Annotated in this window: 54 protein-coding genes (1 of these 54 running past the window's edge); 31 read left to right on the forward strand and 23 right to left on the reverse strand. The window is 43.3% G+C overall.

The features are described 5' to 3' along the window. Positions 1–132: 132 nt before the first annotated feature. On the reverse strand, positions 133–504 hold the full coding sequence (gene crcB / locus PLE34_RS05510) for a fluoride efflux transporter CrcB (protein ID WP_324554789.1): 372 nt from the start codon (positions 502–504) through the stop codon (positions 133–135). A 106-nt stretch (positions 505–610) separates the two neighbouring features. Here crcB and PLE34_RS05515 point away from each other — a divergent pair, with 106 nt between their 5' ends. From PLE34_RS05515 to PLE34_RS05535, 5 genes are all read left to right on the forward strand, one after another. Next, a complete protein-coding gene (locus tag PLE34_RS05515; protein WP_324554790.1) occupies positions 611–943 on the forward strand; it encodes an ArsR/SmtB family transcription factor in 333 nt (110 codons plus the stop codon). Between the two features lie 57 nt (positions 944–1,000). Beyond that, the gene (locus PLE34_RS05520; protein WP_324554791.1) at positions 1,001–1,849 is read left to right on the forward strand and encodes an arsenite methyltransferase; all 849 of its coding nucleotides are present in this window, start codon (positions 1,001–1,003) and stop codon (positions 1,847–1,849) included. Between the two features lie 17 nt (positions 1,850–1,866). Continuing rightward, positions 1,867–2,283: an arsenate reductase ArsC gene (locus PLE34_RS05525; RefSeq protein ID WP_324554792.1), complete on the forward strand. Its 417-nt coding sequence runs from the start codon at positions 1,867–1,869 to the stop codon at positions 2,281–2,283. 306 nt (positions 2,284–2,589) lie between these two features. Next, entirely contained in the window at positions 2,590–3,099 is a 510-nt protein-coding gene (locus PLE34_RS05530) for a hypothetical protein (RefSeq protein ID WP_324554793.1), read from the forward strand. A 98-nt stretch (positions 3,100–3,197) separates the two neighbouring features. Next, on the forward strand, positions 3,198–4,034 hold the full coding sequence (locus PLE34_RS05535) for a glycoside hydrolase family 16 protein (protein ID WP_324554794.1): 837 nt from the start codon (positions 3,198–3,200) through the stop codon (positions 4,032–4,034). Between the two features lie 120 nt (positions 4,035–4,154). Here PLE34_RS05535 and PLE34_RS05540 read toward each other — a convergent pair whose 3' ends face one another. Continuing rightward, a complete protein-coding gene (locus PLE34_RS05540; RefSeq protein ID WP_324554795.1) occupies positions 4,155–4,292 on the reverse strand; it encodes a hypothetical protein in 138 nt (45 codons plus the stop codon). A 48-nt stretch (positions 4,293–4,340) separates the two neighbouring features. Continuing rightward, entirely contained in the window at positions 4,341–5,486 is a 1,146-nt protein-coding gene (locus PLE34_RS05545) for a methionine aminotransferase (RefSeq protein WP_324554796.1), read from the reverse strand. A 97-nt stretch (positions 5,487–5,583) separates the two neighbouring features. Between PLE34_RS05545 and PLE34_RS05550 the strand changes: the two genes are divergently transcribed. Next, the gene (locus PLE34_RS05550) at positions 5,584–5,994 is read left to right on the forward strand and encodes an OsmC family protein (RefSeq protein WP_324554797.1); all 411 of its coding nucleotides are present in this window, start codon (positions 5,584–5,586) and stop codon (positions 5,992–5,994) included. Between the two features lie 120 nt (positions 5,995–6,114). Here PLE34_RS05550 and PLE34_RS05555 read toward each other — a convergent pair whose 3' ends face one another. Next, complete coding sequence (locus PLE34_RS05555) at positions 6,115–6,852, reverse strand: LOG family protein (RefSeq protein WP_324554798.1); 738 nt, start codon at positions 6,850–6,852, stop codon at positions 6,115–6,117. Between the two features lie 217 nt (positions 6,853–7,069). On the opposite strand from PLE34_RS05555, the gene PLE34_RS05560 reads away from it, so the two are divergent. After that, a complete protein-coding gene (locus PLE34_RS05560) occupies positions 7,070–7,627 on the forward strand; it encodes a DsbA family protein (RefSeq protein WP_324554799.1) in 558 nt (185 codons plus the stop codon). 176 nt (positions 7,628–7,803) lie between these two features. Further along, positions 7,804–8,727: a diacylglycerol/lipid kinase family protein gene (locus PLE34_RS05565; RefSeq protein WP_324554800.1), complete on the forward strand. Its 924-nt coding sequence runs from the start codon at positions 7,804–7,806 to the stop codon at positions 8,725–8,727. Here PLE34_RS05565 and PLE34_RS05570 read toward each other — a convergent pair. The 4 genes from PLE34_RS05570 to PLE34_RS05585 form a co-directional block, all read right to left on the reverse strand. Next, positions 8,654–10,939, reverse strand: a complete 2,286-nt coding sequence (locus PLE34_RS05570; protein ID WP_324554801.1) for a hypothetical protein — start codon at positions 10,937–10,939, stop codon at positions 8,654–8,656. The genes PLE34_RS05565 and PLE34_RS05570 overlap by 74 nt on opposite strands. 143 nt (positions 10,940–11,082) lie before the next feature. After that, the gene (locus PLE34_RS05575) at positions 11,083–12,123 is read right to left on the reverse strand and encodes a COX15/CtaA family protein (RefSeq protein ID WP_324554802.1); all 1,041 of its coding nucleotides are present in this window, start codon (positions 12,121–12,123) and stop codon (positions 11,083–11,085) included. 298 nt (positions 12,124–12,421) lie between these two features. Beyond that, the gene (locus PLE34_RS05580; RefSeq protein WP_324554803.1) at positions 12,422–12,727 is read right to left on the reverse strand and encodes a type II toxin-antitoxin system RelE/ParE family toxin; all 306 of its coding nucleotides are present in this window, start codon (positions 12,725–12,727) and stop codon (positions 12,422–12,424) included. Continuing rightward, positions 12,717–12,935 carry an addiction module protein gene (locus PLE34_RS05585; protein ID WP_324554804.1) on the reverse strand — a complete coding sequence of 73 codons (219 nt, stop codon included), beginning with the start codon at positions 12,933–12,935 and terminating at the stop codon, positions 12,717–12,719. Before PLE34_RS05585 ends, PLE34_RS05580 begins: the two co-directional genes overlap by 11 nt. 92 nt (positions 12,936–13,027) lie before the next feature. Here PLE34_RS05585 and rnhB point away from each other — a divergent pair, with 92 nt between their 5' ends. Further along, positions 13,028–13,627 carry a ribonuclease HII gene (rnhB, locus tag PLE34_RS05590; RefSeq protein ID WP_324554805.1) on the forward strand — a complete coding sequence of 200 codons (600 nt, stop codon included), beginning with the start codon at positions 13,028–13,030 and terminating at the stop codon, positions 13,625–13,627. 66 nt (positions 13,628–13,693) lie between these two features. Continuing rightward, on the forward strand, positions 13,694–13,978 hold the full coding sequence (locus PLE34_RS05595) for a hypothetical protein (RefSeq protein ID WP_324554806.1): 285 nt from the start codon (positions 13,694–13,696) through the stop codon (positions 13,976–13,978). Between the two features lie 34 nt (positions 13,979–14,012). On the opposite strand, the gene PLE34_RS05600 is transcribed toward PLE34_RS05595, so the two are convergent. Further along, the gene (locus PLE34_RS05600) at positions 14,013–15,008 is read right to left on the reverse strand and encodes a glycosyltransferase family protein (RefSeq protein ID WP_324554807.1); all 996 of its coding nucleotides are present in this window, start codon (positions 15,006–15,008) and stop codon (positions 14,013–14,015) included. Between the two features lie 67 nt (positions 15,009–15,075). After that, positions 15,076–15,912, reverse strand: a complete 837-nt coding sequence (locus tag PLE34_RS05605) for a UDP-2,3-diacylglucosamine diphosphatase (protein WP_324554808.1) — start codon at positions 15,910–15,912, stop codon at positions 15,076–15,078. Between the two features lie 596 nt (positions 15,913–16,508). On the opposite strand from PLE34_RS05605, the gene PLE34_RS05610 reads away from it, so the two are divergent. From PLE34_RS05610 to PLE34_RS05630, 5 genes are all read left to right on the forward strand, one after another. Further along, on the forward strand, positions 16,509–19,787 hold the full coding sequence (locus PLE34_RS05610) for a SusC/RagA family TonB-linked outer membrane protein (RefSeq protein ID WP_324554809.1): 3,279 nt from the start codon (positions 16,509–16,511) through the stop codon (positions 19,785–19,787). A gap of 19 nt (positions 19,788–19,806) precedes the next feature. Then, positions 19,807–21,264 carry a SusD/RagB family nutrient-binding outer membrane lipoprotein gene (locus PLE34_RS05615; RefSeq protein WP_324554810.1) on the forward strand — a complete coding sequence of 486 codons (1,458 nt, stop codon included), beginning with the start codon at positions 19,807–19,809 and terminating at the stop codon, positions 21,262–21,264. Positions 21,265–21,440: 176 nt separating this feature from the next. Further along, a complete protein-coding gene (locus tag PLE34_RS05620; RefSeq protein WP_324554811.1) occupies positions 21,441–22,196 on the forward strand; it encodes an alpha/beta fold hydrolase in 756 nt (251 codons plus the stop codon). Positions 22,197–22,223: 27 nt separating this feature from the next. Further along, positions 22,224–23,369, forward strand: coding sequence for a glycosyltransferase (locus PLE34_RS05625; protein ID WP_324554812.1), 1,146 nt, complete (start codon positions 22,224–22,226; stop codon positions 23,367–23,369). Positions 23,370–23,637: 268 nt separating this feature from the next. Continuing rightward, positions 23,638–24,729 carry an ABC transporter permease gene (locus PLE34_RS05630; RefSeq protein ID WP_324554813.1) on the forward strand — a complete coding sequence of 364 codons (1,092 nt, stop codon included), beginning with the start codon at positions 23,638–23,640 and terminating at the stop codon, positions 24,727–24,729. Between the two features lie 174 nt (positions 24,730–24,903). On the opposite strand, the gene PLE34_RS05635 is transcribed toward PLE34_RS05630, so the two are convergent. After that, a complete protein-coding gene (locus PLE34_RS05635; protein ID WP_324554814.1) occupies positions 24,904–25,374 on the reverse strand; it encodes an Lrp/AsnC ligand binding domain-containing protein in 471 nt (156 codons plus the stop codon). Positions 25,375–25,590: 216 nt separating this feature from the next. Continuing rightward, positions 25,591–26,472, reverse strand: a complete 882-nt coding sequence (gene tatC, locus PLE34_RS05640; protein WP_324554815.1) for a twin-arginine translocase subunit TatC — start codon at positions 26,470–26,472, stop codon at positions 25,591–25,593. 266 nt (positions 26,473–26,738) lie between these two features. Between tatC and PLE34_RS05645 the strand changes: the two genes are divergently transcribed. The 3 genes from PLE34_RS05645 to PLE34_RS05655 all read left to right on the forward strand — a co-directional run bounded on the left by PLE34_RS05645 (position 26,739) and on the right by PLE34_RS05655 (position 28,864). Next, positions 26,739–27,626 (forward strand): AraC family transcriptional regulator, encoded by an 888-nt coding sequence (locus PLE34_RS05645; protein WP_324554816.1) that lies wholly within the window; start codon positions 26,739–26,741, stop codon positions 27,624–27,626. A gap of 11 nt (positions 27,627–27,637) precedes the next feature. Further along, a complete protein-coding gene (locus PLE34_RS05650; protein WP_324554817.1) occupies positions 27,638–28,099 on the forward strand; it encodes a DUF983 domain-containing protein in 462 nt (153 codons plus the stop codon). 126 nt (positions 28,100–28,225) lie between these two features. After that, positions 28,226–28,864: a peroxiredoxin gene (locus tag PLE34_RS05655; protein WP_324554818.1), complete on the forward strand. Its 639-nt coding sequence runs from the start codon at positions 28,226–28,228 to the stop codon at positions 28,862–28,864. A 245-nt stretch (positions 28,865–29,109) separates the two neighbouring features. Here the strand turns inward: PLE34_RS05655 and PLE34_RS05660 are convergent, their stop codons facing one another. Continuing rightward, positions 29,110–30,732, reverse strand: coding sequence for a tetratricopeptide repeat protein (locus tag PLE34_RS05660; protein WP_324554819.1), 1,623 nt, complete (start codon positions 30,730–30,732; stop codon positions 29,110–29,112). Between the two features lie 174 nt (positions 30,733–30,906). On the opposite strand from PLE34_RS05660, the gene PLE34_RS05665 reads away from it, so the two are divergent. Continuing rightward, on the forward strand, positions 30,907–32,571 hold the full coding sequence (locus PLE34_RS05665) for a PQQ-dependent sugar dehydrogenase (RefSeq protein WP_324554820.1): 1,665 nt from the start codon (positions 30,907–30,909) through the stop codon (positions 32,569–32,571). Positions 32,572–32,806: 235 nt separating this feature from the next. Here the strand turns inward: PLE34_RS05665 and PLE34_RS05670 are convergent, their stop codons facing one another. Then, positions 32,807–33,433 (reverse strand): TetR family transcriptional regulator, encoded by a 627-nt coding sequence (locus PLE34_RS05670; RefSeq protein ID WP_324554821.1) that lies wholly within the window; start codon positions 33,431–33,433, stop codon positions 32,807–32,809. Positions 33,434–33,581: 148 nt separating this feature from the next. On the opposite strand from PLE34_RS05670, the gene PLE34_RS05675 reads away from it, so the two are divergent. Further along, positions 33,582–34,514, forward strand: coding sequence for a M48 family metalloprotease (locus PLE34_RS05675; protein WP_324554822.1), 933 nt, complete (start codon positions 33,582–33,584; stop codon positions 34,512–34,514). A 2-nt stretch (positions 34,515–34,516) separates the two neighbouring features. Here the strand turns inward: PLE34_RS05675 and PLE34_RS05680 are convergent, their stop codons facing one another. The 4 genes from PLE34_RS05680 to PLE34_RS05695 are packed head-to-tail and all read right to left on the reverse strand — an operon-like array spanning position 34,517 to position 37,124. Then, complete coding sequence (locus tag PLE34_RS05680; RefSeq protein ID WP_324554823.1) at positions 34,517–34,906, reverse strand: arsenate reductase; 390 nt, start codon at positions 34,904–34,906, stop codon at positions 34,517–34,519. Beyond that, a complete protein-coding gene (locus PLE34_RS05685) occupies positions 34,884–35,204 on the reverse strand; it encodes a hypothetical protein (RefSeq protein WP_324554824.1) in 321 nt (106 codons plus the stop codon). The genes PLE34_RS05680 and PLE34_RS05685 overlap by 23 nt, the downstream gene beginning before the upstream one ends. Before the next feature lie 2 nt (positions 35,205–35,206). Then, positions 35,207–35,953 carry a TIGR02757 family protein gene (locus tag PLE34_RS05690; RefSeq protein WP_324554825.1) on the reverse strand — a complete coding sequence of 249 codons (747 nt, stop codon included), beginning with the start codon at positions 35,951–35,953 and terminating at the stop codon, positions 35,207–35,209. Between the two features lie 31 nt (positions 35,954–35,984). Beyond that, entirely contained in the window at positions 35,985–37,124 is a 1,140-nt protein-coding gene (locus PLE34_RS05695) for a cystathionine gamma-synthase (RefSeq protein ID WP_324554826.1), read from the reverse strand. Between the two features lie 306 nt (positions 37,125–37,430). Here PLE34_RS05695 and PLE34_RS05700 point away from each other — a divergent pair, with 306 nt between their 5' ends. Beyond that, positions 37,431–37,871, forward strand: a complete 441-nt coding sequence (locus PLE34_RS05700; RefSeq protein WP_324554827.1) for a hypothetical protein — start codon at positions 37,431–37,433, stop codon at positions 37,869–37,871. Positions 37,872–37,964: 93 nt separating this feature from the next. On the opposite strand, the gene asnB is transcribed toward PLE34_RS05700, so the two are convergent. Then, positions 37,965–39,848, reverse strand: a complete 1,884-nt coding sequence (gene asnB / locus PLE34_RS05705; protein WP_324554828.1) for an asparagine synthase (glutamine-hydrolyzing) — start codon at positions 39,846–39,848, stop codon at positions 37,965–37,967. A gap of 51 nt (positions 39,849–39,899) precedes the next feature. Beyond that, a complete protein-coding gene (locus tag PLE34_RS05710; RefSeq protein ID WP_324554829.1) occupies positions 39,900–41,633 on the reverse strand; it encodes an NAD+ synthase in 1,734 nt (577 codons plus the stop codon). A 139-nt stretch (positions 41,634–41,772) separates the two neighbouring features. Here PLE34_RS05710 and PLE34_RS05715 point away from each other — a divergent pair, with 139 nt between their 5' ends. Then, positions 41,773–42,000 carry a CAMCR motif-containing small membrane protein gene (locus tag PLE34_RS05715; protein ID WP_324554830.1) on the forward strand — a complete coding sequence of 76 codons (228 nt, stop codon included), beginning with the start codon at positions 41,773–41,775 and terminating at the stop codon, positions 41,998–42,000. A 60-nt stretch (positions 42,001–42,060) separates the two neighbouring features. On the opposite strand, the gene PLE34_RS05720 is transcribed toward PLE34_RS05715, so the two are convergent. Further along, positions 42,061–42,831, reverse strand: coding sequence for a glycosyltransferase family 2 protein (locus tag PLE34_RS05720; protein WP_324554831.1), 771 nt, complete (start codon positions 42,829–42,831; stop codon positions 42,061–42,063). Positions 42,832–43,264: 433 nt separating this feature from the next. Between PLE34_RS05720 and PLE34_RS05725 the strand changes: the two genes are divergently transcribed. Then, a complete protein-coding gene (locus PLE34_RS05725) occupies positions 43,265–44,935 on the forward strand; it encodes a DUF3863 domain-containing protein (RefSeq protein ID WP_324554832.1) in 1,671 nt (556 codons plus the stop codon). A gap of 111 nt (positions 44,936–45,046) precedes the next feature. Here the strand turns inward: PLE34_RS05725 and PLE34_RS05730 are convergent, their stop codons facing one another. After that, the gene (locus PLE34_RS05730; RefSeq protein ID WP_324554833.1) at positions 45,047–45,553 is read right to left on the reverse strand and encodes a hypothetical protein; all 507 of its coding nucleotides are present in this window, start codon (positions 45,551–45,553) and stop codon (positions 45,047–45,049) included. Positions 45,554–45,741: 188 nt separating this feature from the next. On the opposite strand from PLE34_RS05730, the gene PLE34_RS05735 reads away from it, so the two are divergent. From PLE34_RS05735 to PLE34_RS05770, 8 genes are all read left to right on the forward strand, one after another. Further along, entirely contained in the window at positions 45,742–47,298 is a 1,557-nt protein-coding gene (locus PLE34_RS05735) for a type I restriction-modification system subunit M (RefSeq protein ID WP_324554834.1), read from the forward strand. 91 nt (positions 47,299–47,389) lie between these two features. Further along, a complete protein-coding gene (locus PLE34_RS05740; RefSeq protein WP_324554835.1) occupies positions 47,390–48,532 on the forward strand; it encodes a Fic family protein in 1,143 nt (380 codons plus the stop codon). Then, positions 48,525–49,727 (forward strand): restriction endonuclease subunit S, encoded by a 1,203-nt coding sequence (locus PLE34_RS05745; protein WP_324554836.1) that lies wholly within the window; start codon positions 48,525–48,527, stop codon positions 49,725–49,727. Before PLE34_RS05740 ends, PLE34_RS05745 begins: the two co-directional genes overlap by 8 nt. Positions 49,728–49,792: 65 nt before the next feature. Further along, positions 49,793–50,734, forward strand: coding sequence for a hypothetical protein (locus PLE34_RS05750; RefSeq protein WP_324554837.1), 942 nt, complete (start codon positions 49,793–49,795; stop codon positions 50,732–50,734). Beyond that, positions 50,731–51,189: a PIN domain-containing protein gene (locus PLE34_RS05755; RefSeq protein ID WP_324554838.1), complete on the forward strand. Its 459-nt coding sequence runs from the start codon at positions 50,731–50,733 to the stop codon at positions 51,187–51,189. Before PLE34_RS05750 ends, PLE34_RS05755 begins: the two co-directional genes overlap by 4 nt. 590 nt (positions 51,190–51,779) lie before the next feature. After that, positions 51,780–53,225 carry an ATP-binding protein gene (locus tag PLE34_RS05760; RefSeq protein WP_324554839.1) on the forward strand — a complete coding sequence of 482 codons (1,446 nt, stop codon included), beginning with the start codon at positions 51,780–51,782 and terminating at the stop codon, positions 53,223–53,225. Beyond that, positions 53,222–56,485, forward strand: a complete 3,264-nt coding sequence (locus PLE34_RS05765; RefSeq protein WP_324554840.1) for a type I restriction endonuclease subunit R — start codon at positions 53,222–53,224, stop codon at positions 56,483–56,485. Before PLE34_RS05760 ends, PLE34_RS05765 begins: the two co-directional genes overlap by 4 nt. 365 nt (positions 56,486–56,850) lie before the next feature. Then, on the forward strand, positions 56,851–57,309 hold the full coding sequence (locus PLE34_RS05770) for a hypothetical protein (RefSeq protein ID WP_324554841.1): 459 nt from the start codon (positions 56,851–56,853) through the stop codon (positions 57,307–57,309). Positions 57,310–57,631: 322 nt separating this feature from the next. Here the strand turns inward: PLE34_RS05770 and PLE34_RS05775 are convergent, their stop codons facing one another. Beyond that, positions 57,632–57,671: the end of a sugar phosphate isomerase/epimerase family protein gene (locus tag PLE34_RS05775; RefSeq protein WP_324554842.1), read on the reverse strand. Its footprint extends 872 nt past the window's final position; only the last 40 of its 912 coding nucleotides appear in the window; its start codon lies off the right edge, out of view; its stop codon occupies positions 57,632–57,634.

A 57,671-nucleotide genomic window follows, 5' to 3' on the forward strand; every position in this document is an offset into this window, starting at 1 on the left:
AACCGACGACCCTTTCATTACGAATGAAATGCTCTACCAGCTGAGCTAAGTTGGCGTAAAAAAGTAAAGATATTATCTGCGGGATAAATGGCCATGGCAGGGAATAATTTATTCTTCAACTTTGCAACCAGCTTATTTACCCGCTGCCATTCCACCCACCGTGGCCAGCAAACCCAGCAAAACGCTTAGTCCGGCATATAACGAAAACTGCAGGTAATGTCCCTGCTTCAGCAGTACTAAATTCTCGTACGAAAAGCTGGAAAAGGTAGTGTAGCCCCCGCAAAGCCCCGTAATTAAAAATAGCCGCCATTCTATATTGAGGATGTTGTCCTTTGCCGCCAGGGCATAGAATAATCCTATTAAAAAGCAGCCGGTAATATTTACAATAAATGTACCTGCGGGAAATACCATACTGGTGTGCCGGCTCATACACCACTGCACCGTATAGCGTAATATGCTGCCAATGCCGCCGCCAATCCCTATAAAAAGTAGTTGTTTGAGCATATTATTCAGCCTGATGCTTTATGCAAAGGAGTACAAAAAAAAGAATATTCCGGGAGAATTTTTGATTTTTTAAAATTAATCGTAATATTGCGATATAATAAAAACAATGGGAGCAACAAAGGCGGAAGAATTTACGGTAAAAGATAACAGGATAGCAAAATATGCCAAAGCACTGGCACACCCCGCACGTGTGGCGATATTGAAATTGTTGATCAATAAGCGGTCATGTATTTGTGGTGATATAGTAGATGAACTGCCGCTGTCGCAAAGTACGGTATCGCAGCATTTAAAAGAGCTGAAAGCGGCGGGTTTAATAAAAGGTGACATTGAAGGGGTAAAGGTTTGTTATTGCATAGATGAAACCGAATGGAATATCGCCAAAAATTACATAACCGATTTGTTTTCGGCATATAAAGCCATTACGGGGAAATGCTGCTGATTTTTTTAATCAAATCAATCGTAATATTTCGATTATACATTTTAAACTTAGCATAATATGTCAGCACAGGAAGAACTCAAGGCAATAGTAAGGCAGAAATACAGCGAAATAGCCTTACAGGAAAAAGGAACCAACCAGTCGTCGTGCTGTGGCGCCGGTGGCTGCTCAACCGAAGTATACAACATTATGACCGATGATTACGGCGGGATGGAAGGATATGTGTCCGATGCCGATTTAGGACTGGGCTGCGGACTACCCACGCAATTTGCCAAAATAAAGGAGGGCGATACAGTCATTGACCTGGGCAGCGGCGCGGGTAATGATTGTTTTGTGGCAAGAGCGGAAACCGGAGCATCCGGTAAGGTAATTGGTATTGACTTTACACCGGCTATGATTCTAAAAGCAAAAGCGAACGCAGAAAACCTGGGTTATGTCAATGTAGAATTCAGGCAGGGAGACATTGACAATATGCCTGTTGCCGCTGATGTAGCGGATGTCATTGTAAGCAATTGCGTGCTTAATCTTGTTCCCGATAAAGCCAAAGTATTTAAAGAAATATACAGGGTACTGAAGCCGGGCGGTCATTTCAGCATTTCAGATATCGTGCTGGTGGGTGAGCTTCCCGGTAATCTTAAAAAAGATGCCGAAATGTATGCGGGTTGCGTAGCAGGCGCCATCCAAAAGGAGGCGTACCTGGAATTGATACAGGCGGGTGGTTTTGAAAATATAGTGCAGCAAAAAGAAAAGCCTATCGTTATTCCGGCCGATATACTAAACAACTATTTGAATGAAGATGAAATGGCTGATTTTAAAGCAGGTTACACCGGTATATTCAGTATTACTGTATATGCCGAAAAACCAATAGAAGCAAAGGATGCCTGCTGCGGATCGGGATGTTGTAATTAATTACGAAAGATAAAAGCATGAAGAAAATTTTAGTACTCTGTACGGGCAACAGTTGCCGTAGCCAGATAGCGGAAGGATACCTGAAGCATTTTGCAGGTAACAGTGCAGCTATATACAGTGCAGGCATAGAAACGCATGGCGTAAACTCCCGTGCAGTAGCGATTATGAAGGATGATGGTATTGATATTTCAACGCATACTTCTAATAATATAAAAGAATACCGGGATATAGATTTTGATTATATTATTACGGTTTGTGACAATGCCAGGGAGCGCTGCCCGGTTTTTCCCTCAAACGCGCAACAGTTTCATCATAATTTCCCCGACCCGGCGAAAGCAAAAGGTAGTGAGGAGGAAATCGTGCAGCAATTCAGGAAGGTTAGGGATATGATTAAAGAATATGCGGATAATTTTGTAAAGGAGAATATACAATAACCAGGGACTGTAGGTCCACTGCATATCATTTTAGCCTTACCCGTACAGTTATTTTAGCTGCAGATGAGGCTGTCTCAAAAGGGCGGTATAAAAGATATACCACTAAGGCTCAAAGAAACAAAGTCCTCATCTTCCCGTTTTAATTTCTTCGTGTCTTCGTGACTTTTTATACAACCCCGCCCTGTAACCGGTTATTAACTTTTGCTATTTTCATTTTCGGTTATAATACGTGAACAATCCGTAATTTTATATTACAAGCTAAGCAATATGCGTTTCCTGTTATTATTCTGTATATCATTTTTTGCTGTGGCAGCAGGTGCACAAACCGCTCTGCCGCTAAGTGCTATGGATTATACGCATCGGAGTGGATTTGAAAATAATGATGCGTCTGCTATAAACCATTTATCAGGTAAGAAATGGTTCGTTACCAGGTACAGCGGGCTGTCAACCGGTTTTAGCTTTTTTAATGGCGGCAACGCAAATTTTGTAAGTGTTCCGCTGGGTTTGCAGCTCAATCGCAGGTTAAATAATAATTTGTATGCATTTGCCGGTGTATCCGCAGCGCCTTCCTATATAAACTTCAATCGTTCCTTCCGGTCATTTGCTGATACTAAAACCGATCCAAATAAGAGTCTGTTCAAATCCGGCGCTTTTGGCGTATACTCCAGGGCGGAACTTGGTCTGATGTATATAAATGACGACAGAACTTTTTCTATTTCAGGCAGCATAGGCGTTCAGCAAAGCAGCTATCCCCTGTTTCCGTTTCAGCCAATGGCTACAACAGCCAGTCCTGTTATTCTTCCTGCAAACCAATAAAATGATGCTCCGGCAATACTGTTACAACAATGTGTGAGCAGGAATAGGAAACTTCCGTATAATTGAAGTATCTTATAATCTCATTCATCTGTAATGCTATGTGTGTGCATTTATATCGCATCATCCTGCCTGTTATATGTATAATAACCGCTGATCAGCTGTTTGCCCAGGAAAAAGACGGGTATCGCCTGGTGTGGAGCGATGAATTTAATAAAGAGGGCTCCCCGGATTCCACCAAATGGAACTACGAGAAAGGCTTTGTTCGCAATGAAGAATTGCAGTGGTACCAGCCGGAAAATGCCCGGTGCGAAAAAGGGCTGCTTGTTATTGAAGCACGGCGGGAACAGAAGCCCAACCCGTTATATGTAAACGGCAGCAACGACTGGCGGAAGAAAAGACCAACTATTGATTATACTTCCTCCTGCCTGATCACCAAAGGAACACAAGCCTGGCAGTACGGCCGCTTTGAAATGCGGGCGCGCATTGATGTTGATCCGGGTATGTGGCCGGCCTGGTGGACACTGGGCATGAAAAAACATTGGCCGGAAAACGGCGAAATAGACATCATGGAATATTACCGCGACACACTTTTAGCGAATATCCTTTGCCGTGGCAAAAACCAATCTAACGAGTGGCATACTACTAAAACAGGTATAAAAAAATTAGGCGGTGCCGGCTGGGCTGCCCAATTCCATACCTGGCGTATGGACTGGAATGAACAATATATTGCGTTATATGTTGATGATTCCCTGCTGAATAGAGTAGCCGTTGATTCATTGGTAAACAAAGACGGCAGCGGGTTCAATCCTTTTAAGCAACCACACTACATGCTATTGAACCTGGCTGTTGGCGGGCAGAATGGCGGTGATCCGCAGCACACTGCATTTCCAAAAAGAATGGAGGTAGATTATGTGAGGGTGTGGGAGAGGGAGTAATTATGAAAATAAAGGTATGATCCTTTAAGATATTCCCTGTATTCATCCTGGAAGTTTTTCTTACTATGGTGTGCGTGCTGATTAGCGATATAGGCGATAACGATATCTGCCTCCGCAGGGTTAACAGAAAAAAGCACCATATCCCTGCCCGACCGCATCGTTCAGGCGGGCGTTCTGCCAGTAAAAGTTGCTTAATACGCTGTCTTTAGTTTTCAGCCATTTGGAAGAATGTGATTTTACTTCCTCCGGCAGTTTCATTAAAGCAATTTTTTTTGACAGCCTGCAAAGGATATGAATAATGCACGCCTACACCCTCCTCAGCCTTTCTGCCGCTTTTTCCAGGGTTTCGCTTTTTTTACAAAAACAAAAACGCAGCACTTTATTATCGGTGGGCGTTTGGTAAAATGCCGAAACAGGAATAGTGGCTACCTTATGATCTTTGGTGATGCGGATAGCCATGTCTTTTTCCGTTTCATCGCTGAAATGACCGTAGCTGCCCAAAATAAAATAACTGCCATAAGAATTGTGCATCCTGAACTTTGTGTCCTTCATCAGTTGCAGAAAATAATCTCTTTTCTGTTGTATGAAATCTCCCAGCGATTCGTACTGGTCTTTTTGCTTTAAAAAGGAAGCCAGCGCTACCTGCTTGGGTGTATCCGTAGAAAAGCAATTGAACTGGTGTACTTTCCTGAACTCAGCCATAGCGCCGGCCGGCGCCACACAATACCCGATCTTCCAGCCCGTGCAGTGATAGATTTTGCCAAAAGAAAAACATACAAAGCTTCTTTCCAACAGGTCGGGGTAACGCAGCATGCTGTGGTGCGGCAATGCATCAAATATCACATGCTCGTATACCTCATCGCTCAGGATAAAAATATTCGTTCCTTTAACTATCGTTCTTAATGCTGCTATGTCATTCTCCCGCAATATGGCGCCTGTGGGGTTATGCGGCGAATTAAGCATGATCATACGGGTGCGGGAACTAACTGCGTTGCGTACTGCCTCCCAGTCAATGCTATAATCAGGATAGTGTAAAGGAATTAGCACAGGTGTGGCACCGTTGATCACCACGTTGGGTATATAACTGTCGTACCCCGGTTGAAAAATAATGACTTCATCTCCCGGTTGCAAAACGCTGGTTAGTGCAGTATATATAGCATAGGTTCCGCCAGGGGTAACGGTTATTTCCATATCAGGATTTATGGAAGCTCCATACAAGTTCCCTATCTTCTCCGCCAGCACTTCACGCAACGGCATATAACCATTCATGTGCGTGTACTGGTTACATCCCTTTACCATAGCTTCATTAACTTTTGCAATCAGTGCTTCATTCATGGCAAAATCCGGGAAACCCTGTCCAAGGTTAACCGCATCGTGTTCCTTTGCTAAGGAACTCATCACCGTAAAAATGGTTGTGCCCACTTCGGGAAGTTTGGAAATAACAGGCGGCATGAAGAATGGTTTGGTTTTCGAAAAACGTAAAATTATTTGTTATAAGGCAAAGGCTCGAAAAGATTTCGGAACTTAGTAGCAATTAAATCATACAATCATGAAACGTTCAGCAACAGCCGTATGGAACGGCACAGGTAAAGATGGCAATGGTGTAGTAAGCACACAGAGCAGTGTACTCAGTAAAACACAGTATTCCTATAAGTCGCGTTTTGAGAACGGCACAGGCACCAATCCCGAAGAGTTGATTGCTGCCGCGCACGCGGGGTGCTTCAGTATGAAGCTGGCATTTTCGCTGAATGAAGCAGGGTTTACTGCCGATGAAATTAATACCGACTGTACCATTACGCTGGATGGCATGAGCATTACATCCTCTCACCTTGTATTAAAAGCAAAAGTACCCGGTATTGATAAAGCAAAGTTTGATGCAGCCGCGGCAGATGCAAAAGCCAATTGCCCGATCAGCAAGTTGCTGAATACGAATATTACATTAGACGCTACGCTGCTATAATAAAGACCTTATTATGGTGTGATCATGGTAAACAATAGTGCCACCATAAAACGGCATTATTGTTTATAGGCTGCCCCTGTGTCCTGTACCTTTGCAACACAGAATACCTTAACCAATTCATCAGAAATTGAAGAAGCGTTTCTCAAACAGCCACCTGGCAGGTTTGGGTTCGGCGTATTTCAGCCCAAACTGGTCAATGCTGTTCGTTCTGATATGTTCAACGGCTTCTTCAACAGAATCGGTAAGCAAAACAAGATCCAGATCATCGGTTGAGATGGTACCCGCCACTTTCAGCTTTTCTATATAGTCCATCAGCTCCCTGTGAAAATCCTTACAAAAAATAATAATCGGAAATGCTTTGATCATTTTGGTTTGGATAAGGGTTAGCGCTTCAAAAAGCTCGTCGAGGGTACCAAAGCCGCCAGGCATTACCACAAAAGCATAGGAATATTTTACCAGAAGGGTTTTTCGAACAAAGAAATACTTGATATTCACCCATTTATCAAGATAAGGATTGGGCTGCTGCTCATGGGGCAAAACTATGTTGCAACCAACTGACCTTCCGCCAACTTCCCGTGCTCCCCGGTTGGCGGCTTCCATAATGCCCGGGCCGCCGCCTGTCATAACAGTAAAGCCAAGTTTTGCTATTGCTGCCGATAGTTTTTGCGTAAGTATGTAATACTCATGATCTTCCTTAAACCTTGCCGACCCAAATATAGTAACGCAGGGTCCTGCAAAATGTAAAGCCCTGAACCCTTTTATAAACTCCCGGCAAGATTTCACCACAAATTTAAATTCTTCCCACCTCGATTGTGGTCCTTCTAAAAAGCGGATCTCGGATTTTGTGCCGTTAGACATAAAAAATAAATATTTAAGCTTTCAAACCTACCAGATTTTTTTGTTAAAAAACGGTATTCATGCCAAGACAATATGTCATTATACCGTATATTGGACTAATATGTTGAAAATCATGTAAAATTGTTGATCTTTACCTTATATTATATGGGTTTACGTCAGGAAGGATGAAATGGCATCTATTTTGACATTATTGGATTAATCATAAAAAGATTGGGTTATGAAGTTTAAAGTTGAAGAAAAGATAATACCGCCGAAAGAGATGATTGTTGGCGATCCTGAAGCAAAAGTGCTTATTGTGGAGTATGGAGATTACGAAAGTGCTGATACAGCCAAAATTCACGATGTAATGCTGCAATTGCTGGAAACATATAAAGGAAAGATAAAATACAATTTTCGTCATTTCCCCCTCACCCGCATTCACCAGCGCTCTTTTAAAGCAGCGGAAGCTGCCATTGCAGCAGGCCAGGAAGGGAAATTCTGGGAAATGCATAATATTCTGCTTAATCACCAGCGCAATTTGGGTACCATCAGCCTCAAAGGCTATGCCCGTGATGTAGGCGTTACACGTAAACACTTCCTGGATGATCTGATGAATTCAAAGTTCGGATGGTATGTAAGAGATGACCAGATGCAGGCTGTGGATGCAGGTGTTACAGATGTGCCGGCGATTTTTGTTAACGGAGAACGTTTTGAAGGAAAGCCTACGCTGCAAAACCTTTCTGCAGTTATTACCCAGGCATTGAAAAGCAAGAAAAAAGTATCTCAAAGAGCTTAAGATCATTCTGTTCATGCCACCGGAAGGCGGAAGAGCGGTGCAGAAGAGGAAGTGCGTGATGTAAACAAACGGTTTAGGACCAAAAATCTTAAACTTATGAACGCTAACTCCCAATAAGGCTGCTTTAATGCCATGCATCTTACCTTAATACTATTTAAGTTGCACAGTTTGCAGGTATGAAACGAAGGATAATTTTTTTGCTCAATCCGGTTGCTGGTACAGGGAATAAGTCCCGCATCAGGAAGCTTATTGAAAAAAAATGTGCTGCATCAGCAACAGATTTTGAAATTTATCCTACCAATGCAGAAGGCGATTATCTTCCTATCCGCAGTAAAATATTATACGAAGGCGTAACGGATATTGTGGTGGCCGGAGGCGATGGCACCATAAGCAGTGTAGTACATAGCCTGAGAGATACGAACGTTAATTTTGGACTTATCCCCTGTGGCTCCGGTAATGGCCTCGCTTTTTGCGCCGGCATTTCAAAGAATCCCCACAGGGCCATTGACCTTATCTTTACCGGCACACCGGTACTTACTGATGCTTTTACAATCAATGATAACTTTTCGTGCATGCTTAGCGGCTTAGGCTTTGATGCACAGGTAGCCCACGATTTTGCAAAACAGAACAGGAGAGGGCTGCTCACCTATATCAGGCAGACCTACAACAATTTTTTAAAGGCCACGCCTTACAATTTTGAGATTTCAGCAAATGGCGCACCCCTTTTCACAGAGGCTTTTTTTATCAGCATAGCCAATAGTAACCAGTTCGGTAACCAGTTTACCATTGCCCCCAAGGCTGATCTTAATGATGGTTTGCTGGATATTGTAATTGTACAGAAAATGAATAAGCCATATATGCTGCTTGCCGTGCTGCAGCAAATATGGAGGGGAGAGGTAAAAGAAGTTCGCTATAAAAAAAAGGGCGTTATATATTATCAAACGAAAAGTCTCCGTATCAAAAACCCCGATTCAGCCCCGCTTCATATTGATGGAGACCCCAAGCCTACCGCTGCTCTTTTTGATATCAGGGTTGTTCCTGATGCCTTCCGGCTAATCCGGCCTTCGGAACACCAGTTTGCCAAAAAACGATCTTTTTAAATGCTTCTATATTGGATACCGAGCGCAACGCTCTCCTGATATCTAATTTTTCATTGCGGGTAAGATGAAAGTTTAACGCGGCTCCTTTTTGCTTAGGTAATGGTGTATAGGAAAAGGTAATTTTGTTAAACGGGAATGTATACCCGGTATGGGCATACTGGATCATTTCATCATGATAATAATCCTGCATCTTCATCCAGTTATGCTGAAGGGTCATAATAGGCTTTGTGAACATACCTGTAATGCTTGGATCTTCATACCCTTCATCCCATTCACCGTCTTTACGATCGCGTATTTGTATAAATACCACTCCCCCTGTATTAACCGTTATCCAGTCTTCCATTACATGCAAAAAACGAAGGGAAGACTCCTGTCCAAAATTATCGCGCATGCCTGCATCCATTACATCAATAATAGGTGTGGAAGGCAGCCATACATTGGGCAGCACGTACGGAAAAGTGGCATTGATCCGTAAGGTAGAAAGCAGCCTGAGGCTAAACGGATCCTGCTTCTTAAACATGGCGGTAAAATCAATAGCGTCCGGCTCGGCTGTTATACCGGCTGCCGAATCGGGCCAATTGCGCATCATAAAACTAACAGGCTGGGTGCTGAAGATCATTTTACGCCCATCCTTCGTAATAGTGGCATTAAAAAGCATAAGCGGGATCTTCGCGTCGCGCTCATCTTCCATGATATCTCCTAAAGTGTAATCGAGTATTTTGCCGGTATTGCGGTTCAGTTGCTCTTCAAAAGCATAGCCCCTGTCTTTAATATAACGGAAGTTTCCTGCCTTAAACTGCTGGGCAGGAGCAAAAAGATCGCGTGTTACAAAGGAAGCAAACAGCGGATTGAGCAGGTCTTTGGATATGTTATCGGCATACTGCTGATCCTGCAGATGAATGGGATTACCCTGTTGCTTTAAACGAAACAGCTCGCGATAATAAGCGGCTCCCAGCATACCGCCCGAGGCGCCGTTGATGATAAAGGTTTTTTTTAACAGTTCCCCGTTCATTATACTGTCTAAGTGCTGCATTACATTCAGGGTAAAAGTAGCTGACCGCGTACCACCTCCGCTTACATTTATTACATACAATAAAGGGCGCTCTTCTTTTTGCCGGAGCTTCCATCTTTCCAGTATCCCGGTCATGTGCTTCTTATCTGCATCCATTTTTTCAACCGTACACAATTGCATGATGCTGTCTCTGTCGTAAACCGGACGCTCTGTGCGGTTCGTGTAATTGATGCCGTAAGCTTTATTACGGGGATCAATGATCTCTTTTTCAAATAAAAAATTCAATCCTATGCCCAAAAGCAGCAGTATAGGGAAAGCCCAGCTTTTGAGCCAGTAGGTAAGCGCCCCCGAACCGGCAATCAATACAGAAAAAAACAAAAGGATAGCCGCCGCCGCAGGGATAATAAAAAACGGTTTATCCATCAGCATTCCTATAAGGGCCAGGAACAGGAAAGCCACTATGATGGATATTACAGCAGAAAAATGATGTCTTTTAAAAACAGTATCAATAAACTCCTGCGAATAATGCGCTACGTTACGCGGTTTTTTCAGCTTCATCCTCGTATTAAAAAACCAGTGAACATGCAATATTCCTTTTTCATGAAAATGTTTGCCGCCTATGCCAAACTGGGCTGCAAATGCTTTCGGATCCCTGAAAACGGGTTCCATCGTACGCATCATGGATTTCTCCGTTCTGAAAAAATATAAGAAGGAAATCACGAAAGCAAAGCTTAGCCCTGATAAAAAGCCGGTTACCAATATAATAACTCTCTTTATGGGAAGGAGTTCATTATGCACGTCATAATAGATGCTTTTAGACAAATAGAATACGAGGAACAACAGCGGGATAACCGCATTGTTGATACAGTATTTTAAAAAGGGTTTGGAAGTAGTAGCCAAAAATTTGAACTGGTTGCTATGTAAAATAAATGTGGTGATGTTCCAGCTCATAATAAAAACACCTGTAGCCACACCTACTATAGCCATGCTCAATCCATTCACTTCTCCCAGGTATTCGGGCGCAAGGAAAAGGGAATCAGCACCAAAAGTGCTCATAAAATCGCCATGAATAGCACTCGCCAAAATGAACCAGAAAACAAGGAGCAACTGGTAACGCCTGAGGTGGAGAATGAAAAGCTGAATGGGAAAGGAGTAATAAAACCCCTTTATATATGCTTTTATGTTGGAAGCAGCAGGCATCAGCGCAATATAATACTTTGATATTTAACGCAAAAGACCTTAAAATAATATACTGTCGGCCGCATATTATCTTTTCCTGCTAACACAAAGCCGGCAAAAGAACGATTGTATATAACCGGTTATATCAATCCGTGAATAGCGCTTTACTTCCGCACCAGGTATAATACCCACACCAGCGATACCAGCAGCAGCATGGCGGTAAACTGGTGTAATACACCAAACCAAACTAATGCAGTGGCAGAAGGGGAAAACAAAACGGTACCGATGCCCAGCAATACCTGCACCAGCACCAGCAGCAGGGGCAACGCTTTAGTTCTATTCAGCCAGGGCGATAGAGCAGCTTTTTGTATGGTAAAAAACCAGCCGGCAATGAGTATAACAATCAGGTAAGCTAAGCCGCGGTGAATAAAATGCACCATAAACGGGTTGTTTACCAGGTTTGCGGCCCCCCGCTCATTAAATAATGATGCGGGAAACCATTCTCCATTGATCGTAGGCCAGGTGGGCGCAACAGTGGCCGCCCTGAGTCCGGCCATAAAGCCGCCATAGCAAAACTGAACAAATAACAGGAAGAGCAGCACCACTGTAAATCTTTTCAGCGCAGGGTTATGCACGGTTTGTTGTTCCGGCACCAACAACTGCAGGGCAAACCATAACGTGTATACCAACAATCCTAAGGCCGCTACAAAATGCGTTGTGAGTTCAACATGTCCCACGAAATATTTTTCAGGTACCAGCCCGCTTTTTACCATTATCCAGCCAATAGCGCCCTGCAGCGCACCCAGCAAAAAAAGGATGATCAGGGGGATGATCATTTCCTTTTTAAATTTTTTCTTCAGCAGGAACCATGTAAATCCCACCATAAAAACAATACCCAGCAGCCGGGCCCAGAAGCGGTGAAACCACTCCCAGAAGAAAATGAATTTGAAGTCGGACAATGAAAAATCGGAATGCAGGTACCTGAACTGGTCGGTCTGTTTGTATTTATCAAATTCGGTCTGCCAGGCTAAATCGCCCATCGGTGGCAATATGCCTGTAATGGGTTTCCACTCTGTAATGGAGAGTCCGGATTCGGTAAGACGGGTAATGCCTCCTATCAATACCTGTATCATGATCATACCCGCACCTGTTAATAACCACCAGGCTACTGCCCTGTTGGGTGAGGGTGAAAGCGATTTGTTCATAGCTGCAAAAGTATTGTAAAAGGGATTCCATAAGCCGTATCGTGTGCATTTACCTTCGGTGAGAGAAATTCAAATTTCGTACGAAGATCGGTAGGATGCATTTCTTTTTAGACCCTTCCTTCGTTGGGGCGACAGGTAGTGGATTCCTTGTCCGGCATTACCGCAACAGCTCAACAGCACTACTCCCGCTTGTCATTCTAACCCAGCTTGCCTACCGGCAGGCAGGGAAGAATCTATACAACAACAACAAACCACAATGTGGTTTTAAGCCTCTGCAATTATTGGGATGATACATTTTTTATGGAAGTCTTGCCCTTTTTTTGATAAACCTGTTACTTCTCCTTACATTAATGACTCCCAGTATATAAATCGTATGGTCATTTATAACATAAATAACCCGGTAGGGAAATCTTTTTATTTTGGCCTTGCGGACTGGCTTTTTTAGATAAGAGAACGAATAAGGATTGTCAACAATTCTGACTATTACTTCTTCAAATGATTGCAGGAAACGAAGTCCCAGCCCTTTTATCTTTTTTTCATACCAAACAATGGACTCGTCTATGTCCCAATAAACGATGGGCTTCAGAATGAGGTCAAAATCCATGTCGCTGCCTGATTTTATCACGAAACTCCTCCCAAGTTAATCCATCTTCAGGGTTAGCTTCATGCATTTTCAAACGTTCTTCGGCAAATGCAATTTCTTCATCCGTTATGGGAGGGATTGATTCATCTAAGCTATCCCACAATTCCTCAGCCAATGCCATTTTTTCTTTATCTGGCAATGCCAATAATTCTTTTTTATTATACGGCATAAAGTTGTTTTTATGTAATATACGAATATTTCTATTTTAGTTTATTGCAGGCAGTTGTACAATTTTTATGCTTAACATTGCAGCACGAATATATGTTACAGGCGTTTTACCAGGATATACATATTGAAGCCGGTTGCGATGAAGCGGGTCGCGGATGCCTGGCCGGGCCTGTGTTTGCGGCAGCCGTAATATTGCCCCGCGATTTTTTTCACCCTGTGCTTAATGATTCCAAACAATTAACTGCGGAACAACGCAGTGAAATGAGAATCTATATTGAAGAAAAAGCGATAGCATGGAATGTGGCAAGCGTAGATCATGAAGAGATTGACCGGATCAATATATTAAACGCTTCCTTTAAAGCTATGCACTTAGCTTTAGACGGGCTGCCCATTATACCTGAATTGTTATTGATTGACGGTAACCGGTTTCATGCCTATAAAAAAATTGATCACCGTTGCATCATAAAAGGAGATGGCATTTTTTCTTCTATCGCTGCTGCCAGCGTACTGGCCAAAACCTGCAGGGATGCATATATGATGAAACTGCATGAAGATTTTCCACAGTACAACTGGCATAATAATAAGGGGTATGGAACAATGGCGCACCGGAAAGCCATTATTGCACATGGATTAAGCCCTTTTCACCGGAAAAGTTTTCAATGCATCCCCGCTCAATTAGAAATGTGGGAGTAATACCGGTGAAGCTTGCGGGGCCGGAAACAGTGGTCAAACCTTACAACCCTTTTTCATTAAAAAAGCATGATCAAAAAAATAGCACCCGATAAATGGAGGCATTTCCTGGTTGGCATTGTAATGGGGGCCTTCCTGCAGGCGATAGGCTGGTGGCTTTGGCCAACAGCTATTGTTTTATCGTGCATAATAGCATTGGTAATAGTGATTACGATTAGCTATGGCTTTGAATTGTTCTCAAAGATTACCGGAATAGGCACGTACGATTTTATAGATGCCGTAGCTTCTGTAATAGGCGGTATTTTAGGGATGGGCCTGGTTTTGCTACCACAAGCCGGGCTGGTACACCTGTAATGGTGGCAGGAAAGAACAGCTGTGTTGAAATAAACTACAGGTATGCAGCGGCTTTCCGCATCATCATCGCTGTAATTTGGCCGGCATCGTATTGAAATGAAATATCAACGGGCTGCGCATTGGCATACCATTGGTCAAAAAGGGTATGAAAATTTTCAGAAAGTTGCGGCAATGTTTTTACTCCCAGTTGCTGCAGGGCAGCGGCATTGCATTGCTGCTCGTATTGCCCTTTAATGGGCATCACCATCATTTTTTTCTTTAAATGCAGCGCCTCCGAAGGCGTTTCAAAACCGGCGCCACAAACAATTGCGGTGCAATGGATCAGGCTTTCATTAAATCTTTCTTTGCTTACCGGTATAAAGGTGAGGTGGCCCTGCCTTGTTTCAGCCTTTACTTCTCTTGAAAAAACCTGGAACCGGTACGAAGTAAGCTTCCCGAAAAATTTACGGATCTCGCAATCGCAGTATGAGGGTAAATAAACGGTTATATGATTATTGTTGAACGGACGGGCGTTCCATATTTCAGATTTAATAACAGGCGTAAGAATAAAATCGTCGTATGGTTTGAAATGCAGTCCCATATACTGCGTAGCGGCCGCATAGTTTTTCAGGAGCCATTCACCTGTATGGCTTTGCCGGTGAGGACGGGGTGTTTTTGCCGACATAAAGCTTGCCTGGTGCCCGAAATGAATGGAAGGCGCTTTTTTTTGCCGGCAGGCCAGCGAGGTTATGCATTCAAAATCATTTATAATAAGGTCATATTTTTCCACAGGCAATGCCGTTACTTCTTTTTTGATATGAAAGGGTGAGATCCTTTTTATGATTGAAAAATAATCAAGACTTCCCTTACAGGTATAAAACAAGCTTAGCCCTTTACTCCTGTATTTTATGGGCGCATCGAGGTGCAGGCTGCTATTGGCGCCGCTTAAGAAAATATCCACCTTCCCATATTGCTGGAGATAAGGCAGCAGCTCCATGGCCCTGCTGATATGCCCGTTTCCCGTTGCCTGTATAGCATAGAATATCTTCATACAATCATTTTCAATTTTTATTATCTACTTACGACTGCCCACTTCCTGCTTACCACTTGCTACTCCCTTATCCCGTTAGCGAACTGATGAAATAGCTGATCTCATCTGTAACTACATCAGGCTGGGGCGTTTTTTTCTCCACTTTCATTTCCGGGAAATCAGCCGCTTCAAACTGAAACAGCTTCCATTCCCTTTTGTAATATTCCAATGCGGTGCAATGCTCCACCCAGTCGCCGCTATTCAAATAAGTAACATTGCCTTCTTCATTATGCACTATCCTTTTTTGCGGTTTATGAATATGCCCGCAAATAACGTAGTCGTACTTTTTTTTAATCGCCAGTTCCGCAGCAGTCATTTCAAAATCATTAATTCTTGAAACGGCTTTATTTACACCCTCCATTATTTTTTTTGAAAACGAGACCCTTTCTCTTCTCATACATTTTAAAACTGTATTAATAAAACGGTTAACCAGTATTAACGCTCCATAGCCGGTGCTTCCAAGCTTGGCCAGGAATTTAGCGCTTCCTTTGGTGGTATTATCAAACACATCACCATGAAATATCCAGGTCATTTTATTGTCTATTTCCAGCACCAGCTTGTCGGTTAGCATAAAATTGCCCACCCTGCAATCGGAATAGCGCCTTAGCACTTCATCGTGATTGCCGGTAATATAAAATACTCTTGTGCCATTGGTGATGCAATGGATGAGCTCTTTTATTACACCGAGATGAGCCGCAGGAAAATAATTTTTGCTGAACTGCCATGCATCAATAATATCCCCGTTTAGAATGAGTATGGAAGGGGAAACACTTTTAAGATATGCAGTTAGTTCTTTAGCCTTGCAGCCGTAGGTACCCAGGTGCACATCGGAAATAACAACAACATCAACAGGGCGTTTGTCCATTAGAGACAGGTTTCTCAAATTTCCCTGCCGGATATTACTATGCTATTAAGCCGGCGTTAAGAAATAGTGAGGAATTGGTGCAAGGGTTGTTTCTTCCCGGAGAACGAATAGATGTAAATACAGGATTTAATGCTAAAAAAACGGAAATTATATGCTTCATCTGGCCATAGCGTATAACAGGTTTCAAAACCCGCAAAAGCCGATGTCATAAAACCCGTTCATCCATGCAGCAAAAAAGCAAAAATGCATTACTATTTATAGGAGAAGGTATGTTAATGAAAAATAAGAGCACAGGAACAGTGTTTATAAATAGTAAACTTATCCTGGTTTTTAAAGATTGTATATTTTAAAGAAAAACCTGTTTTAAATGATTTTTATTTAAATAAAACCGTAGAAAGAAAGTATTGTACACAAAAAGAAGAAAATTTTAAAATTTTTCTATTTCTGCTTATGGCTTTTCTTATAAATATCCTATATTTATATTTAGCATTAATACACAGTTAAAGATTTATTCATTTTGCTTTAACCATTGCTTTACACCCGCATCAGACTTTTACCGGCCCTCATTTAACATTTAAAAATTTAAAACTACGCTTATGATCAGAAAATCATGCACATGGCGCGTTTTCGCCGCTATGCTGACACTTTGGGCCCTGCCTTTACTGGTGCTTGCCCAACAAACCATTAACGGAAGGGTTACTTCTTCGAAAGACCAGAGCCCGCTGGAAGGTATTTCAGTAACAATAAAAGGTACTACCAGAGGCACTTTTACTGACCCGGAAGGCCGGTTTTCTATTGAAGCCAAAAGGGGGGATGTGCTGGAAATATCAGGCGTGGGATATAAAGCCACAGAAATTACCGTAAACGGCGCTACGCTGGCAATTGAACTCACAGACGAATCGCAGGCCCTTAGCGAAGTGGTGGTAACAGCTTTGGGGGTAAAAAGAGAAGCAAAACGTTTGGGGTATGCCGTACAGGAAGTGAAGGGATCCGACATGGATAAGGCAAGAGAAACAAACTTTGTAAGTGGATTAGCGGGCAAGGTTGCAGGGGTGCAGGTAATGACCTCTCCAAGTGGTGTCGGAGGTTCTGCACGTGTAACCATCCGCGGTGATAAATCACTTAATATTAATAAGAATCAGCCTTTGTTTGTGGTAGATGGTGTTCCTATTACCAATGAGCTGACAGGTTCCAGTGGACGCAGTTACCAGGAACTGGATTATGGAAATGGCGCATCCATGGTTAACCCGGATGACATAGAAACCATGACTGTACTAAAGGGTGCAAATGCATCAGCTTTGTACGGTTCAAGAGCTGCAAATGGTGTTATTGTTATTACTACAAAATCAGGTAAAAACAGCAAAGGAATAGGTGTTACTGTTAATACCGGCGTTACTTTGGAAAGCCCATTGGTGCTTCCTAAGTTTCAAAGGGTATATGGTCAGGGAAACAATGGGCAGTTCAGCTTCCAGGATGGAAAAGGGGGTGGCGCAAGCGATGGTGTGGATGAAAGTTGGGGACCAAAAATGGATGGCAGCCTGATAGCTCAGCATAATTCACCTACTTCTAATGGTTACCGTGGTGGAGATATATCGTTGGTTGATGATGGAGTGCTGGGTTCAGCCGCCGATTTCGCAGCAAGAGGAACAGTTACTCCAACTCCTTTTGTACCGGGGATGGACCTGAGAAAGTTTTATGAAACCGGTGTAACAAACAATACCAATATATCTCTTACCGGGGCAAATGATAAAGGAGATTTTCGGTTATCATATACATTGTTAGATCAAAAAGGTATTATCCCTAATACGGATATAAAAAGAAACACTTTTGCCTTCAATACAGGATATAACTTTACCCCTAAATTATCTGCGAGAATTACCGCCAACTATGTAAATACAGAAAGTGACAACCGTCCCAATTTAACCTACGGAACAGAAAGCATCATTTATTTGCTGCATTGCTGGATGGGACAACACGTAGATTTGAATAGCCTGAAAAGCTACTGGATACCAGGTATGGAAAATCGTCAGCAATTCAACTTTAACTACAACTATCACGATAATCCATATTTTAACCTTTACGAAAATACAAACGGTCAGGATGCGGGAAGGGTTTTTGGAAACATTACGTTAAAGTATGATATTACGGATTGGTTGAATATTCAGTTACGTGGAGGCACAGATTTTAATAGTGAATTAAGAAAACGCCAGCGCGCATTCAGTACCCAGCGTTTCAGGTTTGGAAGCTACCGGGAGGAAAGAGTGCGTAACAGTGAAACCAACATGGATTTCCTTGTATCAGTTAATAAAGACATTACTGATAAATTTAGCTTTGGCCTTAATGTAGGAGGTAACAGGCAGATCAGCAAGTTTAACAATTACGAGGTTACCGCCCCGCAATTATTAATACCGGGTATTTACAGCTTATATAACAATAAAGTAGCATTAGTTAGCTCTGTTTATGACGGAAATAAACAAATCAACAGCTTGTATGGCGCGTTGCAACTCGCATATAACAACTATCTGTTTCTGGATGTAACTGCACGTAATGACTGGTCAAGTGCGCTCACGCTCCCCAAAGTATCAGATACTTTAGGCAAAACAGTAAACTCTTATTTCTATCCCTCTGCTTCGTTAAGTGCTATAATAAGCGATATGGTGCAGTTGCCCGCATGGATTAGTTTTGCTAAAGTTAGAACAAGTCTTGCCCAGGTTGGTAATGACACTGATCCTTATGCATTTTCTTTCAGTTATGGTGTTTCAGAGCCCTGGTCAGGCTTACCTGCGTATTATTCACCAAGCAGCTTGTTGAATTACAACCTAAAACCCGAGATCAGTACTTCCTGGGAGGCTGGTATAGACTGGCGTTTTTTCAACAGCAGGCTCGGTATAGACTTTTCTTACTATGATATCAATACGCGCAATCAGATTTTGCCAAGTGTTCCAATAAGTATTACTTCAGGTTCAACAAGCCGTGTAGTTAATGCCGGTAAAATAAGGAACTATGGTTACGAGTTACAATTAACCGGTCGTCCTATAGATGGTAAAAACCTCAAATGGGATGTTGCCATTAACTGGTCTGCCAACCGCAGTAAAGTTTTGGAGTTTGATGGCGATGTTACTACCTATTCAATGGCCAACCGTCATGGTATTTATATCAATGCTACCGTGGGTCAGCAAATGGGTGATATGTATTCTATCGGATTTAAAAAAGTTGATGATCCGTCAAGCCCGTACTATGGACAGCAGATATTTAACAGTGAAGGACGATTTGTTGGAACCAATGATATTGTAAAAGTAGGTAACTATAATCCTAAGTGGTTAGCAGGTATCAGAAATTCATTTACATACAAAAATCTTAACCTGAGCTTCCTCCTGGATGCACGCTATGGCGGCCAGCTTTTCTCAGAAACCTGGGTGGTTGGACTGGAGGCCGGACAGTTAATAGAAACATTGGAAGGAAGAGCCGATGGCTATGATTTGAGCAAAGACGGTAACGGAGTAGTTGGAAAAGGTGTAGTAGAAAACCCCGATGGTTCTTATAGCGTTAATACTAAAAAAATAACTGCCCGCGAGTATCATCAATCCCGTACCGGTAACCGTGATATTGAAGAGGGTGGTGTTTTTGATGCAGACTATGTTAAACTGAGGGAAGTTCGCCTTGGATATTCTTTTAATCCGAGAGTGCTTTCAAAGATCAGGTTTAAAGGATTAAATGTTTCAGTAGTTGGACGTAACCTGGCAGTATGGAGTAAAGTTCCTCATATTGATCCTGAAACAAGTTCTTTAGCAGGCGGTACTATTATACCCGGTGTAGAATCGGTTGGAATGCCAACCACACGCAGTCTGGGCATTAATCTTGGCTTTAACTTTTAAACCTATTAAAACTATGAGTATGAAAAAGTTTAATACATATATATACGCAGTTATAATAGGCTGCACAATGGGAACTTCCTGTACAAAAGATTACCAGGAAAAAAACGCAAACCCCAATGCAATTAATGATGTAACACCGGATTTATTGATGCCCACCATTATCCGGAGCGTATGTAATGAAGTAGTAAATCAATCCTGGGGCATAGGAAATATTGTGATACAGCACACGGCGAAAATTCAGTTTGTATCAGAAGATCGTTATACCTGGGGCGACAGAAGCGGTTTGTTCAGTAATATGTATGGTAATATGAGAGATGTAGAGCGCCTTATTGCTTTGGGGGATGCGAAGAATGTACCGAACTATAAGGCTGCAGGCTTAGTACTCAAAGCGTGGATGTACTCTCTTTTAACAGATGCCTATGGTGATGTACCTTATTTAGAAGCAATGAGTGGAGTAAGCGGAATATTTATGCCTAAATATGATTCCCAGGAATCAATATACGATGGCATTTTAAACGATCTTGAAACAGCGAATACAACATTCAATAGTAGTGCAGGCACATTGGTTGGCGATATTTTATACAACGGTGATTTAACCAAATGGAGAAAACTGGCCAACTCGTTGCAGCTTCGTTACCTCATGCGTATTTCAGGTAAAAAGAATGTTGCAGCAGATATGCAGGCAATTATTAGCGGCGCAAATACACCGGTTTTTGAAAGTAATAATGATAACGGGGCGCTTACTTATTTAACCGTTTCTCCTAATCAGTTCCCGTTGCATACAACCCGCTCCGGGTCTTTTGATGAGTTCCGTTTAAGTAAAACGCTCGGTGATAAACTATTAGCTTTGGGAGATACACGTATAGCTGTATTTGCTCAAAAAGCTGATGCCACCGGAACGTATACTGGTGTGCCGAATGGCTTGAATGAGGTGGATGCGCTTGCATATAATGGTGGTCCCAATAATATTTCAAGGGTTGGTTCCTACTTCTTCCTGGATGCGATTACCGAAACGGGTTTAAAAGTTGCAAGAGGATATATTATGGGTTACCCCGAGTTACAGTTTATCCTGGCTGAAGCGGTACAAAAAGGCATGATTAACACCGGCAATACGGCTCAATGGCATTATGAAGAAGGAGTTAAATCATCTTTCAGCTATTTCCAGAGTACTATTCCTGCAGGATACTTAACTCAGGCGGGTGTAGCATTTAACAATACCGATGCGCTTACACTTATTGGTACTCAAAAATGGATCGCATTGTTTTTTGGTGGGTTAGAAGCCTGGTTTGATTGGAGAAGAACAAATATACCCACGCTGGTTGCAGGCGCCGATAATGTAAATAACGACAGAATCCCTGTAAGGTTTGCTTATCCCCGTAGTGAGCAAACATTGAATGCAGCAAGCCGCACTGCAGCTGTCAGCGCGCAGGGATGGAGCGAAGATACCTATAATGAAAAAGTTTGGTGGGACCAGTAAATAACATAATGTATCATCCGTTTTGATAAACCGGGGGCTGTCTTTAACGACAGCCTCTTTTTTTAGGCAAGCAAAGCAGCGCAATACCCATATGCTGTCTCACCGTTTTCACTTACATTTGAAAACACCGCATGTTATCATATTTCATTTCATATAAGCACGCTCAAATTCATTGTTTGCAATGGGGAACAGGTAAAAAAATATTGCTTTGCTTTCATGGCTTTGGCGAAACGGCCGGCAGTTTTATGTCTCTTGCCCGGCAAATTGAAAACAGCTATACCATCATAGCTGTTGATCTTCCCCTGCACGGAAAAACAATATGGAAGGACGGGCTGCCATGCACCGCAGCAGATATTATTAATATTATTGACAACATACCGGTGCTGCATGAACAACATTTTTCACTGGCGGGATATAGCATGGGTGGAAGGGTAGCCTTATCGGTATATGAGCGCATTCCGCAACGTATAGTGCAACTGGTGCTGCTGGCGCCGGATGGGTTAAAGATGAATTGCTGGTACCGGCTGGCAACACAAACCATCTGGGGAAACCGGCTGTTTAAATACTTTATGGAAAAGCCCGGCATTTTTTTTACGATTACCAAAATGCTTAAAAGTACAGGGATGATCAATACAGGCGTATATAACTATGTGCACCGGTACCTCAACCAAAAAGATAAGCGAACGCAATTGTATACCATATGGACTACCATGCGTAAATTGAAACCCGGGATAAAAATGATAAAAACGCTTATTCCAAAAAATAATACGCCCGTATTGTTAATATACGGCCGGTACGACAGGATAATACGCTATACTACAGGCAGTGATTTTAAAAAAGGGTTGAACGATTACTGTGCACTGCATATCATATCCTGCGGCCACAGGATATTGGATGAAAAAAACTCAGCCGCTATTGCCGCTTTATTATAGTAACACAATTTGCCCTAATTTGTGTGCATGATATTATTTATCATCAGCTTTGTTTTATTGGGCGCGTATTATTTCCTGATACATTATTATCATAAAGGGTGGAAACAGGTTCCCTGTTTTGACAGCGATGCTATAAATGATCTTGTTGCGGCAGAAAAAATTTCAGTGATCGTTCCGGCACGCAATGAAGAAGCTGTAATTGAACAATGTATCCTTTCCTTATTACAGCAATCCTACCCAAAAGCATTACTGGAAATTATTATAGCGGATGATCATTCAACCGATGGCACCGCCGCTATCGTTCAGCGCTACCGCAACCAGGGCATACAATTGTTATCCCTGCAGGAAAAGAATACCCCTGGTAAGCCGGTAACAGCCTTTAAGAAAAAAGCAATTGAAACGGCCATACAGGCGGCAACCGGCACTTTAATCGTTACTACCGATGCGGACTGCACATTTCATAAAAACTGGATCAGCACTATTGCCGCCTTTCACCGGCACAGCAAAGCGGTTTTCATCGTATCGCCTGTAAAAATAAAACCGGGGCATGCGCCGCTTTCTGTTTTTCAAAGCATAGACTTTGCCATCCTGCAGGGCATAACGGCGGCTTCTGTACATAAAAAATTTCACAGCATGTGCAACGGCGCCAACCTGGCGTATGAAAAAGCTGCTTTCAATGAAGTAAATGGTTTTGAAAACATTGATCATGTTGCCTCGGGCGATGATATGCTGCTTATGCAGAAAATAAATAGCCGGCATCCGGGCAGAATTGCTTACCTGAATGCCCCTGAGGCTATTGTTGAAACCCTGCCTGCTCCAAACTGGAGAGCTTTTATTACCCAGCGGATCCGCTGGGCAAGCAAAACCGGGCAATATAAAGACAAGCGTATTGTGTTTGTGCTTGCATTGGTATATATCCTTAACCTGTGTCTTTTTGTTTTACTGGCCGGAAGTATAGCATTCCCTGGCTGGTTGTTATTTTTTGGGGTAGCTGTTTTTTATAAAACACTTATTGAATGGCATTTTGTAAAAGACGTATTAACCTGTTTTAACCTCGGCCAGTTTATGCGTTGGTTCCCGCTTTTCCAGCCATTGCATATAGCCTATACCGTTATAGCGGGCTTTTTGGGCAGCTTTGGCAGTTACGAATGGAAGGGAAGAAAAGTAAAATAAATGTGGAAGTGTGGAAATTTGAAAATGGGGGGATCAGTATTATAAGAGGACAGAAGTAAAAGGGGAGAGTGAACAGCAAGACAAAGGCCGCTCAAAGCTATACTCTTCGGACTTCGGATTTTAGGCTTTGAATTTAAATTGTATTTGCGGCTTGTCTTTTGGTTCTTGGTGCTTTGTATCCCATTCGGATTTCAGGATTCCGGCTTCGGATTTGTCTTTTATTTGGTTCTTATCATTTGGTTCTTGGTTCTTTTCTTTATTTTACGCCGTGCAAAAAGTATCATCTTCTTTTTTTCAGTCTGCATGGCGAAGGTTGCGGAAGAACAAAGGAGCCGTTTTTGGGCTTTGCATTATTGCACTAGCGGTATTAACGGCGCTTTTCGCCTATTTCATTGCTCCCGATCATTCGCCCAACGCCAACAGGATGGCAGTGGAAATTGGCGGTCGGAAGCCCGGTTTCAGCATGCTGTTCCTTATGGTACGCAGGGATAAAATTGTTGAAAAAGCAGGTTTCTTTGAACGGTTACTGAACGGGCAGGATGATAGGTATACTTACATCCCCGTTCATTCGTGGCAGCGGGCAGGCGACAGCATTATTGCGGAGCAATACATTGATGAAGGCATAACAGAGCGGCATGCTTTTTATAGTAAAGATCAGGAGATAGCTCCTGCCATAGTTGTTAAAAAAACATTTTGGCTGGGTACCGACAAATTCGGAAGGGATATTCTCAGCCGCCTGATTGTAGGAGTGCGGGTAAGCCTTGCCGTTGGGCTGATTGCAGTGTTCATTTCCTTATCCATAGGTATTGTGCTGGGACTTGTTGCCGGGTATTTCGGCGGAAGAACGGATAATATCATCATGTGGTTCATTAACGTGGTATGGAGCATTCCTGCACTGCTGCTGGTGTTTGCCATTACCCTGGCATTGGGGAAGGGCTTTTGGCAGGTATTCATTGCCGTTGGCTTAACGCTGTGGGTAAGCACCGCGAGGATCATCCGCACACAGGTGCTGAGCATACGTGAGCTGCAATATGTTGAAGCTGCAAGGGCGCTGGGCTTTACCAGTTTCAGGATCATCTTCAGGCATATCCTTCCTAATGTGCTTGGGCCGGTAATGGTAATGGCGGCATCTAACTTTGCATCGGCTATTGTTATAGAAGCCGGACTAAGCTTCCTGGGGGTAGGCGTTCAGCCGCCGCAACCCAGTTGGGGACTGATGATCAAAGAGAATTATAATTTCATCATCACCCATAATCCACTATTGGCCATATCACCGGGTATTTGTATCATGCTTTTAGTGCTGGCCTTTAATTTGCTGGGGAACGGATTGAGAGATGCGCTGGATGTGAGGAGTGAGTGAGTGGGGAGTAGTCAATGGGGAGTGATAAGTGTTAAGCTATTAGTTGGTACTCCAGAATTTGAAATTTGAGATCTAAGATTTGAGTGGTCAGTGATAAGTGGTGAAAGAAAGGATTACCGGCTCATTGTTTATACGATCAAGCTGAAGGCTGACTGCCGGCAGCTTTCAGCAGATTTACAGCGGCCCTACCTGCACATTCCGGTTAAAGCTTTCTTCAAGCGATATTAATGTTTCGGTTCTTTCAATGCCTTTTATTTTTTGCAGCTCATCATGGAGCACATGCCGCAACTGGGTAATGTCGCGGCATACAATTTCAATGAACATACTATAGTTGCCGGTAGTATAATTAAGCCGCACAATCTCCGGTATTTTTTTGAGGTCTTTGGCTACCGTATCGTATAAAGAGCTTTTTTCGAGATAAATGCCTACAAACGCGGTTATATCATAACCCAGCTCTTTCAGTTCCACATTCAGGCGTGTGCCTTTTACCACTCCACTTTCCTGCAGCTTTTTAATGCGCACATGTATGGTGCCGCCGGATACAGAAAGCTTTTTTCCTAAATCAGCGTAGGATATCCCCGCATCTTCCATCATTGCCGAAATGATCTGCAGGTCTAATTTATCTAAATTTAATTTTGACGCCATTTTACCCTGATTTATCTACATAATACTACAAATTATTGACACAAACAGGAAAAGGCAATTGTAATTAAAAAACATTAATAAAAAAATAAAAAGAGTTTTATATAAACCTGCAATGAAAGCAGGATACAGGGCAGAAAGCATCAGGTTCCTGACGCATTGGGAAAAGCCAAAATCACCACATCTAGCACTTACCACTTATTACTTACTCCTCGCTTCCTAGCTCCACTCCTCCCATTTCTTATCATTCTTTTTAGTTACCCTGGCGGCAATAATAATGCTGATTTCGTACAAAAGAACGAGTGGAACACACACGATCATCTGGCTGCCCCAGTCGGGCGAAGGGGTAATGATGGCGGCAAGCACCAATAATGCTACGTAAGCGTATTTGCGGTAAGTTCGTAAAAAGCCGGGGGTGAGCAAGCCTATCCGGGCCAGTAACCAGGATGCCATAGGCAGCTCAAAAGCAATGCCTGAACCCAGGGTAATATCAATAATAGAGTCAAGGTAATCGCTCAGCATGGGTTTATAATCCAGTATTTGCTGGGAGCCCAGCGTATAATTATACAGGAAATTGAAAGTAAAAGGCGCCAGCATAAAGTATCCGAATGCCGCTCCCAGGAAAAAGAAAAAGGAAACCCAGAAAATGATGCCCCTGGTATGTTTCAACTCTTCCGGTTTTAAGGCCGGTTTCACAAAGCGCCACACTTCCCAGCACAAATAGGGAAAAGCCGCCAAAATGCCGCCAACCGCAGCAATGGAAATACTCGACATGAAAGTACCGCTAACTGTAGTTACCTGTATTTTCATGGCAATAGGCGGCATACACAACGAGTCGCCCATGCCTATTTTATGGCTTAATGCACAAAGCAGCTTATAGGAAATAAAGCCATCCTGAGACGGCCCCAAAATTACTTTATCAAATATCCAGTCAATATTAAGGAAGATAGCTATGGCAAAAACCAATACTGCAAATACGGAACGAACAATATGCCAGCGGAGCGCTTCCAAATGATCAATAAAGCTCATTTCGGCATCTTCAGCCCCCTGTAGCCCCCTGATCCGCTTAAAAAATGATTTCCTTTGTGATTCTATTGCCAATTCAATAAAAATTGAGGTAGCAAACCTAACGAAAAAACTGATCTCACCCATATATTGTATCAGAACCGCTTAACTATACAGCAGAATAAAACGAATATCAGGCGCTTTAACAACCAGATTACAAAGAAACCGCCGGCATTTTCCGGATTTTTTAACAAGGCTTTGCGGTGTTTTTCAATTATCGGTAAACAATACCATAGGAACCCCTTATTGCTCCGCAGATTTGCTGATATCTGTGGTAAATTTGCTTTTGTAAAAATAAAGCTATGGCCAAGCCGGTATACCCCACTTTTGATATTCATAACCTGGTTGCCAACAAATCGCATAACGATCTGCTGAATGCCGACCGGTTTAAAAGATATCTGAGCAGCAACCCGCACCTTGGGGTAGTGCACAACCACGCGTTCTATCACCTGGTGTACTTTACAGAAGGCTCGGGGGAGCACGTGATAGATTTTGTAACATTTCCGGTTCAAAAAGGCATGATCTATTTTATGCGGCCGGGGCAGGTGCACAAGTGGTATTTTAATGAAGATGCAGACGGCTATATCGTTAATTTTTCAGCTACATTTTTTGACCAGCTTTTCATCAATTCCAGCTTCATTGATCAGTTCTCCTTCTTTGACCAGGTTGCTGCGCATCAGGTATTGTTACTAAAAGAAGATACACAACGGCAGGTTGAACAGCTTTTCGAAAAGATCCTGTGCGAGCAGTCTGAAAAACCACCGTCCTCCCAACTGATGATCGCCACTTTATTGCTGCAATTGTTTTTAACCGTTGAAAGAAACGATCCAAAAACAATAAAGGAAGAAACTGCAGGTTATAATTCCGTGATCCTGCGCAACTTTAAGCGGCTTATTGAGGATAACTTTAAAACCATAAGGCTGCCAAAAGGATATGCCGCGTTATTATACATTACCCCTAATCATTTAAATGCCTTGTGTAAAGATTACCTGGGTATTTCTGCCGGGGAAGTGATCCGCAACAGGATCATATTAGAAGCCAGGCGGCTGCTGATCAACTTTGATCTGTCTGTGGGCGATATCGCACAGGAGCTCAACTTCCCCGACAACTCCTATTTTGTAAAGTTTTTTAAAAAGTATACGCACAGTACACCGGAAGCCTTTCGAAACAAAAATTATAAACAACGATAAAGTGATATACTATGTCAGCACAGCCAAACAATAAAAAACCTTCGCTTCTGATAAGCCTTTGCCAGACACGTTGTCCGCGTTGCCGCCTGGGTAAAATGTTTACCAACCCTAATCCCTATCACCTGAAACAGTTCATGAAAATGCATGACAAATGCCCGGTATGCGGGCAGCATTTCGATCTTGAAGTAGGATTTTATTATGGTACCGGTTATGTAAGCTACGGACTGGCCATTGCCATAAGCGTGGCTACGCTGATAATATGGGCAGCTACGATCGGCATATCCGTGCATGATGCAAGGGTGTTATACTGGTTAATCTTCAATGGCATACTGCTGGTTGTATTGCAGCCGTATTTGATGCGCCTTGCCCGTACTTTATGGCTGTCCCTTTTTGTTGGATACGATGCTCAATGGAGGGAAAGACCCGCCGAAGCGCCTGAAAGGATCAATGACAGCATTAAAAACAACTGGTAAACAATAGAGATACCCTACCATTTAAGTAGAATAAATAAAAAGTACCATAATCGAAGTGTAAAACACCATCAGTAAAAAACGGGAAGCAGTAGCTTTACACCCATTCGAACACTAAAAATTTTTATCATGAGTTTACGATTAGGCGACACTGCTCCAAACTTTAAAGCAGTTACATCGAAAGGTGAAATTGATTTTTATGAATTCCTGGGCGATAGCTGGGGTGTATTGTTTTCACATCCCGCTGATTTTACTCCAGTGTGTACCACTGAACTGGGACGTACTGCGCAGCTACAGGGTGAATTTGATAAACGTAATGTAAAAGTGCTGGCGGTAAGTGTTGATCCCGTAGACAAACATCTTGGATGGATCGGAGATATCAATGAAACACAAAATACTACCGTTGAGTTTCCTTTGATTGCCGATGACAACAGAATTGTTTCAGGGTTATACGATATGATCCATCCCAACGCTTCGGCAACAGCAACGGTGCGTTCGGTATTTGTAATTGGTCCCGATAAAAAAATAAAGCTCACCTTAACCTATCCCGCGTCTACAGGAAGGAATTTCCTTGAGATTTTACGGGTAATTGACTCTATGCAACTAACGGCAAAGCATAGCGTGGCCACGCCGGCCGACTGGAACCAGGGAGAAGACGTTATTATATCAACGGCCATCAAAACAGAAGACGCGTTGAAAAAATTTCCTAAAGGCGTTAAAGAGATCAAACCCTACTTAAGGTATACAGCTCAGCCGGAATCTAATTGACAAGGTGTTACTCCGAAACACGCAAATCAACCACATAAAGATCAAACGCGGGGCTGTCTTAAAAGGTCCGGTATAGAAGATATGCCACTAAGGCACAAGCCTGCCGGCAGGCAGGGGCACGAAGTCCTGATCTTCCCGTTTTATTTCCTTCGTGGCAAAATATTACTTTTGAGACAGCCTCGTTTTTTGTGACGCTACCGGAGTGGTTTTATAAGGCTTTTCTTTTGAACCCGGTATAAGCGTAATCATCTTCCATTCAGTTGTTTAACATACGCTGCTGCTTTTGCTTTATTACCCGATCTTTCAGCAGCTAATACTGCGCCCTTAAGACTATTTCTGCGGTTAGGGCACCGGGTCATGCTCGTTTCGTAAGCCCGCAACGCTTCCCTGTTCTTTCCGAGCAGCAGCAGCAAATCTCCTTCCAGTTCCCTTGCAGGAATAACTTCCCCCGGCGTTACCGGGTGCTTTTCAGTGCTGTCTTCCATATTGGCTGCTTCCGTCATTAATGCCAGCGCTTCCTTCTTTTTTCCCTCCGCATAACAAATCCATGCCTCCGCCGCTTTTATCTGCACCAGCACCTGTTTGGCTTTATAATCATCTTTCGCATTCAGTAAAGCGGCCTGTAATGAGCGCAGCGAACGCAAATCGTTTTTAGCTGCTTTGAGCCTGCCGGTATGCACGCCACCCATCACACGCGCAAAATGTACAATAGCTTTTTCCCAGGCATGCCTGTCTGAGCTGAACGCAGCGTTGCCGGTATCCAAATCAGCAGCCGCTTCCCAGTACCGCAGCTCAAGCGCATAACGGGCCGGGATAGCCGCAGATGCATAGCTGGCCGAATTGTTTTCGGCCAGTGAACCGGCAACAGACTGCAGGTAATCTACCTGGGTTTTTGCTTCCTCCTCCTGCCCGTTTTGCAGGTAAGCATATACCAGGTAATCCATGGCATGCAGTTCTGCACCGGGATGATCCTTCATTTTCAGGTTCTCTGCGTAACACCGGGCGGCATCTGCCGAGGCGAGATTGGATTGAATGGATTCATTCCATAATCCAAGCCGCGTAAAAATGTGGGAAGGCATATGCAGCGCATGGGCCGATGACGGCGCTATGGAAGCATATTTGCGGGCAGCCGGTAAAGCTTTTTCTGCCAGTTCGGGATAATCGTAGGTATGAATGATATAGTGTACAATACCCGGATGCCCGGGCTGGCCGGGATACAGGGCATTGAGTATTTCACCGGCCTTTTTCTGATGCGTGTATGTTTTATCGGTGGGATCGGCAGTGGCGTTAAGCGCCAGCGCGTAAAAGATAGCAGCTTCCTTATCGCCGGGGTTACCAGCACGTATCTTTTCCATTGCCTGCTCATATTGCTGTGCGCGGGTACGGTGGTTAAGCTGCTGCCAGTTATGGAAGAAGCCGTATATAGCGTCTATATATTCATTTTCCCTTTTATTTTCACCTTTTAATGATGCTGCAATTTCACTGGCTTTGGCGCCCTTCTCCAGTTCTTCTTTATTGGGCGGGCTCCACAACGGGTGAAAATTGCTCATGGCCACACCCCAGTATGCCATGGCACAGCGCGGATCCATATCAATTACTTTGGCAAATGCCTTCTCCGCTTCCTCATATTCAAAGGAATGCAACAGTGACAGTGCGAGGTTGAAAGTATCTTTAACATTTTCTGCAGCAGATAATGCAAAAGCAACGTTGCCAAATTGTTGCTTTGCCGGTCCGCAAGTCACCATATCGCCTTTACGCAGGTCAGCGATTGACGCAATACCTGTAGTTCGGGTAGCAGCGTTTTTGTTTTTGCAGGCAAGTAGCGAAATGCAGCTCAGTAACAGGATAAATACAGCAGGCGATTTCATACTTACTGGTTTGAAAGATGAAAAAATAGCCTTTTTAAAGTTAATACAATTCGGGCAGGCAGCAAAAGCGGATGCACTCCAAATTGTCGCATTGCTTTGCTTCATCCCCGTTTACCGGCAGGTTTCGTTTTCAAACGGCATTGTATTTGTACTTTCCTTTTAAATGCCATTGTTATGAGAAGAAACCGTGTTCTATATTTTTTGCTGGCTTCTTTGCTTACATTTTCCTTTTTTTACTCTGCCACCTCCTCCGCCCAGCCTGCTATTGCTTATGAGCCCTTTATCAGTTCGGGACTCTCTTCTCCTATGGAAGTGGTGGCTGCGCCTGGTGACATGTCAGGGAGATTGTTTATCGTAGAAAAAGGCGGCACTGTTAAAATATGGAAAGAAGCGGCCATTTTGCCGGAACCCTTTCTTGATATTAGCGCTGATATTACGTCGGACGGAGAACGCGGACTTTTAAGTATGGCTTTTCATCCCGGGTATGCAAGCAACGGTTATTTTTTTGTTTACTATACCGGTACTACCGGCGCCATTACGGTTGCGCGTTATAAAGTTTCTTCCAATCCCGATATGGCAGACCCGGAACCAGATCCGGCTACACCCTTCATAACCATTGCAAAATCTTTTTCCAATCATAACGGGGGGCATTTGCAGTTTGGTACGGAAGAAGAAATTCCTTATTTATATTTTGGTACAGGCGACGGGGGCGGCTCAAATGATCCTGGTAACAATGCACAAAACCCTTCTTCCCCGCTGGGGAAAATGATCCGCATAAATGTGGAAGAAGCTCCTCCTGTAACACCTGAAGTATGGGCTATTGGCCTGCGCAATCCATTTCGCTGGAGCTTTGACCGTGTTACAGGCGATATGTGGATTGGCGACGTAGGGCAAAATGCAAAAGAAGAAATCAATTTCAGGGAAGCCGGCTCGCCGGGAGCTAATTATGGCTGGCCTTGCTATGAAGGAACCATTCAAAATATTAATATTAACCCGCTTTGTGATCCGCCCGGCAAAGTTGCTCCGGTTTTTGAATATAATAACCCCGGTGAAGGCCGCTCGGTTATAGGAGGTTATGTATACAGGGGTGATGAATTTGCAGCCTTACAGGGATATTATTTCACTGCTGATTATTACACCGGCACCGTATGGGTTTTACAACGCGATGGCAATGGCAACGTTACCATGGTAAATACGCAACCGGGCTTAAAAGGCGGCATCTCCAGCATAAGCGAAACAGAAGATGGAACTTTATATGCAACAGCGCTCACTGAAAACGTGGTATATAAGATTATTCCGCTTGCAAGCACGCCACTTACGCTGCTCAACTTTTCAGGGCTTCCGGCAGACCGTTATAACGAATTGAAGTGGGTAACCGCGATGGAGCAGCACATTGAAAAATTTATTATTGAATACAGCAGCAATGGGAGAGATTTTAATGCGGCAGGATCAGTAAAAGCTACCAATAATGCAAACGGCGCTGCGTATGTATACCGGCATTACGGTATTAACGGCTCAAAATTATTTTATCGCCTGCATATTATTGAAGCAGATGGCGCCCACCATTATTCACCGGTGATTACCCTCAGTAACGATGATCATGCCGGGATAAAAATATACCCCACTGTTGTTACCAATGGATTGCTGCATATTGTTTCCGGAAAGAAAATAGAAAGTATACAATGCTTTGCCTCAAACGGGAAACAGGTTTTAACGCGGCAGTTGAAGGGTGCGAACGGCTATTTTTCTGTACCATTGAACGGCTTGCCAAAAGGCGTTTATATTGTTCGCTTAAGCGGCCGCGATTTTCATAAGAATCAAAAAATTATGGTGCAATAATATTTTAATGCGCATCCACCGGCAGCGCTGCATTCTTTTTAAATTTTTGCAGGTAAATAAGCGGGATGCAGCAAAGCACAAAAAGACCCACCAGTAAGTAAAAATATTATTATAGGTTACCAGCATGGTTTGTTTGGTAACCGCTCCTTTTGCTGGGATTAATGTTTTCAAATAAAATATTGATAAATGAGCGTGGTAAGAATGGCAACTCAAAAAGAGGCGCCCAACTCTTTTTTCAATGCTGGCTATCAAAATCCAGGTGGGCCTTCAGCAGTCCTTTAAGGTGTGTTTTTAATTTCGGTATCATTTTTTTCCTGTATGTATCTTCATCATGTATGTCAATATGCATTAGCCTGCAATACAGGCTTTTGGATAAAGTAACCTGGGTAAGCGTTCCCATTATGCAACCCACAGTAAGTTCCATGTCTACTTTCCTGAACACTTTCAGCTTTTGTCCTTCCGTAATGATCTTTTTTATCTGTTCGAAGTTCTTCAGCTTAATGTCAGTGATCATTTCCCTTATATCGTCTGATTGTATGGTAGGCAGGTGTATTGTCATGATACAATGAAACTTATAATTGTTTACGATCTTGTCTACATACAGATCAATAAGCCTTTCCATTTTATTCCATGGAGAAAGCCTTTCGTCTTTATTCAGTTCTTCCAAAATACCATGTGTATAGCTCGACCGGTGGGCAATAAGCGCTACCAGCAGCTTTTCCTTTGACCCGAAATAATAGGAGATCATGGCAAGGTTCACCCCTGCGTGCCCTGCTATATCTCTGACTGATGTGCCGTCGAACCCTTTTTCCGCAAAAAGCTGTTCCGCCGCATCCAGTATATGCACTCTTTTGTCTTTCATAAAAAATTCATTCCGGGCGCGAAATTAAACAATCGTTTAAATTAAACAACCGTTTAACGCTATTCTTTCGTTAACCCTTTGTTATGCGGGTCTTATTAAAGCTTCCCTGTTTTTAACAGGAAATCCTATATTTATTTTTAAAAATACCATGCCCAAACGATTTTTACTGCTGTTTTCATGCATGATTGCGTTTACGGTTTGCGAAGCGCAGCGTATTACAGGTTGCGGTTTTAAGATACCGCCCCGGTCACTGCGGTCCAATTTCAGCTCTGTTTATGAGGCAAAGGATATATTGCAAAACATGCTGAATACGATTAACTGGCAGGAAAATTTTAATGTACGAGAGCAAAACGGCATACAAAATGCATACGCTACGATCATTAACCGGGCCCGCTGGATTATTTACGATAACCGTTTTTTGGAAGACCTTGATGCGTATGCCTCAACCAAATGGGCTTCTATAAGTGTGCTTGCACATGAAATGGGGCATCATTATTATAATCATGTAGTGAGCAGCAGCGGCAGTACGCCGCCGAAGGAAATAGAAGCAGATGCATTTTCGGGATATGTAATGGCAAAGCTCGGCGCTTCTTTACAGGAATCCACTGCTGCCATGCAGGCTATTGCTTCTGACCGGGCCAGTTCCACGCATCCCGCAAAAAACGACCGGGTACAGGCCATTACAAGAGGCTGGAATGAATCCCGTGGAAACGGCAATACAGCTACCAGTCCCTTTCCGTCGGATAACAGTAATACAACTCCGCCCCCTATACCTTCCCCTTCTCCGGGCAACACAGGCACAAACACAGATCCCAATAATGATCCGAGCTGGATATGGCTTACCATTCAAAGTAATAAGAACGAAGTTGTTTTACTGAGCGATGACGGCAGAAAATTTCAGCAGGCAGAAATAAAAGCCGGAGAACCATTTGTGTTTAAGTTTGAAATTTATAACCATGGCTGGCTGCGCCTGAAATATTATAATGGCTATCGCACTTTCAAGCTTTTGCATGGAAAGGATTACAGCATCCTCTGGAACAGGAGGACAAAAAACTGGACGGTGGTGGAAATTGGGCAATAGTACTATTTGAACTCCTGCTCATATAGCACTTCATTGTAGCCAACTATAATTTTGTTGTTATGCTCAATAACCGGGCGTTTAATAATGCTGTGATGCGCAAGCATTACCTGAACTGCTGTTTTTTGGCTTGTTACCGCCGCCTGCTGCTCAGGTGTTAAATTGCGCCATGTGGTACTTTTTTTATTGAGCAGTTGTTCCCACCCTGCCTGTTTGCTCCAGGCATTGAGCCTGGCGGCTGTTATACCTGCTTCCCTGAAATTGTGAAACGTAAAATCTATTTTTTCCTTCTTCAGCCACAAGGTTGCTTTTTTCACTGAGTCGCAATTGGGTATTCCGTAAACGATCATAGTTTCTTCATTTTTTTTAAGACTACCATTTTTCTTCTTTGTCATCCCCTTTGTTAAGATCCTTAAAGTGATGAAGGTGCTTTAACTTTTCCGCCTGCCGTTCTATGATCAGGTTGCCGATGATCAGGGCTGCGTCTTTTCCCTCGCCGGTCTTTAGCAGTTGCTTTAATTTCACCTCGCTCACATCTATGCGGTATAATATATTGATCAATCCCTGGAAATCATGTTCAATCAGCTCACTCACTTTTTCCTGTACCCGCAATTGCAGCTCCTTTTCATTTAGCGGATCATGCAGATCGGCCGACAGTTCTTTTTGCAGCAGGGTTATTAATACGTTATCCATCATTAAAATTTTTCAACAACACCCAATCCGAATAAAGCAAAATCATATTTTACAGGGTCGTTTGCACAAAATTGCCGTAAGTATTCCGTTAATTCCAATGCCGCCAGCCAGTCGGTTTGAGGACGCGTTACCATGTTAAAACGTTTGGCTACGCGGGCTACATGCACATCAATGGGGCATACCAGTTGAGCGGGAGATATGTTTTTCCATAGCCCGAAATCAACACCCCTGTTATCTTTTCTTACCATCCATCTTAAAAACATATTGAGCCTTTTACAGGTAGATTTTTTTTCCGGTGAGGCAATATGCTTTCGCGTACGCCCCGGCGCGTCTTCCAATGAAAAGAAATAATGATGAAAACCACGAAGGGCATTTTCCGTATGGGTGTCTTCCGGAAGCATCCATTGGGTAAAAGCGGCTTCTAAAGAAGCATGGTGTGTATAATGATATTTCAAAAACTCCACGAAATATAAAATGTCTGTTGCATTGAACGTTCTGTGCTTAAATGCCAGCAGCTTTTTTAACTCCCTTTCCTCTGCATGCAGGCAAAAGGCGTGGGGGGCATTGTCCATGAGCTGCATCAGGAGCTTGCTTTTGGCGATAATAGTAGTACGGTTGCCCCAGGCCAAAATGGCGGCAAACAGCGCTGCTATTTCTATATCCTGCTTTTTGGTAAAGGCATGAGGAATGCAGATAGGGTCACTCACAATAAAAGAAGGGTGATTGTATTCATCCGCCTTCCTGTTCATAAAGTCTTTAATAGTATTATCCGGCATACACTTATCCTAATGCCTGTTCCAGGTCTGCTTTCAGGTCATCCGCGTCTTCAATGCCAACGCTCAGGCGGATCAGTGAATCTGCAAGCCCGTTTGCTATCCTTTCTGCTCTTGGAATGGAAGCATGCGTCATGCTGGCCGGATGACCAATGAGGGATTCCACGCCACCTAACGATTCCGCACAGGCGAAAAGTTTTGTAGACGATAATACCCTTTCTGCGGCGGCCAGCGTATTGTCTTTCAGCTCAAAGCTGATCATACCGCCAAAGCCGTGCATTTGCGCTTTTGCTATGGCATAACCGGGGTGGTCTTCAAAGCCGCACCAGTGTACCTTGTTCACTTTGGAATGCCGGCGCAGGAAATGTGCGATCTGCTCCCCGTTCTCGCAATGCCGCTGCATACGCACATGCAATGTTTTTAATCCGCGTAATAACAGAAAGCAATCCTGCGGACCAGGCACCGCGCCACAGGCGTTTTGTAAAAAATAGAGCTGGTCTGCTATTTCCTTATCATTGGTGATTATACATCCGTGTACCACATCGCTGTGGCCGCCAATATATTTGGTTGCGGAATGCATTACGATGTCGGCTCCAAGATCAAGCGGGTTTTGCAGGTAGGGCGACGCGAAAGTGTTGTCTACTGCCAGCAAGGCCCCTGCCTGCTTCGCGATAGCCGCGCAGGCTTTAATATCAATGATCCGTATCAATGGGTTGGTAGGTGTTTCTAACCATATCATTTTAGTAGCGGGCGTAATGTATGAACTGATAGTACCGGCCTCGCTCATATCTATAAACCGGAATTTTAACCCGTAGGGCTCCCATACTTTTCTCATGAGCCTGTACGTGCCGCCATACAGGTCGTTGGTGCTGATGATCTCATCACCCGGCTTAAAAAGCTTCAGCAGGGTGTCTGTTGCTGCAAGTCCGCTACTAAAGCTGATACCATATTTCCCATTCTCTGCGGCGGCAAGCGCGTTTTGCAATTGTGTGCGGGTAGGGTTTTGCGTGCGGGCATATTCGTATCCTTTGTGTTTGCCGGGACCATCCTGCACAAAAGTTGATGTTTGATAAATGGGCGTCATAATAGCGCCGGTGGAAGGATCGGGGTGCACGCCGGCGTGAATGAATTTTGTAGCTGCTTTCATATTGTATATAATGAATTGCAAAGATGCGGAAATGAAATGAGTTTCAACTTATCAAGTTCTTTTCCGGAATTCCAGTTTAACACAAAGTTAACCGGGGCCCGGTAACAATATGCAACATTGCTAAAGCCCTTTGTAGCAAAGGGTTTCAGCATTCCATGCATCACTGTTAAAAGTGTATGCCGGGTTTCTGTGAAGCGCATCTTATCTTGATGCTCCCGCTGGCGTAGTATCATTTTTAAATGAAACAGGGCTTTCTATTTTTGATCTGTCGAATTGATTTTTAATTATTCAAGAAAAAAAAGTATTATGAAAAAGATAGTTGTTCTGGCCATTGTTGCCCTGATGTCGGCAGGAGCGTATGCCAATGCGCCATCCGTAACCGAAAAAGTGCTTAAAGCCTTTCGTGAAACTTTCAGCGCAGCCGAAAATGTAAGCTGGCACGAAGCGAATGATCAGTATTCCGTTCGCTTTTTTCAGTCAGACGTAAGGTATATTGTGTATTACAATAAGAATGGCAAAATTACTGCATCCATGCGCTTTTATGATCCTTCCTTATTACCGATGAATATTTTATCGGAGATCAGAAGAACTTATCCGGACAAAAAAGCATTTGGTGTTACCGAGATCACTTCCGGAGACAATATGGCTTATTTTATAAAAGTGGAAGACAGCAAACATTGGTATACCATTAAGGCAGACGCTTACGGCAACAGCGAAGTATACGAAACGCTGCGGAAGCAAAAATAACAGCGCGCTTTGGATGGACCACATAGAAACATGGGCACATAGATGCATACAGGGATTTGTTTTCTGCTATTGTGTTCCTGTGTGGTCGTTTTCTTACTGCTGCATTAAGGTGGCTGCTATAAGGTAACGCCAGTCGTTATTTTCCTGCGCGTAAGCAGCTTGTGGGCGAACCGGCTCTTTTAAAACAGCTTTGCGGAGAATGCCCGCGGCCGAAAGCTTTTGTCTGGCATCATGGATGCGCTCCTGCAAAGCAGGTTGTTCCATCCAGTGCAGTTGAGGAGGCTCAAAACCAATTTTATCTTTTCTCCAGGTAACGGCTGCGGGCAATTCTTTTTTCATCGTTTCCCTGAGTATCCATTTGGTATAGCCATCGCGTATTTTGTAATTACCAGGCAGGGAAAACAGGAATGTTACTAATTCGTGATTCAGGAACGGCAGGCGCAACTCTATACCCTGCGACATGGCGTTGCGGTCTGCATAACTTAATAATTCCTCCAGCCCGCTCTGCATTGTATTATGGTACAACACATCATTGAGGCTGGTTATGTAAGGCTTACACGAGCCATTCCCGCTATTAAAGGCATGCAGGAATGCAGGTTCTATTTCCGTATTGGCCCTTAACCTTTTATTTTCTCTTTGCTGAAGCAGCAGGGTGGTAAGCCCGGGCGTATATGCTGCTATATAATTTTTATAACTCCAGTCAAAAGCTATATGATGATCTGTTAAATTTTTTTTCTCTCTTTTAAACTGTGCCATTTTTCTATGCCTAAGCAGCTCCTGCAGCCACCAGTGTATATATTTCGGATATCCGCCTATGGTTTCATCGGCCCCCTGTCCGTCTAACAATACTTTAACCCCATGCTGTTTGGCCAACCGGCACACGGCATACTGTGTAAATACGCTGGCCGATCCAATAGGCTGCTCATGATGATAACACAGTTTTTCGAGGGCATCCGTTAAACAGGAATGCGTAGGCGAAACGGTGAAATGGGTTAATCCAAATGCAGACACCACTTCCTGCATATATGCCGACTCATCTTTTTCATAACCCGGGAAAACGGCTGAAAAATTTTTATAATTATTATGCCCGGGCAACAAACTGTGAATAGCCCCTGCAATAGCCGCGCTATCCAAACCGCCGCTCAGGCTGGTTCCTACAGGCACATCGCTTCTCAGCCTTCTTTTTACGGAGGTAAAAAAAAGTGACCTGAATATTTCCACTGCTTCTTTTTCATTGCGGGGGTGGGTATTGTCTTTATCAATGTCCCAGTAGCGGCAGGCGGTTATATGTCTGCGTGTAACCTGCCATTTCATATAATGTGCGGGCGAAAGCGCGTATATCTTTTTATAGAATGTGCGGTGCTTTTCCACCGGCAACTGCGTTAACCCCAGCCCGATATAATAGAGCAGGGCCTCCTCATCCACATTTTTTGCTATTCCCGCAGCCCACAGGGCTTTCATTTCACTGGCAAACAGAAAAGTATTATTCGGTTCGTCAAAAAAATAGAAAAAGGGTTTTTCACCGAACCTGTCTCTTGCAGCAAAAAAGGTTTGCGTTGCGGCATCCCAAATGGCAAAGGCAAACATGCCATCGAAATATTGCAGGCATGCTTCTTTATAGCAATCGTATGCCGCCAGTATTACTTCCGTATCGGAGCCGGTACGGAAAGCGTATCCTTTGGATACCAGTTCCTTTTTGATCTCAGGATAATTATAGATCTCCCCGTTATAGGTTATGGTATACCGTTGGACGGATGTTGGGGAACCATGGGGAGCATAATGCATGGGCTGTGCGGCGGCTTCGCTTAAATCAATAACGGATAAACGCCGGTGAGCAAACCCCACCGATTGGCTATCATTGATCCAGTATCCTTCGCCGTCGGGTCCACGGTGCGCTAAAGCCCCCGCCATTTTTTCAAGACGGGCAGGGCTGATCAGATCAGGGTTGGGTGATATTATACCGGCAATGCCGCACATAGCAGGTAAATATCTAAAATCTTTAAAGCAAATCCGAATTTTTCAGGCAGTTCAGCTTAAATATTTTCCCACAATGGGCATCCTTCTGCCTACGCCGAATGCTTTGGAGCTAACGCGTATAACAGGACAAAACTGGTTGCGCTTGTATTCATTCACATTTACAAGCCTCAGTACCCTGTTTACCAGCGCGGGATCAATGCCCATAGCCGTGATCTCTTTGGGGCCCTGCCTTTTTTCTATGTATTGGTATAACACTTTATCCAATACATTATAGTCGGGCAGGCTGTCGCTGTCTTTCTGGTTGGGACGTAGCTCTGCCGAAGGCGCTTTGGTGATAATATGCAGGGGAATGATCTCTTTATTCCGGTTAATGTATTTTGCCAGGGCGTATACCTGCATTTTATATACATCACCCAAAACGCTCAGCCCGCCAGCCATATCGCCATATAAAGTGCCGTAGCCTGTGGCCAGCTCGCTTTTATTGGAAGTGTTCAGTAAAATATATCCAAACTTGTTGGCAATAGCCATTAAAAGGTTCCCGCGCGAGCGGCTCTGTATATTTTCTTCCGCAATACCAAATGGCAGATTGTTAAACACCGGCTTCAGGCTGGTAAGAAAACTGTTGTAAACCGCTTCAATAGGTATAATATCATAGGGATTGCCCAGGGTTTGGCTCAACTGTTCGGCATCCTTTACGGAATGTTCGCTTGAGAACGGGGAAGGCATTAATATGGCGCGAACATTTCCGGCGCCCAATGCTTCACAGGCCAGCGCCAGCACTACCGCGCTGTCTATACCACCGCTGCTGCCCAGTATGGCTTTGGAGAAGCCCATTTTGCTGAAGTAATCGCGGATCCCCAGTATAAGCGCCTGGTGTATTTGGCGGATATTATTCGTGTCGGTAAGAAAATCAATTACCCTGTCGGGGTCGTTAATTCTAGCAACCCGCATTTCTTTGTCCGTTTCGCCTGTAATGATGGCCGGCTGATTATCGCGGTCCTGATTTTGATATTCCGGCGTGTGGTTGTTTACGGCAATATCCATCACACAAAACGCTTCTTCAAAATAGGCTGATTCTTCGAGCAGGTTGCCTTTTGCATCATACACCAGGCTTCCGCCGTCGAATACGATTTCCGTTTGTGAGCCAACTGCATTGCAATACACTAACGGTAAGCCGTATTTGAGCACATTGGCTTTTACCACTTCCTTGCGGTCTTCATCGTGATCGTAATCAAAAGGTGAGGCGGAGATATTGATCATAAGCCCGGGTTGCTGCTTCGCCAGTATATCCATCGGGCAAATGCGGTAAAGCGGATTATCGCCCAGGTTCCATATATCCTCGCAAATGGTAAGGGCAATACGATGGCCTTTAAAGGGGATAATATTCCACTCAAACGCGGGTTCAAAATAACGGTTCTCGTCAAATACATCGTAGGTGGGCAACAGGGTTTTATGCGATACGCCCAGTACCTCCCTGTTATACAGCAGCCATGCCGCGTTAAAAAGCTCTTTGCCGGATGCATCTAAGTTTTTTTGAGGAGCCCCTATAATTACGCCGATACCTTCCGTATGTTGCTGTATGGCGTCTATTGAAGCATAGCACTGGTTAATAAAATCATCAAACTCCAGGAAGTCGCGGGGAGGATAGCCGCATACACATAATTCGGAAAAAACAACCAGTTCGGCCCCTTCGCTTTTTGCCTGTTCAATGGCAGATATGATCTTTTTTGTGTTGCTTTCAAAATTGCCGATATGATAATTTTGCTGGGCTAATGCTATCCTCATACCTGCAAAATTAAAGGCGGCATCAACGGATACAAAAAATAATTAATTTTTATACAGTTAAAAGAACCGGCGTGCGTTTATCGTTTGGGAACACCCCGCTTTGTTTGTACCTTCGTAGCACATCAATAATTGAGATGCAATGAAAAAGATGACAGCTATTTTGCTGGGTGTGGTGTTTATGATGCTGAGCGTGGTTTCCGTTTCCGCTCAATGTTCTATATGTACCAAAACCGCGCAGCAAATGGGAGAAAAGCCCGCTAAAGCATTAAACGCCGGAATTTTATACCTGATGGTTACCCCCTTTGCTGTAGTGGGGTTTATAGGCTACCGCTTGTGGAAGCAAAACAAAACAGATAAGGTTCAATGATAACCGGTCAATTGTAATCATCTTACTCCGCTTCCCGGAATTTAATCTTTCATAGAGTACTCAGTTGGTAATATTGTGTTTCCGTTGAAGCTGCAATAGCTTTACATATTTGAGGAGGGTTTGATACGCTACGCTTTTCGCGATCAGGAAACCGTCTATCCCGTCTAAAAAACCCCTTTTAAAGATATACCCTGTTATAAAAGCAGATACCGGGTTAAAGATCACATGAAATATGGTTGAACGCTTTCCCTTTTTCAGCATGGCTTCCGACTGTATAGTAGTAAACCGGTTCATCTGTTGTATGTGTTCGTCTATGGTGTAGTAGGTATAGTGCAGGATGTCTCCCTGTAAGCGGAAAATGCTGGCGCCTGCATCCATTTCAATCTTATCGTGCGGGTTAGTGCCTCCCCATTTCCCTTTTCGCCTGTTCAATAAGCGCAGCTTTCTGTCGGGGTACCATTTGCCGTGCCGTATCCACTTGCCGCAATAATTGGCGCATCGGCTCATTATATATCCATCGTAAGGGAAACCTGCCTGCCTGGCGTCTGATACAGCCTGGTAAAGTGTTTCGTCTAATGCTTCATCGGCATCTAAAGACAGCACATGATCGTATGTAGCCTGCCCGAGGGCGAAATTTTTTTGTTCAATATAGCCTAAGAAGGGCTGTTCAATAACCCGGGCGCCATACTGCCGGCAAATACCCTGCGTATGATCCTGTGATAAAGAGTCCACCACAACAATCTCATCCGCAAGGCCCTTTACGCTTTCAAGGCACCGGGCAATGTTTTTTTCTTCATTAAAAGTGATAATAACAACGGATAGCGGTTTCATAAAATATCAATGCTTTATCATGTACTAATCATTCCGGTTATACAGCAATGTGTTGCCTCCGGACGAGAATACACTATTTCTATACCAATCCTTCAAAAACACGTTTACTTTAACGCAACTTTCCAACCTGACCGTTTCTGACGGAAAACTGTTGCATCCACCATAAAAAACTGAACGTGGATTTCGTTGAGCGTTAAATGGTTAAACACATAAAAGGGGAAAAAATTGCCCGGGTACAGGTAAAATAGAAACTTTAAACAAAATTTATATGTTTACACGTAGCGGAGAAACACAGGTACACATTGTTTTAAATACAACCCTGTGCTTTCGTATGACCCTATTGTGCCTATATGGTGAAGATAACAAACACAGGAGGCACATGGTAGTTAGGTGGAAATATCATTCAGGGTCTTAATCAGTATATTTGACCCCTATGATCTCTATCAATATTTTTTTCCGGCATTTCATTTCAATATTGCTGCTGCTTTGTTTTGCCGGTTACAAAAGCCATTCGCAAAATGTGGCAAACAATAAGCAGCGTCCCAAAATTGTAAACATCATCAATTTCATCCGGTTGCTCGAACCCAGAGATGCACAGATAACAGAAGATGTGCTGTATCAAACCGTGGAAAAGCAGGTACAGATCATGCAGCAGTACCATTTGCCCGGCACTTTTTTATTGCAGTATGATGCCCTGATGGACTCGCGTTACCAGCAATTACTGAAAAGTCTTCCTCCTTCTTTTGAAATAGGCGCCTGGTGGGAAATTCCACAGCCGCTGGTGGAAAAAGCAGGACTGAAATGGAGGGGCCGTTATCCCTGGGACTGGCATGCAGATGTGGGGTTTTCAACCGGCTACACTCCACAAGAGCGGGAGCAGCTCGCGGATGTATATATGCAGGATTTTAAAAAAATATTTGGCTATTATCCAAAGTCTGTTGGTTCGTGGTTTATAGATGCGCACACGCTGAATTACTTGTATGAGAAATATAAAATTGTTGCGTCCACTAACTGTAAAGACCAACTGGGTACGGATGGATATACCTTATGGGGTGGCTACTGGAACCAGGCCTATTACCCCAGTAAACTAAACGCTTATATGCCTGCCCAAACGGAAAAGAACCAAACACCCGTTCCCATTTTCCGGATGCTGGGCAGCGATCCCGTAAGGCAATACGATGATAAGGGGAACGGCACCAACGGGCAGGGTGTGGTAACACTGGAACCCGTATATAAATATGGCGGCGGTGATTCGGCCTGGGTGCATTGGTATTTTAAAGAATTTGTGGAGGGGCAAAGTATGGAATATGCTTATGTGCAGGCAGGACAGGAAAATTCTTTTACATGGAACGCCATGTCGAAAGGCTTTGAAATACAAATGCCACTGATCGCCCGTTTGCGGGATGAACAAAAAGTAAAAGTAGAAACACTGGCGGCATCCGGCGAATGGTTTCGTAAAAAATATGCTGTTACACCGGCAACATCTGTTACGGTGAATAATGATCTGGATGGAAGCGATAAAAAAACAGTGTGGTTTAACAGCCGTTTTTACCGTTTCAATTTATTGTGGGAAAACAACAGCCTGCGTTTCCGCGATATTCATATTTTCAATGAAAATTTTCCTTCTGTTTATACAAAAAACAAGGCTACATCTAATGAATGCGCTTTTTTTACCCTTCCTTTTGTTGACGGTTACCGCTGGAGCAGTGCTGAGCAACCTGCGGCGCTGCGGTTCAGGATGATTTCCAATGGCAAAGCAATACCGATAGAAGGCGGCACGCCCACTATAAACGATGCTATTCCCGGCAAGCTCCGTATTGAATGGCCATTGACATCGGTGAACGGAACGCTGGTAATGGATGTGGATGAAAAGCAAATGCAGATAAAAGTAGAAGGAAGCAAAACGGTTGACTGGTTTTTGGATCTTTCGGCCGGCGATACTACATCTCTGCCTTTTACAAAAATAGCCCCGCATGTAATAACCTGCCGGTTTGAAGGAATGGATTACCAGGTTAAAGCCTCCAAAGGAAATTTTTTAAACCCCGGAGGTGATGCCGTTATGCGCATTAAGCCTGAAAAGAATACGGTAGTATTGAATTTTTAGAGGTTGGATTGAGATCGGTGTCCACTCAGTCGCTCTAAACTTAAGCGAAACCCACCGGGATAGATATGCCCGCAAAGAATGATGAAAGTGGCAGAAGAACGATGCAGGAGGTCAGAACAATTTCAACTGAACTGTATCATAAAAGAATTTATGCGAAGGATTTCTTGTGTAAGGGATCAGCTCAGACTCATAAACTTCGGTAAATCCGCTTATTTTATCCAAAGGTGTTAAAAATAACCTTTCCGGGGCAGAAGGTTCACCACCAATTCCAATAGCAATAAATACAGGTATTCTATTACAAGATTGGAAATTCTTATAGTGTGTAATTTGATTATAGCTGTTCACCCAACTAACCTTACCATTTAAAAGCTCTTTTCTCCATTTACATTCAACAGCGAAACGGTATTTCTGTCTGCCCACGAAAATAAGTTCAAGATCTGGATGGGACATGCCGGTTAGATACAAACCGCTCTCTATTCGTTGTGACTTATGCCATTTTTCCAGCTTAAAGCGTCTGGCGTTGAAAAGCTTCGTAATATATTCTTCAAACTGATATCCTTTTTCATAAGGATCAGTAATAACACTTTTCTTCTGATCTTGGGAAGTAATAGCATTCATAGAGTAGGGTTGGGTAAACAGAATAATAACGGGGAACCAAGAATAACATTATTGCCTTATGGCAATTCTTCCGTTCTTCTATACGGCACGGTAATTTTCTGTCCTTTTTCTTTTTTCACAGTTGCCCGGTCATTTATATTTAATGTGTCAATCCGTAACATTTCTTATTTTACGCGATAATGAAAAGTATGGCCAAAGAAAAAACAGTAAAAGAAGAACCATTGGAAAAGCAGCTCTGGAAAGCGGCGGATAAAATGCGTAAGAATATTGACGCTGCAGAATACAAGCATATTGTGCTTGGTTTGATCTTTCTCAAATACATCAGCGATTCCTTTGAAGAAATGTATGCAAAGCTGGCTGCAGGCAAAGGCGAATATAAAGGCGCAGACCCGGAAGACCGGGATGAATACAAAGCGGAGAATATATTTTTTGTGCCACCTTCTGCAAGATGGAAATACCTACAAAGCCGTGCAAAGCTGCCCGAAGTGGGTAAGGATGTGGATGAAGCGATGGATGCTATTGAAAGAGACAACGCATCATTAAAAGGTGTATTGCCCAAAGTATTTGCCCGGCAAAACCTCGACCCTGTTAGCCTGGGTGGTTTGATAGACCTGGTAAGCAATATAGCGCTCGGCACTGCCAAAGCAAGAAGCGCCGATGTGCTCGGTCACGTATTTGAATATTTTCTCGGCGAGTTCGCGCTGGCCGAAGGGAAAAAGGGCGGACAGTTCTACACGCCAAGAAGTGTTGTTGAATTATTGGTTGAGATGATGGAGCCTTATAAAGGTCGTGTGTTCGACCCCTGCTGCGGCAGCGGTGGTATGTTTGTACATTCCGAAAAATTTGTGGCGGAGCACCAGGGAAAAGTAAATGATATATCTATTTACGGGCAGGAAAGCAACCAAACTACCTGGCGCCTGTGCAAAATGAACCTCGCCATACGCGGTATAGACAGCAGCCAGGTAAAGTGGAACAATGAAGGCAGCTTTTTGAATGACGCGCATAAAGATCTGAAGGCCGATTATATTATTGCCAATCCTCCTTTTAATGTAAGCGACTGGGGCGGTGAGCTGGTACGTACCGATGGCCGCTGGCAATACGGTGTGCCGCCGGTGGGCAATGCCAACTTTGCCTGGCTGCAGCATTTCATTTATCATCTGTCGCCGAGCGGGCAAGCTGGTGTGGTATTGGCCAAAGGGGCGCTCACTTCCAAAACAAGTGGTGAAGGCGAGATACGAAAGGCGTTGGTGGAAAAAGGACTGATTGATTGTATTGTGAACCTGCCTGCGAAATTGTTTTTAAATACACAGATACCGGCGGCCTTATGGTTTATGAGCCGCAACAGGAGCAATGGTAAGTTCCGGAACCGCAGCAAAGAGATATTGTTTATAGATGCCCGCAACCTTGGCCATCTCATTAACCGCCGCACCAAAGAACTGGCGCAGGAGGATATTGAAAAGATTACCGGCACTTACCACAACTGGCGCAATAAAAATGGAAAGTATGAAGACATTGCCGGCTTTTGCGCGGCAGCCCCTGTTGAGAAAGTAAAAGACCTGGATTATGTATTAACGCCCGGCCGCTATGTAGGGCTGCCCGATGATGAAGATGATTTTGATTTTGCCGAACGGTTCAGCTCATTAAAGAAAGAGCTGGAAGCGCAGTTGAAGGAAGAAGAGGAGCTGAATAAGGTAATAGTACAGAACCTCGCCAAAATCAGCCTTTCCGGCAACAACAGCAATTAATTACCCTGGCGCAGAAACTAAAATAACAAATATTTTATTTTACTTTTAGTAGTAAAAGTAAAACAACAAGATTCTTATTGTAGTTTTGAATATGTTGCATTTAGAAAAATACAAAGCAGGAATTTTCAGGAAAGGTATTGATTATCAATATTTTGTTCCAGAGCTAATCAATCATGACTGGGTATGGAACCAACCAGAGCTGAATGCTCTATTAGAGAAAGCTGCTATACGCATGGGCGAACTCAATTCCTTTTCACGCTTTGTGCCCAATGTTAATTTATTTATCCAATTGCACGTAACCAGGGAAGCGGTAGTTTCCAGCCGGATAGAAGGCACGCAAACCAATATAAATGAAGCTTTGTTGCCCGAAAGCGAAATCACTCCTGAAAGAAGAAACGACTGGAAAGAAGTAAACAATTATGTGAAAGCCCTGAATTATGCCATTAACGGGTTGAGTGAGCTTCCACTATCCGGCCGCCTGCTGCGGCACACCCATAAAGTATTGCTCAGCAGTGTAAGAGGAGAGCAGAAGCTGCCGGGTGAATACCGAACCAGTCAAAACTGGATTGGCGGCGCCTCGCTGAAAGACGCTGTATTCATACCACCCCATCATGAGCTGGTACCGGAACTCATGAGCGATCTGGAGCATTTTCTGCATAATGAACATTTGCAGGTGCCCGATCTGATACGCATTGCCCTTGCTCATTATCAGTTTGAAACCATTCATCCTTTCCTGGACGGAAACGGCCGTATAGGCAGGCTGCTTATTACCTTGTTTCTGGTAGATAAAAAGATACTTGAAAAGCCACTGCTCTACCTGTCGGCATTTTTTGAGCGCAACAAAGCATTATACTACGATAACCTTACACGGGTGCGTACGCACAGCGACCTGCTACAGTGGGTAAAATACTTTTTGGTAGGTATAGAGCAAACCGCCACAGAAGCTATGAACAAGCTGCAGCAGGCCATTCAAATTAAGGGGCAGATGGAGCAGCACATACAGCAGCATTATGGCAGGCGTACCACAGCCGCTCTTACCCTGGTCCGCCATCTGCTGCAGCACCCGGTAATTGCTATAGATGAAGCGGCAACGGTTACCGGTCTCAGCTATAAAGCCGCCAACGACCTGGTAAGCCTGTTGACAAAGCATGGCTGGATGACCGAAATAACCGGCCAAAGCCGCAACCGTATTTTTATATTTGACAAATACCTGAACGCATTTGGAAATGAATGAATGGAAAGAAATAGCTTTTTCTGAAATAATTGAATTGATTGGTGGCGGCACTCCAAGAACAAGTGTTTCCGAGTATTGGGAAGGTAATATTCCATGGCTTTCCGTAGCAGATTTTAATACAGGGAGAAAATATGTCTTTGACACCGAAAAAAAAATAACAGAATTAGGCTTGCTAAATAGTAGCACCAATCTTTTAAAAAAGGGTGATATAATTATTTCTGCCAGAGGGACTGTTGGTGTTGTAGCTGTTTTAGGAAAGGAAATGACATTCAATCAATCTTGCTACGGTATCCGGGCTCAAACAAACAAATCGACAAATGAATATGTGTATTATTTATTGAAAAACACTATTTCCAATTTTACTCAAATTGCTCACGGGGGAGTATTTGATACTATAACTCGGGATTCATTTAAAGAAATAGAAATTTTACTCCCTCCTCTCCCCGAACAAAAATCCATTGCCTCCATCCTCAGCAGTTTGGATGATAAAATAGACCTGCTGCACCGGCAAAATGCAACACTCGAAGCCATGGCTGAAACACTTTTCAGGCAGTGGTTTGTAGAGGAGGCGAAGGAGGAGTGGGAGGACACAACACTTGATAAGCATACGGAAGCTTTTAGAGGATTGAGTTATAAAGGGAGCGGGCTTGCTGATTATGGTGTTGGGTTACCGATGCATAATTTAAACTCAGTTTATGAGGGAGGTGGATATAAATATGAAGGGGTAAAATATTATACCGGAGATTATAAAGAAAGACATTTAATAAGCCCGGGTGATATTATTGTTACCAATACTGAGCAGGGACATGATTTAAGATTAATTGGTTTTCCTGCAATTGTGCCAGATACGTTTGGAAACAAGGGGTTGTTTAGTCAGCATATATACCGTTTGCTTCCTATAAAAAATTCTTATTTATCAACTGAATTTATTTATTATTTGCTAATGACACCAGTTGTAAGGGAACAAGTAACTGCTGCTACGAATGGCTCAACTGTGAACATGCTTGCAATAGACGGTTTACAAAGGCCGAAATTTAAATTACCTCCAAAAGAAACAGTAATTGAGTTTACTGCAATCGCTGCAAATTATCGGAAAAAGAAAAATATTAACCATAAGCAAATTCAAACTCTTACTAAACTACGTGATACGCTATTACCAAAGCTGATGAGTGCTGAGGTGAGGGTGAAGGTGTAGGGTGAAAATTAAAAAACTTACTTTTGAAGAACTGTATGTAAAAAGCATAAAATACAATACTCAAAATGAATTACGATATAAAAATTGTGGGTGAGGATGAAGACAACGGGCAGATAGAATTTGACCGGCTGTCTGTATTGACTAAATCCACCAAAGATATTGCAAGCAAAGCATTAATGCTTGAGCTTAGGGGTTATAGTGATATTACCCCCGACAAGCATTTAAAAAAGGCCTTGCAAATGTATTTGCAAGCCGTATCCGGCAGTGAGCAGGAAGGCACTGCACTTACCATAGATTGTAAGCACTTTTCAGATACAATAAAAGGACTGCAATACGATTTATTCAGGCCAAAAGAAGAGGCTCTAAAATTAACACCTATGGCATTGGTGATTCAATCCTTTCATACTGCATTGGATGATCAGTCACAGCTTGCCGACATAGATAAGCCTTTGCTTCGCTCGCTGATGAATTTTAAAAAGAACTTTATCAGTGGCAACGAAATTTTCTATTTATCCAACAGGGGGTCTGTTCCTGAAGTGAAGCTCACCAAAGAGATTTTTCAAAAAATTGAGGTGCTGGAAGACAGTATCCCTGATCCTCAAAATGTGATTGTAAACGGGCAGCTTGATGAGATGAAAATATCGAAAGGCCGCCTGGGATTAATGACAGAAGAGGGCCTGGTAAATCTTGTAGTAAAAGAAGATGCCGCTATTCGCCGTTTGGTAGAATTTATGGGAAAAGACATAACCATTAAAGGCAAAGCACATTATAAGCCTAATGGAGCATTAAGTTTTGTAGAAATTGGGGAGTTTAATGAGCCATCAGGCAATGACAAATATTTTTCTTCCATACCAAACGCGGTTGTTTCCAGTCAGCAGGTACTTTTTCATATAAAAGAAACGAAAAAGAGCAATTCGTTTGAAGCATTGAAAGGCCTTTCGGGATTGTTAAAGGACGATATTGATGAAGACAAGTTTCAGGAAATGATTAAAGACATTCACAGATGAGGAATATAGTGATTGATACCTGCGTCATTATCCATATCGTAAGAGATACTCCAACGGGAAAGAAATGTCTGAGACAATTAGCTTCACTTGATTCCGATCCCAATATTATCATTTCTGTAGCAACAAAAGCCGAGCTCGATTCCTTTGGCAGACAAAATAGCTGGGGCGATAATAAATTGGCTAAATTAACTACGTTCCTTCAAGCAGTTACCGTAATTGACATAAAAGCAGCTGACAAAAAATTGATTGAAGGATATGGACAAATTGATGGTTATTCAAAAGGGAAACTGCCAGATAGTTCTGGTAGTTTAATGTCTGGTTCAGCCCGCAAAATGGGCAAAAATGATTTATGGATTGCAGCAACTGCTTTAGCGATAGATGTATCATTAGTGACTACGGATGGTGATTTCGACCATTTACATGGAAGCTTTATTGATGTTATTAAGATAGTGTAACAACCATGACCCGCATTACCGAAAACCACATCGAACTAAAATGCAGATACCCGAAACTTACATACCGTATCACCCGGTGCGTCATTACGGTGCATATTGGGCTCGGCAACGCTTGCCTGACCGGACGGACAGGGTTTCGTTTCTAGACGGGATTTACCAGCGGGCGCTGGCTAAAGAAATCAATTTGCTGCATTTAGAATTTTCGGAAGAACAACACAGCCGCCAACTTAAGAAACATGAGCAATAAAATACCCCGAATGGGGTCTAATTTCAATAGCCATCGGTGCAACCGGTGGACAAATGAAACATCTTTGATATTGAACCCTTACAGGGTTCAACAAAAATTTCGACATTTTTACCGTGAGTTTCGCTCACGGCTATTCAAATTCAAGTCCGCCCGTACCGGTACGGGCGGGGCCCTCCGGGCTTAAGTTGACGGCCATGGGGGAGAACAGGAACGGACCATTAATTACATACCCAATAAAATAAACTCATTTCTTTAATCAATAATGCACTAATTAATCAACAATGTACAAATAAGCATATTTTAAATACCTTATTTTGTATATTGTGGTATAATAAGCTATTTTATGCAGGAATCGTATGCTATTCCTACACCCAAAATATTAGAGCGGCTCCGCTTTGAAAACCCCTGGTGGGCAACGGGTATGCCTACGGCAGAAATGGATTTCCTGCCCCGCCGCCTGTATTTCAACCTGTTTTACCCGCATGTAAAAGACAGGTCGGTAAAACGGGCGTTGGTATTAATGGGTCCGCGCAGGGTAGGTAAAACCGTAATGATGCACCATGCCATCGGCGCACTGATGGAAGAACATACCGCCGCCCGGAAGGTATTTTTTATTGGCATTGATAATCCCATCTACATACACCTGGGCTTAGAAGAACTGCTGAAGCTGGCAATGAATGCCGCCGGGCAGGAAGATGCTGATGGTTTGTATGTATTTTTTGATGAGATACAATACTTAAAAGACTGGGAGCGCCACCTGAAAATATTGGTAGACAGCTATCCGCAAACCAAATTTGTAGTGTCGGGTTCTGCAGCGGCAGCGCTGCGCATTAAAAGCAGCGAAAGCGGCGCCGGCAGGTTTACCGATTTCATGCTGCCTCCGCTCACCTTTCAGGAATACCTGTACCTGAAAAAATTACTGCACCTCGTAAAACCCAAACAACTGAAGTACCGGGATAAGCTGATTGATTTTTTTGAAGCTGTTGATATAAAGGAACTCAATAAGCAGTTTTTTGAATACATCAATTACGGAGGTTACCCGGAAGTTATTTTTTCGGAAACCATACAGCAGAACATGTCGCGTTATATAAAGGGCGATATTATTGATAAAGTATTGCTGCGCGATTTGCCCAGTCTGTACGGCATAAGGGATGTGCAGGAGCTGAACCGCTTTTTTGCCTATCTGGCCTATAACACCGGGCGTGAGTTTTCGTTTGAAAAAATTTGTAAGGAAAGTGGTATTGACAAAGTATTGCTTCGAAAATATATGGAATACTTAGAAGCGGCTTTCCTCATCAAAGTAATTCATAAAATAGACGATACGGCAAAGCAATTTAAACGGGTAACCGGATTTAAGGTGTATCTTACCAATACATCTTTGCGCAGCGCCCTGTTTTCGCCGGTAGAGCCTATTGACGAAGAAGCCGGTAATATGGTAGAAACTGTGGTGTTCTCGCAATGGCTGCACCGTGAGCAACTTGATCTTAAATATGCCAGTTGGAAATCCGGCCGCACGGAAGGTGAAGTAGACATGGTTTTAATAGACGACAAAAAGCTAAAGCCGGTATGGTGTGTTGAAATAAAATGGAGCAACCGCTATATAGAAAAACCGGGTGAGTTAAAAAGCCTCACAGAATTTTGCGAAAAGAATAAGCTGGACGCAGCCATCGTTACTACCGTTGATAAAGAACAAACCCTTGAGCACCGCAACATTTCATTAACCTACGTTCCCGCCGCGGTATATGCATATTCGGTGGGCGTTAGAACCCTGCAGCAAAAACAGCCATGACCCGCATTACCGAAAACCACATCGAACTGCTCGCTATAGAATGCCTTGAAGCATTGGGTTACAGTTATGTATATGCGCCGGATATTGCCGCAGACGGCCATACGCCTGAAAGGGAAAACTATGAACAGGTTTCATTGATAAGCCGTTTACAAAAAGCGGTACGCAAAATAAATCCGGCACTTTCTGCCGAAATACAAAACGAAGCCATAAAAGAACTGCAGCGCATTGCATCGCCGGAACTTTTAACCAATAACGAAACCTTTCACCGCTACCTTACGGAAGGCATCCCGGTAAGCAAAAGAGTAGATGGCGATGACAGGGGCGACAGGGTTTGGCTGGTTGATTTTAATGATCCGTATAACAATGAATTTGTAGCGGCCAACCAGTTTACCATTATAGAAAATCATAGCAATAAGCGTCCTGATATCATCCTGTTCATAAACGGTATTCCCCTGGTGGTGATGGAACTGAAAAATGCTGCGGATGAAAATGCAACGATCAGGTCGGCCTTTAAGCAAATAGAAACCTATAAGGTGCAGATACCTTCGCTGTTTACCTTCAATGCCTTCAATATTATTTCCGACGGGCTGGAAGCAAGGGCCGGTTCTGTATCCGCAGGTTTCAGCCGTTATATGGCATGGAAAACAGCCGATGGCAAAGCAGAAGCATCGCACCTTACGGGGCAATTGGAAATACTGATACGGGGCATGCTGAATAAAGAAACAATTATTGATTTAATCCGGCATTTCATTGTATTTGAAAAATCAAAAAAAGAAGACCTGGTAACCGGCATTATTTCTATTAATACCATTAAGAAACTGGCGGCTTATCACCAGTACTATGCGGTAAACCGTGCTGTGGAATCCACATTGAGGGCGGCGGGAATGCAACCTGAGGCAGATGCTTCGGTAGCGTTCAGCATAACACAAAACAGTGATCCGTTGCTGAGCATGGTGGCGGAAGACCCTGAAGCTTATGGATTGCCGGCAGTGAAACAGCAGCCGGTGGGCGACAGAAAAGCCGGCGTTGTATGGCATACACAAGGCAGCGGTAAATCTTTATCTATGGTTTTCTTTGCCGGCAAAATAGTGCTGGCTATGCACAATCCTACGATGGTTATTATTACCGACCGCAATGATTTGGACGACCAGTTGTTTGATGTGTTTGCCGCGTCCAAACAACTGTTGCGGCAGGAACCGGTACAGGCCGAAAACAGGGACCAACTGAAACAACTATTAAAAGTTTCCAGTGGAGGTATTGTGTTTACCACTATACAAAAGTTTCAGCCGGAGGAAGGCAATGTATATGAATTGCTGTCTAACAGGAGTAATATCGTAGTAATAGCCGACGAAGCGCACCGCACCCAGTATGGTTTCCGTGCCAAAACAATCGACACAAAGGATGCAGGCGGAAATATAACCGGTAAGAAAGTAGTATATGGCTTCGCCAAATATTTGCGGGATGCATTACCGAATGCCACTTATCTTGGTTTTACCGGCACGCCCATAGAAAGCACGGATGTAAACACGCCGGCTGTATTCGGCAATTATGTAGACGTATATGATATAGCTCAGGCGGTGGAAGACGGCGCCACGGTAAAAATTTATTATGAAAGCCGTCTTGCCAGGGTAAGTCTTACCGAAGAAGGAAGGGAACTGGTAAAGGAAGTGGATGATGAGCTGGACCAGGACGAACTGACCACTACACAAAAAGCGAAAGCGAAGTGGACGCAATTGGAAGCGTTGGTAGGTAGTGATAAACGAATAAAAAATATTGCAAAAGATATCGTCATCCATTTTGAGGAAAGACAAAAGGTATTTGATGGCAAGGGAATGATTGTAACGATGAGCCGCCGCATTGCCGCAGCACTCTATAAGGCCATCATAGCCTTAAAACCGGAATGGCATAATACTGAACTGAACAAAGGGGTATTGAAAGTGGTAATGACCTCTGCTTCTTCAGACGGGCCGGAGATAGCGAAGCACCACACTTCCAAGCAGCAGCGCAGAACCCTGGCAGAAAGAATGAAAGACCCGGCCGATGAATTGAAGCTGGTAATTGTGCGGGATATGTGGCTTACCGGTTTTGATGCGCCCAGCATGCATACCTTATATATTGATAAGCCCATGAAAGGACACAGCCTGATGCAGGCCATTGCAAGGGTGAACCGGGTATATCTTGATAAGCCGGGTGGATTGATTGTTGATTATCTTGGTATTGCCGCAGATTTGAAAAAAGCATTGTCTTTTTATAGTGATGCCGGCGGTAAGGGTGATCCCACCGAATTGCAGGAACAGGCTGTTGAACTGATGCTGGAAAAATTAGAAGTGGTATCGAACATGCTTAATAAATTTCCTTACGAAAATTATTTTGATGCAGGCACTTCACAAAAGCTATCATTGATACTGCAGGCGGAGGAACATATACTGGGGCTGGAGGATGGAAAGAAAAGATACATCAATGAAGTAACGGCATTATCGAAAGCGTTTGCTATTGCTATCCCGCACGAACAGGCAATGGATGTAAAAGATGAAGTAGCCTTTTTTCAGGCGGTAAAGGCAAGGCTGGCAAAATTTGACAGCACGGGTAGCGGCCGTACAGACGAAGAAATAGAAACAACCATACGGCAGGTAATAGACCAGGCATTGGTATCGGAGCAGGTGATTGATGTATTTGATGCGGCGGGAATAAAGAAGCCGGATATTTCCATCCTTTCGGAAGAATTTTTATTAGAGCTGAAAGGAATGGAGCATAAAAATATTGCGGTGGAAGTGTTGCGGAAATTATTGAGCGATGAATTGAAATCGAGGTTGAAAAAGAATTTGGTTACCGGCAAAACATTGATGGAGATGCTGGAAAATGCCATAAAAAAATACCACAACAAAATACTGACAGCAGCAGAAGTTATTGACGAGCTTATTAAACTGGGAAAGGATATTACGAAAATGGACGATGAGGCGAAGGGTATGAATATGACGGATTATGAATATGCTTTTTATACCGCCGTTGCCGATAATGCAAGTGCAAGGGAACTGATGTCGAAGGATACTTTGCGTGACCTGGCTGTGGTGCTGTATGAAAAAGTAAAACAAAATGCCTCCATTGACTGGACGATCAAAGAAAGTGTAAAAGCAAAGCTGAAAGTAATTGTAAAAAGAACATTGCGGCAATATGGTTATCCACCGGATTTACAGGCATTGGCTACTGAAACGGTATTGAAGCAGGCGGAAATGATTGCGGGGGAATTGAGCGGGGCTTAATAAAAGCCTGAACACTGCCGGCATGGGAGGCAAATGGCAGCCTGTACACTAATCAACTATTCAAAAGAGCTTCGTACGCTTAAACCGCTTCTATAGCAAACGGCTGAACAACGAGCAGTTGAATGAAAATGTTATAATTTAACTGCAAAGAAAACCCTTCCTGCCTTCTTCATGACGAATTAATCCTGTTGCTGCACAATTTGTCCGGTTAATAACTGAAAATCTATAGAACAATGGCGGATATCTACTCACTAAAGCCTGTTTTAGAACAGACCTTTACAGCATTGACGTTAACGCCGGAAGCCTTTTGTTTCATCTTTAAACAACAAGTAAAAATACATTTCATCACCACAACATTATTCAAAATGAAAAATAGAAAATATTTACGGTTATCAACATTGTATGTTGCAATTTTCTTTTGCGCCATTGGTGCATATGCCAATAATCCTACTGTAAGCGAAAAAGTACTGAAAGTTTTTCACGAAACTTATACAACCGCCCAGCAGGTAAGCTGGCACGAAAAAGGAGATCAGTATTCCGTTAGTTTTTTTCAGTCGGGGATAAGATATATCGTGAATTACAACAATGATGGACATGTAACCGGCTCTATGCGCTTTTACAAACCGGCTTTATTACCTACTAATATTTTATTAGAAATTAAAAGGCGATATTCAACGAAAACAGCATTTGGCGTTACAGAGATTACTTCTGGTGAAAACCTGACCTATTTTGTAAAAATGGAAGACGGCAAGCATTTGTATACCGTTAAACTGGATGCTTACGGAAACAGCAGGGTATATGAAAAGCTAAGAAAACAGCAATAATAGCAGGTTTTTCAGAAATCGAAAATAGCCGGTCATCAATTCGCTTTCCCATAGTACCTGCAGCATTATTTTTTTATATCTTTCAGGCAGAGCTATTTTCTCATGTTGGTCCTTCTGCCAGGCCTGCGAGGGTTGTTTCTACGGCACTCAATATTTTTATAGCAATTAGCTTATCCCTGGTCTTCTGCCCACGGGCTGCCGGATGGGAGCGGATACCCCGCTGAAGCATGTGTGGGTGAGGGCTGTGGCGGAGTAGCAGCGCACAGCCGGATATGTAGCCGGAATAGGGGTATATAGTACACAGCCCCGGGCTTTTATATGCCTATTTATATCCCCACTTCTTCATGATCGCCAGGTCTTCC

Source organism: Agriterribacter sp. (assembly GCF_035445465.1).
Classification (GTDB): domain Bacteria; phylum Bacteroidota; class Bacteroidia; order Chitinophagales; family Chitinophagaceae; genus Agriterribacter.

Coding starts and splice junctions, on each gene's coding strand:
- crcB (WP_324554789.1), bottom strand. CDS start 504: ATGCTCAAACAACTACTTTTTATAGGGATTGGCGGCGGCATTGGCAGC.
- PLE34_RS05690 (WP_324554825.1), bottom strand. CDS start 35,953: ATGAACAGGAAGGCGGATGAATACAATCACCCTTCTTTTATTGTGAGT.
- PLE34_RS05565 (WP_324554800.1), top strand. CDS start 7,804: ATGAAACGAAGGATAATTTTTTTGCTCAATCCGGTTGCTGGTACAGGG.
- PLE34_RS05750 (WP_324554837.1), top strand. CDS start 49,793: ATGAATTACGATATAAAAATTGTGGGTGAGGATGAAGACAACGGGCAG.
- PLE34_RS05755 (WP_324554838.1), top strand. CDS start 50,731: ATGAGGAATATAGTGATTGATACCTGCGTCATTATCCATATCGTAAGA.
- PLE34_RS05680 (WP_324554823.1), bottom strand. CDS start 34,906: ATGACAAAGAAGAAAAATGGTAGTCTTAAAAAAAATGAAGAAACTATG.
- PLE34_RS05515 (WP_324554790.1), top strand. CDS start 611: ATGGGAGCAACAAAGGCGGAAGAATTTACGGTAAAAGATAACAGGATA.
- PLE34_RS05555 (WP_324554798.1), bottom strand. CDS start 6,852: ATGTCTAACGGCACAAAATCCGAGATCCGCTTTTTAGAAGGACCACAA.
- PLE34_RS05545 (WP_324554796.1), bottom strand. CDS start 5,486: ATGCCGCCTGTTATTTCCAAACTTCCCGAAGTGGGCACAACCATTTTT.
- asnB (WP_324554828.1), bottom strand. CDS start 39,848: ATGTGCGGCATTGCCGGTATAATATCACCCAACCCTGATCTGATCAGC.
- PLE34_RS05645 (WP_324554816.1), top strand. CDS start 26,739: ATGGCCAAGCCGGTATACCCCACTTTTGATATTCATAACCTGGTTGCC.
- PLE34_RS05575 (WP_324554802.1), bottom strand. CDS start 12,123: ATGAACAAATCGCTTTCACCCTCACCCAACAGGGCAGTAGCCTGGTGG.
- PLE34_RS05650 (WP_324554817.1), top strand. CDS start 27,638: ATGTCAGCACAGCCAAACAATAAAAAACCTTCGCTTCTGATAAGCCTT.
- PLE34_RS05720 (WP_324554831.1), bottom strand. CDS start 42,831: ATGAAACCGCTATCCGTTGTTATTATCACTTTTAATGAAGAAAAAAAC.
- PLE34_RS05670 (WP_324554821.1), bottom strand. CDS start 33,433: ATGAAAGACAAAAGAGTGCATATACTGGATGCGGCGGAACAGCTTTTT.
- PLE34_RS05560 (WP_324554799.1), top strand. CDS start 7,070: ATGAAGTTTAAAGTTGAAGAAAAGATAATACCGCCGAAAGAGATGATT.
- PLE34_RS05760 (WP_324554839.1), top strand. CDS start 51,780: ATGCAGGAATCGTATGCTATTCCTACACCCAAAATATTAGAGCGGCTC.
- PLE34_RS05635 (WP_324554814.1), bottom strand. CDS start 25,374: ATGGCGTCAAAATTAAATTTAGATAAATTAGACCTGCAGATCATTTCG.
- PLE34_RS05660 (WP_324554819.1), bottom strand. CDS start 30,732: ATGAAATCGCCTGCTGTATTTATCCTGTTACTGAGCTGCATTTCGCTA.
- PLE34_RS05740 (WP_324554835.1), top strand. CDS start 47,390: ATGTTGCATTTAGAAAAATACAAAGCAGGAATTTTCAGGAAAGGTATT.
- PLE34_RS05540 (WP_324554795.1), bottom strand. CDS start 4,292: ATGAAACTGCCGGAGGAAGTAAAATCACATTCTTCCAAATGGCTGAAA.
- PLE34_RS05615 (WP_324554810.1), top strand. CDS start 19,807: ATGAAAAAGTTTAATACATATATATACGCAGTTATAATAGGCTGCACA.
- PLE34_RS05525 (WP_324554792.1), top strand. CDS start 1,867: ATGAAGAAAATTTTAGTACTCTGTACGGGCAACAGTTGCCGTAGCCAG.
- PLE34_RS05695 (WP_324554826.1), bottom strand. CDS start 37,124: ATGAAAGCAGCTACAAAATTCATTCACGCCGGCGTGCACCCCGATCCT.
- PLE34_RS05625 (WP_324554812.1), top strand. CDS start 22,224: ATGATATTATTTATCATCAGCTTTGTTTTATTGGGCGCGTATTATTTC.
- PLE34_RS05700 (WP_324554827.1), top strand. CDS start 37,431: ATGAAAAAGATAGTTGTTCTGGCCATTGTTGCCCTGATGTCGGCAGGA.
- PLE34_RS05730 (WP_324554833.1), bottom strand. CDS start 45,553: ATGAATGCTATTACTTCCCAAGATCAGAAGAAAAGTGTTATTACTGAT.
- PLE34_RS05535 (WP_324554794.1), top strand. CDS start 3,198: ATGTGTGTGCATTTATATCGCATCATCCTGCCTGTTATATGTATAATA.
- PLE34_RS05675 (WP_324554822.1), top strand. CDS start 33,582: ATGCCCAAACGATTTTTACTGCTGTTTTCATGCATGATTGCGTTTACG.
- PLE34_RS05735 (WP_324554834.1), top strand. CDS start 45,742: ATGGCCAAAGAAAAAACAGTAAAAGAAGAACCATTGGAAAAGCAGCTC.
- PLE34_RS05685 (WP_324554824.1), bottom strand. CDS start 35,204: ATGGATAACGTATTAATAACCCTGCTGCAAAAAGAACTGTCGGCCGAT.
- PLE34_RS05550 (WP_324554797.1), top strand. CDS start 5,584: ATGAAACGTTCAGCAACAGCCGTATGGAACGGCACAGGTAAAGATGGC.
- PLE34_RS05710 (WP_324554829.1), bottom strand. CDS start 41,633: ATGAGGATAGCATTAGCCCAGCAAAATTATCATATCGGCAATTTTGAA.
- PLE34_RS05605 (WP_324554808.1), bottom strand. CDS start 15,912: ATGGACAAACGCCCTGTTGATGTTGTTGTTATTTCCGATGTGCACCTG.
- PLE34_RS05595 (WP_324554806.1), top strand. CDS start 13,694: ATGATCAAAAAAATAGCACCCGATAAATGGAGGCATTTCCTGGTTGGC.
- PLE34_RS05770 (WP_324554841.1), top strand. CDS start 56,851: ATGAAAAATAGAAAATATTTACGGTTATCAACATTGTATGTTGCAATT.
- PLE34_RS05725 (WP_324554832.1), top strand. CDS start 43,265: ATGATCTCTATCAATATTTTTTTCCGGCATTTCATTTCAATATTGCTG.
- PLE34_RS05715 (WP_324554830.1), top strand. CDS start 41,773: ATGAAAAAGATGACAGCTATTTTGCTGGGTGTGGTGTTTATGATGCTG.
- PLE34_RS05665 (WP_324554820.1), top strand. CDS start 30,907: ATGAGAAGAAACCGTGTTCTATATTTTTTGCTGGCTTCTTTGCTTACA.
- PLE34_RS05520 (WP_324554791.1), top strand. CDS start 1,001: ATGTCAGCACAGGAAGAACTCAAGGCAATAGTAAGGCAGAAATACAGC.
- PLE34_RS05570 (WP_324554801.1), bottom strand. CDS start 10,939: ATGCCTGCTGCTTCCAACATAAAAGCATATATAAAGGGGTTTTATTAC.
- PLE34_RS05765 (WP_324554840.1), top strand. CDS start 53,222: ATGACCCGCATTACCGAAAACCACATCGAACTGCTCGCTATAGAATGC.
- PLE34_RS05580 (WP_324554803.1), bottom strand. CDS start 12,727: ATGGATTTTGACCTCATTCTGAAGCCCATCGTTTATTGGGACATAGAC.
- PLE34_RS05585 (WP_324554804.1), bottom strand. CDS start 12,935: ATGCCGTATAATAAAAAAGAATTATTGGCATTGCCAGATAAAGAAAAA.
- PLE34_RS05745 (WP_324554836.1), top strand. CDS start 48,525: ATGAATGAATGGAAAGAAATAGCTTTTTCTGAAATAATTGAATTGATT.
- PLE34_RS05600 (WP_324554807.1), bottom strand. CDS start 15,008: ATGAAGATATTCTATGCTATACAGGCAACGGGAAACGGGCATATCAGC.
- rnhB (WP_324554805.1), top strand. CDS start 13,028: ATGTTACAGGCGTTTTACCAGGATATACATATTGAAGCCGGTTGCGAT.
- PLE34_RS05655 (WP_324554818.1), top strand. CDS start 28,226: ATGAGTTTACGATTAGGCGACACTGCTCCAAACTTTAAAGCAGTTACA.
- PLE34_RS05610 (WP_324554809.1), top strand. CDS start 16,509: ATGATCAGAAAATCATGCACATGGCGCGTTTTCGCCGCTATGCTGACA.